The sequence below is a fragment of the Streptomyces sp. CB01580 genome (assembly GCF_001905795.1).
In the GTDB taxonomy this organism is placed as follows: Bacteria; Actinomycetota; Actinomycetes; order Streptomycetales; family Streptomycetaceae; genus Streptomyces.
In genome coordinates, this window is sequence record NZ_LIXJ01000018.1 from 1 (window position 1) to 57,671 (window position 57,671).

The 57,671-nt window shown below is 68.8% G+C and carries 43 protein-coding genes and 3 pseudogenes; 34 read left to right on the forward strand and 12 right to left on the reverse strand.

From position 1 onward, the window contains the following. Positions 1–190 precede the first annotated feature (190 nt). Positions 191–415, forward strand: a complete 225-nt coding sequence (locus AMK22_RS23890) for a hypothetical protein (RefSeq protein ID WP_073788172.1) — start codon at positions 191–193, stop codon at positions 413–415. A gap of 102 nt (positions 416–517) precedes the next feature. Here AMK22_RS23890 and AMK22_RS41145 read toward each other — a convergent pair. Both AMK22_RS41145 and AMK22_RS23900 read right to left on the reverse strand, forming a co-directional pair. Then, positions 518–715, reverse strand: a pseudogene (locus tag AMK22_RS41145) (glutamate--tRNA ligase); the annotation flags it as partial. A 48-nt stretch (positions 716–763) separates the two neighbouring features. Next, entirely contained in the window at positions 764–1,909 is a 1,146-nt protein-coding gene (locus AMK22_RS23900; protein ID WP_073788174.1) for a DNA cytosine methyltransferase, read from the reverse strand. A gap of 502 nt (positions 1,910–2,411) precedes the next feature. Here AMK22_RS23900 and AMK22_RS23905 point away from each other — a divergent pair. Genes AMK22_RS23905 through AMK22_RS23915 form a run of 3 tightly spaced genes read left to right on the forward strand, consistent with a single transcriptional unit; the run spans position 2,412 to position 10,710 of the window. Further along, a complete protein-coding gene (locus tag AMK22_RS23905; RefSeq protein ID WP_073788176.1) occupies positions 2,412–4,238 on the forward strand; it encodes a hypothetical protein in 1,827 nt (608 codons plus the stop codon). Further along, positions 4,238–5,683, forward strand: a complete 1,446-nt coding sequence (locus AMK22_RS23910) for a hypothetical protein (protein ID WP_073788178.1) — start codon at positions 4,238–4,240, stop codon at positions 5,681–5,683. The genes AMK22_RS23905 and AMK22_RS23910 overlap by 1 nt, the downstream gene beginning before the upstream one ends. Further along, positions 5,680–10,710, forward strand: coding sequence for an FtsK/SpoIIIE domain-containing protein (locus AMK22_RS23915; protein ID WP_073788180.1), 5,031 nt, complete (start codon positions 5,680–5,682; stop codon positions 10,708–10,710). The genes AMK22_RS23910 and AMK22_RS23915 overlap by 4 nt, the downstream gene beginning before the upstream one ends. Before the next feature lie 35 nt (positions 10,711–10,745). Here the strand turns inward: AMK22_RS23915 and AMK22_RS23920 are convergent, their stop codons facing one another. The 4 genes and pseudogenes from AMK22_RS23920 to AMK22_RS23935 all read right to left on the reverse strand — a co-directional run. Continuing rightward, positions 10,746–11,249, reverse strand: a complete 504-nt coding sequence (locus AMK22_RS23920; RefSeq protein WP_073788182.1) for a very short patch repair endonuclease — start codon at positions 11,247–11,249, stop codon at positions 10,746–10,748. 202 nt (positions 11,250–11,451) lie between these two features. Further along, positions 11,452–11,763: a hypothetical protein gene (locus AMK22_RS41150; RefSeq protein WP_242434108.1), complete on the reverse strand. Its 312-nt coding sequence runs from the start codon at positions 11,761–11,763 to the stop codon at positions 11,452–11,454. Positions 11,764–11,786: 23 nt separating this feature from the next. Then, complete coding sequence (locus AMK22_RS23930; protein WP_073788184.1) at positions 11,787–12,956, reverse strand: pyridoxal phosphate-dependent aminotransferase; 1,170 nt, start codon at positions 12,954–12,956, stop codon at positions 11,787–11,789. Positions 12,957–13,064: 108 nt separating this feature from the next. After that, positions 13,065–13,820: pseudogene (locus AMK22_RS23935) on the reverse strand (aminotransferase class I/II-fold pyridoxal phosphate-dependent enzyme); the annotation flags it as partial. A 186-nt stretch (positions 13,821–14,006) separates the two neighbouring features. On the opposite strand from AMK22_RS23935, the gene AMK22_RS23940 reads away from it, so the two are divergent. The 16 genes from AMK22_RS23940 to AMK22_RS24020 all read left to right on the forward strand — a co-directional run bounded on the left by AMK22_RS23940 (position 14,007) and on the right by AMK22_RS24020 (position 32,843). Beyond that, complete coding sequence (locus tag AMK22_RS23940; protein ID WP_073788186.1) at positions 14,007–14,324, forward strand: hypothetical protein; 318 nt, start codon at positions 14,007–14,009, stop codon at positions 14,322–14,324. Between the two features lie 517 nt (positions 14,325–14,841). Next, positions 14,842–15,366, forward strand: coding sequence for a DUF2617 family protein (locus AMK22_RS23945; RefSeq protein WP_073788188.1), 525 nt, complete (start codon positions 14,842–14,844; stop codon positions 15,364–15,366). Between the two features lie 115 nt (positions 15,367–15,481). Beyond that, positions 15,482–17,080, forward strand: a complete 1,599-nt coding sequence (locus AMK22_RS23950; protein WP_073788190.1) for a polyamine aminopropyltransferase — start codon at positions 15,482–15,484, stop codon at positions 17,078–17,080. 188 nt (positions 17,081–17,268) lie between these two features. Beyond that, complete coding sequence (locus AMK22_RS23955; RefSeq protein WP_443333316.1) at positions 17,269–18,510, forward strand: SRPBCC domain-containing protein; 1,242 nt, start codon at positions 17,269–17,271, stop codon at positions 18,508–18,510. Positions 18,511–18,532: 22 nt separating this feature from the next. Further along, positions 18,533–19,333, forward strand: a complete 801-nt coding sequence (locus tag AMK22_RS23960) for an aldose epimerase family protein (RefSeq protein WP_073788194.1) — start codon at positions 18,533–18,535, stop codon at positions 19,331–19,333. Positions 19,334–19,576: 243 nt separating this feature from the next. Then, positions 19,577–20,116 (forward strand): orotate phosphoribosyltransferase, encoded by a 540-nt coding sequence (gene pyrE, locus AMK22_RS23965; RefSeq protein WP_073788196.1) that lies wholly within the window; start codon positions 19,577–19,579, stop codon positions 20,114–20,116. Between the two features lie 211 nt (positions 20,117–20,327). Beyond that, positions 20,328–21,350: a class II fructose-bisphosphate aldolase gene (fbaA, locus tag AMK22_RS23970; RefSeq protein ID WP_073788198.1), complete on the forward strand. Its 1,023-nt coding sequence runs from the start codon at positions 20,328–20,330 to the stop codon at positions 21,348–21,350. Between the two features lie 220 nt (positions 21,351–21,570). Beyond that, the gene (locus AMK22_RS23975) at positions 21,571–22,773 is read left to right on the forward strand and encodes a MalY/PatB family protein (RefSeq protein ID WP_073788200.1); all 1,203 of its coding nucleotides are present in this window, start codon (positions 21,571–21,573) and stop codon (positions 22,771–22,773) included. A 298-nt stretch (positions 22,774–23,071) separates the two neighbouring features. After that, positions 23,072–24,856, forward strand: a complete 1,785-nt coding sequence (locus AMK22_RS23980; protein ID WP_079186357.1) for an MFS transporter — start codon at positions 23,072–23,074, stop codon at positions 24,854–24,856. A 100-nt stretch (positions 24,857–24,956) separates the two neighbouring features. Beyond that, positions 24,957–25,370 (forward strand): DUF3151 domain-containing protein, encoded by a 414-nt coding sequence (locus AMK22_RS23985; protein WP_073788317.1) that lies wholly within the window; start codon positions 24,957–24,959, stop codon positions 25,368–25,370. A 276-nt stretch (positions 25,371–25,646) separates the two neighbouring features. Further along, on the forward strand, positions 25,647–26,495 hold the full coding sequence (locus AMK22_RS23990; RefSeq protein ID WP_073788202.1) for a tryptophan 2,3-dioxygenase family protein: 849 nt from the start codon (positions 25,647–25,649) through the stop codon (positions 26,493–26,495). Next, the gene (gene kynU / locus AMK22_RS23995) at positions 26,488–27,780 is read left to right on the forward strand and encodes a kynureninase (protein ID WP_079186358.1); all 1,293 of its coding nucleotides are present in this window, start codon (positions 26,488–26,490) and stop codon (positions 27,778–27,780) included. Before AMK22_RS23990 ends, kynU begins: the two co-directional genes overlap by 8 nt. Before the next feature lie 198 nt (positions 27,781–27,978). Beyond that, entirely contained in the window at positions 27,979–28,854 is an 876-nt protein-coding gene (locus tag AMK22_RS24000) for an alpha/beta hydrolase (protein ID WP_073788203.1), read from the forward strand. 340 nt (positions 28,855–29,194) lie between these two features. Continuing rightward, entirely contained in the window at positions 29,195–30,766 is a 1,572-nt protein-coding gene (locus tag AMK22_RS24005; protein WP_079186359.1) for a sensor histidine kinase, read from the forward strand. After that, positions 30,763–31,491 carry a response regulator gene (locus AMK22_RS24015; RefSeq protein ID WP_073788205.1) on the forward strand — a complete coding sequence of 243 codons (729 nt, stop codon included), beginning with the start codon at positions 30,763–30,765 and terminating at the stop codon, positions 31,489–31,491. The genes AMK22_RS24005 and AMK22_RS24015 overlap by 4 nt, the downstream gene beginning before the upstream one ends. Before the next feature lie 86 nt (positions 31,492–31,577). After that, the gene (locus AMK22_RS24020; protein ID WP_079186360.1) at positions 31,578–32,843 is read left to right on the forward strand and encodes a cytochrome P450; all 1,266 of its coding nucleotides are present in this window, start codon (positions 31,578–31,580) and stop codon (positions 32,841–32,843) included. 455 nt (positions 32,844–33,298) lie between these two features. Here AMK22_RS24020 and AMK22_RS24025 read toward each other — a convergent pair whose 3' ends face one another. From AMK22_RS24025 to AMK22_RS24035, 3 genes are all read right to left on the reverse strand, one after another. Then, positions 33,299–33,643, reverse strand: coding sequence for a hypothetical protein (locus AMK22_RS24025; RefSeq protein ID WP_073788207.1), 345 nt, complete (start codon positions 33,641–33,643; stop codon positions 33,299–33,301). A 144-nt stretch (positions 33,644–33,787) separates the two neighbouring features. Further along, positions 33,788–35,407 (reverse strand): ABC transporter permease, encoded by a 1,620-nt coding sequence (locus tag AMK22_RS24030; protein ID WP_199883308.1) that lies wholly within the window; start codon positions 35,405–35,407, stop codon positions 33,788–33,790. Positions 35,408–35,418: 11 nt separating this feature from the next. Next, on the reverse strand, positions 35,419–36,477 hold the full coding sequence (locus AMK22_RS24035; protein ID WP_079186361.1) for an ABC transporter ATP-binding protein: 1,059 nt from the start codon (positions 36,475–36,477) through the stop codon (positions 35,419–35,421). Positions 36,478–36,594: 117 nt separating this feature from the next. Between AMK22_RS24035 and AMK22_RS24040 the strand changes: the two genes are divergently transcribed. After that, positions 36,595–37,125: a GbsR/MarR family transcriptional regulator gene (locus tag AMK22_RS24040; protein ID WP_073788211.1), complete on the forward strand. Its 531-nt coding sequence runs from the start codon at positions 36,595–36,597 to the stop codon at positions 37,123–37,125. A gap of 78 nt (positions 37,126–37,203) precedes the next feature. Here AMK22_RS24040 and AMK22_RS24045 read toward each other — a convergent pair whose 3' ends face one another. Beyond that, positions 37,204–38,160 carry a diacylglycerol kinase family protein gene (locus AMK22_RS24045; RefSeq protein WP_073788213.1) on the reverse strand — a complete coding sequence of 319 codons (957 nt, stop codon included), beginning with the start codon at positions 38,158–38,160 and terminating at the stop codon, positions 37,204–37,206. Positions 38,161–38,346: 186 nt separating this feature from the next. Here AMK22_RS24045 and AMK22_RS24050 point away from each other — a divergent pair, with 186 nt between their 5' ends. The 11 genes from AMK22_RS24050 (at position 38,347) to AMK22_RS24100 (ending at position 52,286) form a co-directional block, all read left to right on the forward strand. After that, positions 38,347–39,630: an adenylosuccinate synthase gene (locus AMK22_RS24050; RefSeq protein ID WP_073788215.1), complete on the forward strand. Its 1,284-nt coding sequence runs from the start codon at positions 38,347–38,349 to the stop codon at positions 39,628–39,630. 120 nt (positions 39,631–39,750) lie between these two features. After that, a complete protein-coding gene (locus AMK22_RS24055) occupies positions 39,751–41,019 on the forward strand; it encodes an AAA family ATPase (protein ID WP_073788217.1) in 1,269 nt (422 codons plus the stop codon). Continuing rightward, positions 41,019–41,753: an RloB family protein gene (locus AMK22_RS24060; protein ID WP_073788219.1), complete on the forward strand. Its 735-nt coding sequence runs from the start codon at positions 41,019–41,021 to the stop codon at positions 41,751–41,753. Before AMK22_RS24055 ends, AMK22_RS24060 begins: the two co-directional genes overlap by 1 nt. 99 nt (positions 41,754–41,852) lie before the next feature. Then, positions 41,853–44,621: a type I restriction-modification system subunit M gene (locus tag AMK22_RS24065; protein WP_073788220.1), complete on the forward strand. Its 2,769-nt coding sequence runs from the start codon at positions 41,853–41,855 to the stop codon at positions 44,619–44,621. Next, a complete protein-coding gene (locus AMK22_RS39610) occupies positions 44,611–45,786 on the forward strand; it encodes a restriction endonuclease subunit S (RefSeq protein ID WP_073788222.1) in 1,176 nt (391 codons plus the stop codon). The genes AMK22_RS24065 and AMK22_RS39610 overlap by 11 nt, the downstream gene beginning before the upstream one ends. Before the next feature lie 23 nt (positions 45,787–45,809). Further along, positions 45,810–46,661, forward strand: a complete 852-nt coding sequence (locus tag AMK22_RS24075; RefSeq protein WP_073788224.1) for a Scr1 family TA system antitoxin-like transcriptional regulator — start codon at positions 45,810–45,812, stop codon at positions 46,659–46,661. A 12-nt stretch (positions 46,662–46,673) separates the two neighbouring features. Next, on the forward strand, positions 46,674–46,862 hold the full coding sequence (locus AMK22_RS24080; protein WP_073788226.1) for a DUF397 domain-containing protein: 189 nt from the start codon (positions 46,674–46,676) through the stop codon (positions 46,860–46,862). 195 nt (positions 46,863–47,057) lie between these two features. Continuing rightward, positions 47,058–47,381 (forward strand): hypothetical protein, encoded by a 324-nt coding sequence (locus AMK22_RS24085; protein WP_073788227.1) that lies wholly within the window; start codon positions 47,058–47,060, stop codon positions 47,379–47,381. Between the two features lie 29 nt (positions 47,382–47,410). Continuing rightward, positions 47,411–47,647 carry a hypothetical protein gene (locus AMK22_RS24090; protein ID WP_073788229.1) on the forward strand — a complete coding sequence of 79 codons (237 nt, stop codon included), beginning with the start codon at positions 47,411–47,413 and terminating at the stop codon, positions 47,645–47,647. A 123-nt stretch (positions 47,648–47,770) separates the two neighbouring features. Next, the gene (locus AMK22_RS24095; RefSeq protein WP_073788231.1) at positions 47,771–51,487 is read left to right on the forward strand and encodes a type I restriction endonuclease subunit R; all 3,717 of its coding nucleotides are present in this window, start codon (positions 47,771–47,773) and stop codon (positions 51,485–51,487) included. 4 nt (positions 51,488–51,491) lie between these two features. Then, positions 51,492–52,286 carry a M48 family metallopeptidase gene (locus tag AMK22_RS24100; protein ID WP_242434110.1) on the forward strand — a complete coding sequence of 265 codons (795 nt, stop codon included), beginning with the start codon at positions 51,492–51,494 and terminating at the stop codon, positions 52,284–52,286. Between the two features lie 39 nt (positions 52,287–52,325). Here the strand turns inward: AMK22_RS24100 and AMK22_RS24105 are convergent. Beyond that, a pseudogene (locus AMK22_RS24105) lies at positions 52,326–52,673 on the reverse strand (phosphate ABC transporter substrate-binding protein); the annotation flags it as partial. A gap of 621 nt (positions 52,674–53,294) precedes the next feature. On the opposite strand from AMK22_RS24105, the gene AMK22_RS24110 reads away from it, so the two are divergent. Together AMK22_RS24110 and AMK22_RS24115 are read left to right on the forward strand one after the other, a co-directional pair. Continuing rightward, positions 53,295–54,179: a glycoside hydrolase family 19 protein gene (locus tag AMK22_RS24110; RefSeq protein ID WP_199883309.1), complete on the forward strand. Its 885-nt coding sequence runs from the start codon at positions 53,295–53,297 to the stop codon at positions 54,177–54,179. 403 nt (positions 54,180–54,582) lie between these two features. Further along, the gene (locus AMK22_RS24115) at positions 54,583–55,473 is read left to right on the forward strand and encodes a glycoside hydrolase family 19 protein (RefSeq protein WP_073788232.1); all 891 of its coding nucleotides are present in this window, start codon (positions 54,583–54,585) and stop codon (positions 55,471–55,473) included. Between the two features lie 131 nt (positions 55,474–55,604). Here the strand turns inward: AMK22_RS24115 and AMK22_RS24120 are convergent, their stop codons facing one another. Further along, the gene (locus AMK22_RS24120) at positions 55,605–57,410 is read right to left on the reverse strand and encodes a helix-turn-helix domain-containing protein (protein ID WP_242434111.1); all 1,806 of its coding nucleotides are present in this window, start codon (positions 57,408–57,410) and stop codon (positions 55,605–55,607) included. Positions 57,411–57,671 lie beyond the last annotated feature (261 nt).

Here is a 57,671-nt window from a genome sequence, read left to right on the forward strand (position 1 = left end):
CCCGACCATCGACCACAAGACGGCGAGCCCGGTCATCCCCGCCTACACCCCACCCGACGCCGACCCCACCGACCTCCTCTCCACCCCCTACGAAGCCCTCTGGCTGATCACAGGCCCTAGGTGGCGTTATCGCGAGGAAAGAGACGGGTGAGTACAGTCAGCCTGTTTGGGTCGCCAACGTCACTGATCCGTGCCGCTTGCGTTGGAGGCTTCTCGCGCCTTCAGCCACGCCGCCCGTTGGCCGTCCGAGAATAAGGGCGAGGCGATATCTGCCTTCGACGACCCGTTCTGGCGCCGGTACTACTACGGCCACGGCTGGCTGCAGGACATGATCGACGGCGCGCGGGACATGGCCAAGGCCCTCGGCCAGTACGCCGACGTTGTCCACAAGGCCGTCAAGCACCTCGAACAATGAGCTGGAGATCATCGGCGCCACCATCGTCGCCGGAACCGCCCTCGCGGTCCTCACGCTCGGCATCTCAGAAGTCGCCGCAGCCGCCACCCACGTACCGGGCCGTCAACAGTCCCGGCCGAGCAGCTCCATGGACTCGAACAGCGGGAGTTCGATCGTCCGGCCGGTGACCGCGCCCCGGACAGGCGCCTGGGCCTTGCCCAGCTTGAGGCTGTGCTTCTCGCCGACGGCGAGCAGGACGGCCTTCAGGTCGTCCGCCTTCCAGTCCGCGACGGTGGCCAGCTCGGCACGGGCGTCGGGCAGTACATGCGGCCGGCCGACGATCCGAGTGTATCCCTGACCGTTACAGGGTCAGCAGGCGAGGTCTACAGCAGAGGCAGCGAAGTCGTCATCAAGCTGCCGGGACGCGTCGTCCTTCACCTGCAGAACGTCAGCGTCGAAGAGCATGGAGGCCAGCGCCTCGGTCAGGGGTGGGGGTACGGCGTTGCCGATGATGACCTGAACCTCGGTGCGAGTCAGCTCGTAGCGAGGCTTGACCCTCTCGTCGACGAACTTGAAGTAGTCCGGGAAGCCCTGGATGCGCGCGGCCTCGTGGGCGGTCAGACATCGAGGAACAGCAGGGTGGACGAAGCGTCCGCGACCCATCGTTGCAAATCCGCTGGTAATGGTCTGAGACGGACGATCCCACCATAGACGGCCATACATGGCGGTGTAATTGTGCTCGCCCCGGTGGCACTCGGGGCGCTCTTCGTTCGGTAGATTGTGCTCGTCATTCTCGAAGAGGTACTTCATGCGTCGCTGGTTGTCCGCGTTGGGTACGGCAGCTTCATCGAAGAATGACTTGGCGGAAACGTCGAGCAGGTCGCCGATCGCCCAACGCAGATCACGCGGTGCGGCATTGTGGTTTTCGATCTTCAGCAGGTCGGCAGCCGAGAAGCCAAATGGCAATGCGTCCTCGCGGACGGCCAGCAATATGTGGCGCTTGCGTGTCTGAGCGACCCCGAGCTTGAGTAGGTCGATACGACTGGTGGCAACCTCGTATCCGAGCTTCTTGAGGTGAACGATGGCGCGGGAGACCACCTGCTGCTTGTCATTGACAACGGCCAGCACGTTCTCGATGACGACTGCGCTGGGGCGCAGGACCTCTGCGGCACGAGCCATGCGCAGGTATAGCCGGTTCTTGGGGTCATCGCGACGGGTGTGGTTGTTGAGGTTGCTGTGCCCCTGGCAAGGTGGCCCTCCGATCAGGAGATCCACCTCGCCCACCGTCGTGAGGGTTTTGTCCTCCTGAGCGGTCAACGGGGCGCCGAGGTCACCATCGAAGAAGGACTCAACGGTTCCCTGTTGGACGTTGGCCTTGGGGAAATTGGCCTTGAAGACCTTGGTGGGAGCCGCCTCGAAATCAACCGCGAGACGAACATCGAGCGAGACGCCATGCTTGTGTGCCGCCTGGGCGATACCGAGGGTGAGGCCACCGCAGCCGGCGAAGAGGTCCACGACTCGTAGGGAGCCTTCGCCCTCCTCAAATTTCGGCCGCCGCTTGGCCCGCAAGGGGTGTCGCTCACCCACGTGTGACCCCCATCTGCACTTGCTTGTAGAACCGGCGGAACGAGCGGTCATCGTACTCGATCAAGGGTGATCACGCGCTGCAGACCGGTACCTACGCACCGTCTGACGTGCCGATCACGACGGTTCTGCGACCTACCCTCCGGCATGCGCCGCCCCCTGAACGAGCTCGTCAACGACGACCACCCTGCGCCCCCCGCTGCTACCGCGGTGTCTCCAAGGCCGACGGCCCGCACTTCCCGGAAGTGAGCGTAGTCAACACCGAGCGCTGCAGAGCCGAGCGGGGTGATCACCGAATCTCAACGCCCGCGGCACAGTCACGCGCTGTCGGGCACAGGCAGTTTCACGCCTAGTCGCGGCATTTGATCTACCGTCAGGCTCACTGGCAGCTAAAATTCTGCAGCTCCCGGCTCGTTCGACGAAGGACAGCAGCATGCCGCTAGAGGTCAACAAACACGTCCAACGGATACGTCGCTACCAGCCGTTCGACGTCGACACCTCTGAGATGGTCTACGAGCGGGCAGACTGGACACAGCCACAGTTCCCCGTCGTGACGCTGGATTACCTGCTGAACGCCATCGAGCGACAGACCACGAAGACCGTCGTCCTCACCGGAGACGCTGGGCACGGCAAGACGAGCCTGTGCGCCAGCCTACTAGCCGCACTACGGTCCGATGGTGAGCCGATCACACCAGATGTCCGGAAGGCAGTCTTCCTTGAGCTGTCCGAGGCGGAAGGCGCCCGCCCTGTCGGCCGGACCCGTAGTGGACGCCCGCTGTACATCCTCAGCGATCTCAGCGAGCTCAGCCCCCAGGCCGGCGCTCACAAGCTCGTGGAGCTTCTTGACCCTCCGGATGAAGGCATCGCGATCATCTGCGCGAACGAGGGGCAACTGCGCAAGTGCGTCGCCGAAGATGACAACCCTGGTAAAGGTGGCACGGGGCGCGCCAAGGTTCTGGTGCAGACCCTCACGGAAGGCATAGTTCGCGGGCAGGTCAGCGACCCCGATGGCGCAGTCACCGTCATTAACCTCAACTACCAGTCCGTAGCCACCGACAACTCCAACGGTGGGCTCATCTCGTGGGTCCTGAAGCAGTGGACAACGACTCAATGGTCGCGGTGGAAGCCGTGCGAGACCTGTGATGCACGGGAGGTCTGCCCGATCCTGTCCAACCGCAAGGAACTGAACGATCCCACCCACGGGCCTCAGCGCCGGGCCGCGATCCGGGACATGTTCGCCGCGGCCGAGCGGACCGGGGCCGTAATCACGACACGGCAGGCGCTTTCGGTGACCAGTTACATGCTCACCGGCGGCCTGTCTTGCGAGGACGTCCACGCCAAGTACCAGCGGTCGCATTCGAACCGGTTGTGGCAGGCTCCCCACTTGTACCACCAGGCGCTCTTCGGCGACCGGTTGAGCCAGCAACAGCGTCATCTGGTTCCTGCCTTCTTCGCGCTACGGAAGCTGGACCCAGGCAGGGTCTCCCGTCGCCAGGTCGACGACCGACTAGACCCAGACATGGCAGGCGACTTCCCTCCCGCGGACGCCAGCAGCTACCTGCAGAAGGTTCGCACGAATCGGGACGCCCAGAAGCAGGCCGAACAATTGCGGGGTGTGTACACGTTCCTGCGACGAGCCGATTTCTTCAACAGCGACGACGACAAGGACCGCTTCGCCCGCATGGGCTTGCAAGCCGGCGACGACTTTGTGCGTGTCCAGGACAAGAGCCGGGACCCGGCAGACACCAGAGTACGAGACGGTTTCCTCAAGGGCCTGGAGGCGGTCCAGGGCATCCACCGGGCAGCAAGCAACCCTGACTTCTTCGTGCTTGACCCCGCCTTCTTCACACACCGTGCCCGCGCGGCCGTGATCTCCCGGCGAGTGCCCAGCAAGGGCGTTGAGGTGGTCGACCAGGTCACCCAGTGGCAAAGGGAAGCCGGCACGAGCGCCACCCCCGAGATGCGGAACGCCGTCGAGTGGCTCAACCGGGCCATCTACATCCGGATCCCGTCCGTCGCCTCTGACCAGGACGTAGTCTCGGTGGAAGCAGACCTTCTGCGCTTCGAGTTGTTGACACGGTGGGCCGCGGGCCTGCGTAGCGAGGTGCAGCACGAGGCAGAGATCCGCGGCCTGAGCGGGTCCCTGGCTGAGCTGGCTGACTCGTCGAACCAGGACGACGAGATCCAGGTACTGGTGGGCAACGTCATGCGAAAGCTCATGATTGACGTCGGCGACAAGATCAGGTCGGTGCGTGCGTAATGGCTGATCGTTCCAAGGCCGAGGTCGTGCTTCGCCTCTTCGGGGTGAATCTCGAACAGCAGGGCCGCGGGTTCTACGTCCCGCTTGAGATGCTCGCGATTGCCCGTGGCGTCTACCTGGCGCACCAGGAAGACCCAGAAAAGTTCGCAGGACTCCTGGATAACAGACCCGATACGTTTTACAAGAGGACCTCGCACGACCTGGCCCGGCGGATCGCGACCAAAGCTCGCATAGTTGAGGGCGAGGAGGAACTCGGCAAGGCCGTCGAGCTGGACTCTCCCGAGACGCTGGAAACACTTCACGCCCTGTTCTCGTCCTTGTTGGTTGAGATCCCCGGGCGTCGTAGCCAGCCCAGTTGGTTCGGCGCACACATCTATCCGTTCGTCGGTGAGCTCATCCACTACGACGCAGTCGAACGACGAGTCAAGCAAATCGATTCCAAGAAGGGCGCGAAGAAGCGTAAGCAGGCCAGCAAAGTTGCCGCCGGCATCAACGCTCCGAGTATCGAGCGCTATCTCTACCGCGGTGCTGGGAGTTGGGCCTACAAAGTCCTTCGTATCGACCCCGATCCTGTCCGCAAGGAAGCGACCCGACAGGGCATGTGCGACCTCGTGGAGGACAGCGGAACCCCGTTGGGCAACCTTGCCAAGGCCCTCAGTGCGCACGACTTCGACTACGACGAAGCGCCCGTTGAGGGTTCAGACGCAGGAATCGAGCTGCATGAGGACCTCAGCCCGTGGCCCGATCTGTTGCGGGAAGGGACCCGAAACATCGTCACTCGGACGGCTACGGTCCCCAGGGCCAAGCGTACTGAGAGCCTCATGCACTGGGTCCCCTACTGCTTGGCACGCCACCAGCTGCACCTCGCACGCACCAAGCTCCGTGCCACCAACCGCGAGTCGATCCTGTTGGACTTCGGTAACGAGGCAACCCCTCTGCGCAGGGAATCGCAGAAGAACCTTGCTGGATTCCGCAACGACATCGTCAAAGCGATCAATGTCCAGGCTCAGGTAATGATCGACGAAATCGAAGAGGAAGGCGATGAGGAAAAGAAGCGCCGCTACGGGAGATTCACGAAGGAAGGCGGCACTGCGGTCGCCTCACCCCGAGCGTTCTTCAGCGAGACCCTCGCTGCTGTCGGAGCGCTGAACGCGACGGCCGGGCGCCGACACTTCACCATGAAGCCCCCGATGCTCGAGGCTCTGGTCTCTGCCACCGTCGCGCAGGACGCGGAGATGGAGTTCGACAAGTTCTGCACGCTGCTGTACGAGAAGTATGGGCTTGTGATGGAGGACAAGGTCGCGGCAGCGAGCCCGTTGGCCTACGAGGTCGACCCTTCGGTCCTTGACCACAACGGCAAGGCGTTTCGGGAGAAGCTCGCCGCTATTGGCCTGCTCACTCAATATTCAGATGCAACCAGCATGGTTCGAGGGGAGCCCCGGTGACCAACAGCAGCATCCGAGCGCTCGGTCGGTTCGTCGCCGACGAAGCGCTCCGCAAGGTCACTGAGGCCAATGGAGCCCGAGCCGTCCTACGGGTCAGCGGCTTCGACCGGCCGACCGTTGCTGAGGCTCTCCGTCGCACTGCCCAGCAGCTGTTGGGCTCGCCGGACCGTCAGGTTGTTGTCAAGGTCGGCACCTCGGAGCCAATCGAAGGTGTACCCGCCGAATACCTGTTGGGTCCGCAGGACCAGCTGACCAAGTGGCGCAATTCAGGTCAGGGCAAGGCGGTGTTGCTCTTCGAGTGGGGGCAGTCGCCGGACGCACAGGGGTTGGCGGCCATGAACGCCCTGAACGATGCCACGATCCTGGGCAACTACCGCGACTCCTCCGGTGAGCGCGGGTTCGACAGATTCATGGCGGAGGCATGGCGGGAAGCGGGGGGCATCGGCACTGTTCCAGCCGCGATGGGCACCGTTCTGCCGGAGATCTGGGGTGCCGTCACCGATGAGGAGCCCCGGTCCTTGCATCGCTGGGCTGCCTTCCTAGTCGACACTGCGCAGAAGGTCGCAGCAACTCAGGTCCGCACCCCTGACGTGGTCTACCCGGAGGTCTCTGCTGCCCTGCCGGCTCTTGACCTCTTCCCAGACCGAGGACTCTTCATCAAGCCCGCCGCGCTGCCCACCCGGATCAAGAAGAACGTCTCGGTCAGTGCCTTCAAGCAGCCCACGGGCAAGGAGATCACCGAGGACGACCTGATAGACCGCATAAGCGCGACCGAGTTCAGCGAGGAGTCCCTGGACCACATCGGTACGGACTCCGAGACTGCCAAGGCACTCATGCGCAGCCTCGTACTCAACCTCAATCGCAGTGGCTCCACCCCGCAGGATTCTCGTCAGCTGCGCCGTGAGCAGGACCTGACCCTCTGGCTGGAAGTCTTCGAGCAAAAGTCCAAGAAGATCGGCCTGGGCCAGCAGGTCCGGCAGGAGATCGAGAAGGCCGACTCAGATCGGGTCGACGAGTTCGACGCCATGGTGATCGAAGATGCACTCGACCTCGGAGATCAGGAAGCCGCACAGCGCTTCCTTGACGAGGCTCCTATCGGCGGGGCGGAACCGCTGGCCGACCTGCTGTCCAAGCGGTCGCGCCGCAAGGTCGAGAAGCTTGCCTTTCCGGACTCTCAGTTCGTCCAGGACCCACTGCGTGCCCTGCTGCGCGAGCTGACCTACTTCTCCGATGAAGAGGAAGGCTCCGTCGTCGTCGGGCTTGAAGGCAACCAGGAAGCCGGACGGTGGAGCCGCTGGCTGTTTGCTTTCCTGTATGCCAACACCCTGGATGACGTCGGGGAATCCACCGGTCTTCGCCTGACTCTGGACGTCAAGAATTGCCTGTTGGACCTGACCAAGCCGCCCCTTCCGGAGGAGGACGAGCCGTTCGACCCGAACACGGAGTGGGCCCCGCTGCGCATCCTGGTTGAGATGGACGGCGCCCAGCGCCGCTTTCGCTGGGACCCTCTTGGCATCCCGGGGCAGATCGCCCTTGCAGCCCTCATCCACGGCTGGCGAACTCCCCCTGGCCATGCCAGCAAGCTGACCTTCGACACCTTCCTCGAGAAGTTCAATGACCCCCGGCAGTGGCAGGCCGACGAGCCCTTGCCTGACTCTGCATCACAGTTTGCCAGCCAGCTGGAGCGCCTCAGGCTTGAGCATTTCAGCCGGTTCTGCAACGGTCTTGACGCTGGGAAGATCAACGATTACGTACGCGAGTGGGAAGGCGTGCTCCGCGAAGCTCGCACCACCCTGGTTCCCGACAACGCTCCGAACGCTGACCTTGAGGCTGTCGTCCTGACCGATGTCGTAGGGCTGGCCGACCACCGCATGATGATGCTGGCCACTCACCCGCTGAAGCTGCGCTGGCTGGCAAAGAACTACGAGGAGGCTGCTGACAGCATCGTGACCGCCCTGAACAAGGAGGGAGGTCTGAGCCTCAACCAGGAAAACGATGAGCTCTTCTTCGATGCCATCGACCGTATCTCCCCACATGGGACACCGGCGGTCCTCGTTGGTCCCGGCGGCACGATTGCCATTCCGATGCGGGAATCGGCCGGGCACGAGGAGTACGCACCGGTCCGCTACGGCGGAAACGAGTCCAAGGACTGGCTCTCCAGCGTCGACGAGACCGCGATCGACGAGATGGTCCGCGTCATCACCGACTACCTGACGACATACCCCCACAAGCTTGATGGGCTGCGCGTACTGCTTCTGGACCGCAACGGCGACCCTGTCCTGCCGATGCGCGTGGCCAAGCAGATGCGGGCCAAGAACCCTCGTCTGAAAGTCGATCTGGTTGTACTGGCTCCGCAGGCCACCCACCACGAGATCATCCAGGGTTTCGACCTGCAGTTCTCCGGTGCAGAGATGTCCGACGACAGCTTCCTGCCCGACGTCCAACTGATCCTTAAAGCATGGGAGCCCGACCAGGAAGCAGATCTGTCAGGACTGGAGGACACCGTCGACCTCGCTCTGGCGCCAGCACTGTTCGGCACGCAGACGAGCATGAAGGAGAGCACCAAGAAGGTGTCCTTGACGGGTTCCTTCAACCCGTGGAAGCACGCCGCCTCACACAACCTGGCTCAGACCAGCCAGAACGTCGTGAGAGCGCTGTTGCCTGAGACCGCCGACGAGACTCTTGAGTCCTGGTCGACCTTGTGCGTTCGCTACGACCGCCGTTCCCCGGTCTCCCGGGAAAGTGTCGACGGCATCGACTACTTCGAGATGCAGGTGCAGTTCGACCAGCACCAAGACCTGTTCGAGACCCTGCACCGTGTGGCCCACTGGGTCGTCACTCTCGATAGCTTCATCGGCCGTGAGCAGATCGACGCCTTGCGCAACCGCCCTGACGTCATCCTCGTCAAGCCCAGCGTCGGCAAGAACGAGTCCTACACCCTCATTGTCAGCTCGCAGACCGGTCGGCAGTTCGTCGTCCAGCGACTGTGCCGCCGCCTTGAGCAGATCGGTGTCGTCACCCCGCATGACTCGGAAAGCACCGCCAAACGAATCTACGAGGTTGGCCGCAACGTGGCCCCTGGCGCTGTGCTGCGATCCCTCGGTATCGGCACCACGGTCAACGAAGTCGTGGGCCTGGTTGCCACGCGATTTGTCATCGACCAGCAGTTTCCCGTCTCCCGGCAGGGCACGAGCCTGGTCACGTGGATCAGTTTCGACGAGCACCACCGCTGGTTCGGCCGCAAGACCCGCGCCGACATCGGTCGGTTTGTGCTGACGGTCCAGGACGACGGCACGGTTAGGCTGGATGTCCTGGTCGCCGAGTCCAAGTTCCGCCAGACCTTCGACGTCGGTTTGGCTGAGGAACAGCTCAACCGCACCACCGACCTGTGTAGGGATGCCTTCCGTTCGGACGGAGAGGCTCGACACGACCGTCCATTCTGGCTGGACGAACTTGCCGCCGCGATCGCTCAGACCAGCGGAAAGGCCACGCCGGCCGAAGACCTTCCAGCTCGCACCCTGATCGGCAATGACGACCACCGCCAGGTCGAGGCGAAGGTCCTTGACGCCCTACGCTCCGAGGATGTCCAGCTGGGCCACGTCACCGGCGTTGCCGTGGCTATCTCGGCCGAGGACGATCAGCCGGCACCCGCGGTTGGAAGCCTCGGCAGGCACACCCTGGTGAGGTTGAACAAACGGGAACTGCTGAACCTCATTGGTGCTCTGCGCGCCAAGCAGGATCCCACCAACGCCGATCCTCTTGTTCTTTCTGGGGTCCCCGGCGGGACCGCGAAGGCCGCTGAAAATGCCGTCAACACCTCCCTTGTGGGCTTCGTCGCCGAACCACTCGCTCCGGAGGAAGCAACGGCAACTGCAGAGGTTGGCGGGGTGGCTGCTCGAACAGTCCTGCCAGGAGCGGTACTTACGCGTCACCCTGCCGCAGAGGCAGATCCTGCCCCTCTGAGGGCTTACCGTGGTGGGCTCTCCGACGAGGAGCTGGCGCTTCGATACAACAAGATCGTTGACGTTTTCGCCCGCCACAAGGTTGCGGTCACTGCACCGGAGGTCGGCAAATGGCAGGAGGGACCCGGCTTCTACATCTTCCGGTTCATCCCCAATCCGGGGGTCACCGTGGACAAGCTGACCAACCGCCGCGACGAGATCTTTCTGGCCCTGGCACTGCCCTCCGGGTTCAGTATTCGCACTCGCAGCGATCGCGGCTCCGTGCTCTTCGAGATCCCCAAGGTCGACGACGAGAAGTACGGGGTCGACGCCAAGGCGCTGTGGCAGCGGTGCCCGGTCGATCTCGAGAGCCTCATCGCCCCGCTGGGCGCTGACATCGAAGGCAACCCGGTCACCATTGACCTGTCCTCCGCAGACTCACCGCACTTGTTGGTGGCCGGCACTACCGGATCAGGAAAGTCCGTCGCGCTGGACACGATCCTCAAGGGCCTGGCCCGGTACGACAAGAGCGACCTGCGTCTCCGCCTCGTTGATCCCAAGGGCACCGAGCTTGTCGACTTCGAGGACGACCCGCACCTTGACGGCGTGATCGGCATGGACGCTGCCGACGCCATCGAGATGCTCGAGGAAACCGTCGAAGAGATGGCCGTGCGCTACAAGGACATGAAGGCGATCCGCACACGCAAGCTCGTCGAGTACAACGCAAAGGTGGGCAAAGCGGAACGAAAGCCCTGGATCGTCATCGTCCTGGACGAGTACGCCGATCTCACCAGCGATCCCGAAGAGAAGAAGCAGATCGAAACACTGCTCAAGCGCCTGACACAGAAGGCCCGCGCTGCGGGTATCCACGTCATCACGGCCACGCAGCGACCGAGTGCAGACGTCATCTCTACGACCATCCGCTCCAACTTTCCCGCCCAACTCGCCCTGCGCGTCAAGACGGCGACCGATAGCCGCATCATTCTGGACGAGACTGGAGCCGAAGCTCTGGCCGGACAAGGTGACGCCTTTCTACACACGGCTAAGAGCACCACGCGACTGCAGGTGGCCTACGACGGGAACTGACCGGGTCTCGCTCATCTCCTAGAGGGACGCGACGGTCAGGAGGTCTTCTTCGGATGCTTTGAGGCTTGGACCTCCTGCCGCCGGGCCGCCACTGCCTCGATGACAGTGGCGGCACACGCCTCTGGTTCGAGGTGTTCCCAGAAACGGAGCACCAGCCAGCCTGCCTCCGTGAGGCGGTTGTCTGTGTCCCGGTCGCGTTGGATGTTCCGGCCGATCTTTTCTTCCCAGTACGGCCGATTCGTCTTGGGCATCACGAAGTGCTCCGGGCAGCCGTGCCAGAAGCAGCCGTCGATGAAGACTGCGACTTTCGCAGGGCGGAAGACCATGTCGGCCGTGCGGCGCATCTTCGGGAGCGGCTTTGCCGCTACCCGGTAGCGCAGTCCAGCGGCGTGGACAAGCGAGCGGAGGAGCAGCTCGGGCTCAGTATCACGACTCCGGTTGCCAAGCATGCTCCGCCGGGTCGCGGCCGACGACGCCCACGACCCCTCCGGCAGTGTCCACTGCTCGGCCGGCGCTTCTGGTACTTCTTGCTCGCTCATATTTCCAGCAGCTCAGAGACAGCTTCCGCCAGGGGGTCCCGCCTGGCGAGGACCTGTTCCTGTCCGTCCAGCTCTATTCTCGGCGCTTCCCCGTGCCGAGGGCGGGCGGTCGCAAGTCTCGCACCCACGGACGCCACCCGGCTGCACACCGACCTACCCGATCGCTGCAACGGGGATGGCCTCGCGGCGGCGGGATCTCCACTCACAGAGTGCCGTCCTGCAGCAGTGCCTTGAAGGCGTCTACCTCTCGCTGCAGCACAATGCGCCCGTCGCCGTCGCTGAACGCCAGAATCCGGCCACCTGCATCCAGGCCCGCCTCCGCGAGGAGCCCCAGCGGCAGGGACACGCGGCCGTCGTCATCGATCTGCAGTTCTGCTGGTTCGCGTATCACAATCGCAGTCTGCCAGCCTTCATGGTGGGCTGCCCTGACCGTTCCGGTGATCAGCCGTCCAGGAGCATCACTCTCTGTGATATGCAGATCCGCGAACGGGACCAGGTCCCGCCCGAACCTCATTCGGGACGAAGTACGGCGTGGGTTCAGGCCACCAAGCGCCGTAGGCGGTTGATGGCCTCGTGGAGGACATCGTCCTTCTTGCAGAAGGTGAAGCGGACCTGGGTGCGGCCGGCGTCGGGGTCGTCGTAGAAGACGGAGTTGGGGATGGCGACGACGCCGCAGCGTTCGGGGAGGGTGCGGCAGAAGGCGTAGGCGTCTTTCTCGCCGAAGGGGGTGATGTCGGTGGTGATGAAGTACGTGCCCTCCGGCTCGTAGACCTCGAACCCGGCCGCCCGCAGGCCGTCGCCGATGAGGTCACGCTTGCGTCGCAGGTCGGAGCGGAAGCCGTCGAAGTACGCGTCCGGCAGGCGGAGCGCCTCGGCGATCGCGTACTGGAAGGGGCCCGCGCTGACGTAGGTCAGGTACTGCTTGGCTGTACGGACAGCGGAGACAAGCGGGCCGTCCGCCATGACCCAACCAACCTTCCATCCGGTGAAGGAGAAGGTCTTGCCGGCGGAGGAGATGGAGACGGTGCGCTCGCGCATGCCAGGAAGGCTCGCGATTGGGACGTGGGTGGCTCCGCCGAAGGTCAGGTGCTCGTACACCTCATCGGTGACCACGAGCAGGTCGTGCTCGATAGCGAGCGCGGCGATGGCGCTCTGCTCTTCGGCCGTGAGGACCATCCCGGTCGGGTTGTGAGGGGTGTTGAGGAGTAGGAGGCGGGTCTGCGGGGTGATCTTGTCCCTCAGCTCGTCCAGGTCTGGGCGGAAGGACGGGGCGCGCAGGGTGAGCGGGACGCGCTTCGCGCCGGCCATCGCGATGCAGGCCGCGTAGGAGTCGTAGAAGGGCTCGAATGCGATCACTTCGTCGCCGGGCTCCAGCAGTGCGAACATGGTCGCCGCGATCGCCTCCGTCGCGCCCGCGGTGACCAGGACCTCCGTGTCTGGGTCGAGGCTCAGGTTGTAGAAGCGGCGCTGGTGGTCGGCGATCGCCTGGCGGAGCTCCGGGATGCCTGGGCCCGGCGGGTACTGGTTGCCGCGGCCGTCGCGCAGGGCTCGTACGGCGGCCTCACGCACTGATTCCGGGCCGTCCGTGTCTGGGAAGCCCTGGCCCAGGTTGATCGCGCCCGTCGATGTCGCCAGTGCCGACATCTCCGCGAAGATCGTCGTCCCGAGCCCGTTCATCCTGCGGTTCAGCAGCGGCCTGCCGCTCATGTCTCCACCGTCCTCACCCGTGTCCGTCGATGCTTCGAGCGCCATCCTGGCCGATGCCCGGGCGGGCGGTCACGCGGTCAGTGCCCAATAGGTGCGCGAGCAGGGATTGACCCAGCCGACCTTCCAGCCGGTGAACGAGTACGTCTTGCCGGCCGATCCGATGGTGACGGTGCGCTCGCGCATCCCGGGGAAGGTGGCGAGCGGGAGGTGCTCGCCCTCGAAGACCAGGTGCTCGTAGACCTCGTCGGTGACGACGAGGAGGTCCCGTTCGCAGGCCAGCGCGGCGATCGCGCCGAGCTCCTCGCGGGTGAGGACGGTCCCGGTGGGGTTGTGCGGGGTGTTGAGCAGGATCAGCCGGGTGCGGGGGGTGACGGCGGCCCGAAGCTCGCCGAGGTCCAGGCGGTAGGTGCCGGTGGCCGCGTCCGGGTGGAGGGTGACGGGGACGCGGACGCCGCCCGCCATGGCGATGCACGCGGCGTAGGAGTCGTAGTACGGCTCCAGGGCGATGACCTCGTCGCCGGGCTCCAGCAGCGCCAGCAGGGACGCGGCGATGGCCTCGGTGGCGCCCGCGGTGACGAGGACCTCGGTGTCCGGGTCGAGGCCGAGCCCGTAGCGCCGCCGCTGGTGGTCGACGATCGCGGCGCGCAGTTCGGGGACGCCGGGGCCCGGCGGGTACTGGTTGCCGTGCCCGGCGCGCAGGGCACGTACCGCGGCCTCCCTGACCTCCTCCGGGCCGTCGGTGTCGGGAAATCCCTGGCCGAGGTTGATGGATCCGGTCCGTACGGCAAGCGCCGTCATCTCCGCGAAGATCGTCGTGCCGAACTCGGCGAGGCGGCGGTTGAGCAGCGGTCGTCCCTGAGTCATGGCCGCCATCCTGCGCGCAAGCTCTGGAGTTGCTCAAGTCTGATTTCGGCGTACGGGGGCGGGGCATCCCCCGTACGAGAACGCCGCCATGATGTGAGCCGAACGGCACGACGACGTGTCGGACGGACGACGGCGCGTGAAGAAGCGGGGGACCTCGCTTCGGGGGAACGGAAGGACGTGAGGTCGATGAAGATATTCGTCGGAGTGGTGATAGCGGTCGCTGTGATCGGGCTGCTCGTCTCGCTCGTGGTGAAGGCCGGTGGCCGGAAGAAGACGCGGGGGAGGGGCGGGCGTCGGGGCGGTGACGGCGGTGACGGCGGTGGCGGCAGCTGGTGGGCGGGCGACAGCGGTGGGGGTACGTCCTGCGGAGGCGTCAGCGACTCGGGCGGTCACTCGGGCGGTCACTCGGGCGGCCACTCGGGAGGCCACTCCGGGGGGCATTCGTGCGGGGGCGGCCACTCCTCCTGCGGCGGGGGCGGCTGCGGCGGAGGCGGCGGCGACTGATACGGCGCGGACGGCCCGCGGCAGTCGGTGCGGCGCGAAGTCGCCGTGGCGCGGTCGGGTCGCCCGTGGTGAGTCGTCACGGAGCACCCGGACGAAGAAGAGTTGGTGCGAGCGCATCGCAACAGCGCGGTGAATGCGATTAGTTGGCGCAGAGGCTGACGCGGGCGTGGCTGATCCGCGTCCGCCGCGGAGCCTCGTGCCCCGATGCCCGGCCCGCGTACGAGGTCGGTGTACGGAAGGTGCCCGGTGGGTGAACTCCCGCCGGGCGCCGTTTTGTTGGGACTTTCGCGAGTTATCCGGTGAACAGATGAACCGGGGGGCCCCCGGGCGGATGGAAACCACGGCAAGTTGGGCAAAAACGCTGTGGACGAGGCTTACTTCGTGATTCCCTCGGTGGAGAGAACATTCAGCCCTCGGACCCGAGTTGGACCTGATCGGGCGCTTCCAAACCTCCCACGTGCATCGCGTCGGAGGCGTCCCCTGTCCATGTGTCCACGCTTTCTTGCGGAGCCGACCCATGCTCACGACCCTCCAGACGGCCTATTCCGACACCCGTGCTGCCGACCTGGCCTGGGCGTTGGGGCGCGAACCGCTCCCCGCCCTGGCCGTGCTCGACCTCGATCTCGCGGGAGCCCGACTGCAACTGCGCCTGCTCGGCGCCTCCCACCAGGTGCTCCTGGAGGAGGAGCACGGCAGCTGTTCCGAAACCGTCGCGTGTATTCCCGGCAGCAGCACGCCGTTGCCGCTCGGCGTCGCCAAGCGGCTCGGTGAGTGGGAGTACGAGTTCGCGGCGCGCGTGGAGACGCTCTCGGCGGGTTCGTTCGCGGGGCGGGCGCAGGAACTCCTCGCGCTGGTGGCCGATCATCCGCACGGTCTCGCCGGGACGTTCCCCGGCAGTCCGCACGCCTTCACGGCGATGCTCGCCCAGCGGACCGGGGAACAGGTGCGGTGGCGGACCTGGCACGCGTACCCGCAGGAAGGCCGGTTGGTGGTGACGCGTACGCGTGTGGGGGTGCGGATGTCCGCGGCGGCGGCGCTCTGAGTCGGGTCGAACTCCTTCGGCGCCGGCTCCTTCGGAGCCAACTCCTTTGCGAATACGCCGCTTACACCCTTGTGGGTGACCAAAAGCCACCTTCTCGTAACGTAGCGTTCGCCACATGATCGACCAGCAGGTCTCGCTGCGAGGGGGCGCGGCACATCTTCCCGTACGGCCGAGGACCGGCCGCTGGTTCGTGCTGTCCGCCGTCTTCGTCTGCGCTGCCTGCGGCCTGGTGTACGAGCTCGAACTGGTGGCGCTCGCCTCGTACTTGATCGGTGACTCCGTCACCCAGGCATCCGTCGTGCTCTCCGTGATGGTGTTCGCGATGGGGGTCGGCTCGCTTCTCGCGAAACGTTTACGCAGCCGGGCAGCGGTCGGCTTCGGGCTGATCGAGGCGCTGCTCGCGCTCGTCGGGGGTTCGTCGGCGGTGGTGCTGTACGCGACGTTCGCCTGGTTCGGGGAGTCGCGGTACGCCCTGGTGGGTTTCTCGCTCGCGATCGGGATCCTGATCGGCGCGGAGATCCCGTTGCTGATGACGCTGATCCAGCGCGTCGACCGGCAGGACGCCGGGGGCGCCGTCGCGGACCTCTTCGCCGCCGACTACGTGGGCGCGCTGGTCGGCGGGCTCGCGTTCCCCTTCCTGCTGCTGCCGATGCTCGGACAGCTCACCGGGGCGCTGTTCACCGGAGCGGTCAACGCGGCGGCGGGCGGGGCGCTGGTGCTGTGGGTGTTCCGGCGGGACCTCGCCCCGCGTTCCCGGTGGTTGCTGCTCGTCGTCAACGTGGCGGTGATCGCCCTCCTCGCCGTCGCCACGGTGCTGGTCGACGACTTCGAGCGGGCGGCGCGGCGCGCGGTGTACGGGGGCGGGGTGCGGGTCGCCGTGCAGACCGGGCTGCAGGAGGTCGTGCTGACGGGGACGGGGCGCGGCTCGCTGGACCTGTACCTGGACGGGCGGCTGCGGGTCAGCGCGCGCGACGAGTACCGCTACCACGAGGCGCTGGTGCACCCGGCGATGGACGGGCCGCGTGCCCGCGTGCTGATCCTGGGCGGGGGCGACGGGCTCGCCGCCCGGGAGGTGCTGCGCTACCCCGACGTACGCGGCGTCACCGTCGTCGAGCTCGATCCCGGTCTCACCCGGCTGGCCCGTACCGATCGCGCCCTTTCGGCGCTGAACCGGCATGCCTATCGCGACGCCCGGCTGACGGCCGTCGACGCGGACGCCTTCGCCTGGCTGCGGACCGCGCGCGACCGCTACGACGTGGTGATCTCCGACCTGCCCGACGCGGGGATCTCGGCCAGTACGAAGCTCTACTCGGCGGAGTTCTACGGGCTGGTCGCCGAGGTGCTGGCGCCGGGCGGCCGGGCGGTGGTGCACGGCGGTCCCCCGGTGTCCCGGCCGCGTACGTACTGGACGGTGGAGGCGTCGATGAGGATGGCGGGCCTGCACACCCGCCCGTACCGGATCAGCGGCCGGGTCACCGATTTCGCGGCCGGGCCCGACCGGGCCACGCACCGGGCGCAGGCCGAGCACGGCTGGGGCTTCGTCCTCGCCGGCACGGAACGCGCTCCGGCGCTCCGGCTCCCGCCGTCGGCGCCGAGGCTGCGGTCGTTGACGGAACGCTCGCTGGAGCGCGCGGGACGGGACGCGGAAGATGCCCGGCTGCGCGGTCTGCCGCCGTCGACGCTGGTCCACCCGCGGTACTGGGAGGGCCGGTGAGCCGGGGGAATCGGTGGTGGGCGGGGAGGGAGCCGGTGGGGAGTCGTGGTGGGCGTCGGCGGGAAGTCGCGGTGGGCGTCGGCGGGCGATGGCGGGGAGCCGGTGGGGGGCGTCGGCGGGGCGCGTGCAGGGAGCCCGCGACGTGGAACCGCTGACGTGACGGCCGGGGCTGAGTAGGCTCGGTTTCCATGGAGCATGAGGTGTTCGTTCCGGTTTCGGTCCCGTCCCTGCGGCGGACGCTGAGTGATCGTGCCCGCGTCGCACGCTGCGTGCCCGGGCTGCAACAGGACGCCGACGCGTCGGCCGACCCGCTGTCGGGCCGGCTGCGGATCCGGGTCGACGGCCACACGATCACGTACCGGGGTGCACTGCGGCTCACCGTCGTGCCGCAGGGTGGTGCCGACGGCAGGGCGGCTTCGGAGAGCCGGGAAGGCCCGGAGAGCGCGGAGGACCAGAGCCGGGGAGGCTCGCGGCGGTGTGATGTCCTGGTGGCGGGTGAGGGCGTCGAGGCCCGGGGCGGTGGCTCGGCGAAACTGACGCTGACGATCGGGCTGACCGAGCGGGACAGCGGTACGGCGATCCTGTTCGCGGGCACGGCGACGGGCGACGGCCGCATCCTGGACCTGGATCCGGCGGCGGCGCTCGCGACCGCCGTCCGCCTGCTGGACCGTTTCACGCAGCAGCTCGTGACGGAGACGCTGACGGACGGCGAGTCGGCCGAGGGCCCGGAGGACAGCGGCCCGCAGGACGGCGGCGCGCAGGACGACGACGGCCTGCGGGACAGCGGCGCGGGCGGCCAGGCGGACGAGGCCGCGACCGCGGATGGTCCGGCGGGTGAGGTCACGGGCGGCCCGGCGGATGGATCCGTGTCCGGCCATCCGGAGCGCGAGGCCCTTCGCGGTAGGGACGACGCCGACCTCGACGACGCCGAGCGGACCGTGGGAGAAGCGGTGGAGCAGGCCATCGAGGAGGGGGCCGAGGAGGCCGACACGACCGGCGCGGCCACCGCCCGGCCCGCCGCTCCCGGGAGCACCGGCGACGACGACACCGACGGCGTGGACGACGGCGTCGACGACGAAACGCCGCCCACGCACGAGACCGCCCCCGACGAGGCGCCCTCCGCCGAGAGGCCCCCGGGCACGGGTTCCGTCTTCGACGCCCCCGTGCCCCAGCCGTCGCTCGACCCGGAGGAGGAGGCCGAGTTCACCGTCCCCGACGGTCCCCCGGCCGAGGCCGCGCACGCCCGGCGCACCATGATCGGCCGCAGTGCCGAGGAGGTCGACCACGCGCCGCCGCGCGGCAGGTACGCACCCGTGCCGTCACCCGATTCGACCACCGCGGGAGTCACACTCCGCTGGGTCGCCCCCGCCGCCGCGCTCGCGCTCGCGTCGGCCGTCGTGGTGGGCCGGGCGTTGCGACGACGGAGGTAGTCGCGCCAGTAATGTCGGTCGCGTGAGTAGCAGTGAGAAGGACGTCCGGCTGTCAGTCGGCGACGCAGAGCTGACCGTGAACCCCGCCAACGGCTGCCGCATCGGCAGCCTCCGGATCGGTGGCACCGAACTGCTGCGGCAGGGGGAGCGGTACGGCTCCTTTCCGATGGTGCCGTGGTGCGGACGCACCGGGTACGGGCTCTTTCACAACGGCGACGTCCCGCACCGGTTGCCGCTGAACGCCCCGCCGCACGCCATCCACGGGACCGGCAGGGATACCGCCTGGCGCACCGCCCGGGTGGGCGAGCGGGACGCCTCGTTCTACTACGACCTCGCCGACCCCTGGCCGTATCCGGGCCGGGTGACCCAGACCTTCGAGCTGTCCGAGGACTCGCTGGTGCTCGCGCTCGGGATCGAGACGTACGAGAACTCGTTCCCGGCACAGGCCGGCTGGCATCCCTGGTTCCTGCGCAATCTCGGCGGCGGGGGCAAGGACGTGCAGGTGGCCTTCGACGCGGCCTGGCAGGAGGAACGGGGCGAGGACCATCTGCCGACCGGCCGCCGTCTTCCCCCGCTGCCCGGCCCCTGGGACGACTGCTTCGGGATGCCGGACGGTGTCGATGTGACCCTCACCTGGCCGGAGCAGCTGGAGCTGACCGTGAAGAGCCGGGCCGAGTGGGTCGTGATCTACGACGAACAGGCGGAGGCGGTCTGCGTGGAACCGCAGTCCGGCCCGCCGAACGGGCTGAACACCGACCCCCGGTACGTCACCCCGATCGACCCGCTGGAGATCCGGACGACCTGGAACTGGCGCAGGCTCTGACCAGTGCCGACATGGGGCGGTTCCGGGATGGGCCGGTGCCGGACTCGGCCGGGTAGAGGCACGGGCACGGGTGCGGGACCGTGATCGGGAAGGGGCCGGGCACGGGTCCGGGCCGACCGGGAAGAAGTCGGGCCGGAGTCCGGGAGCGGACCGGTCGGTCAGCGGCACGGGTCCGGTGGGTGCGCGACCGGGCCGGACTCGGCCGGGCATCGGCCCCGACATGTGCGCCTTAAGCTCGTCACCATGAATGACGTACGTGCTGAGCTGCTCCAGCAGATCAAGGACAAGGCCGTGGTACACGGCAAAGTGACCCTCTCCTCGGGTCTTGAGGCCGACTGGTACATCGACCTGCGCCGCATCACGCTGGATGGCAAGGCCGCCCCGATGGTCGGGCAGGTCATGCTCGATGCCACCGCGGAGCTGGACTACGACTGCGTGGGCGGGCTGACTCTGGGGGCCGACCCGGTCGCCACGTCGATGCTGCACGCCGCCGCCGCGCGTGGGCAGGAGCTGGACGCGTTCGTCGTCCGCAAGGCGCAGAAGACGCACGGGATGCAGCGCCGCATCGAGGGCACGGATGTGAAGGGCCGCCGCTGCCTGGTCGTCGAGGACACGTCGACGACGGGTGGTTCGCCGCTGACGGCCGTCGAGGCGGTGCGCGAGGCCGGCGGCGAGGTCGTCGCCGTCGCCGTGATCGTGGAGCGGGGTGCGGCTCCGGCGATCGCCGAGGCCGGGCTGCCATACCTCCACGTCTACTCGGTGGCGGACCTCGGTCTGGCCTGATACGGGGTCTGACCTGCGGTTTTCTTCAGGGGCGGGCGGTTTCACGTGAAACCGCCCACCCCTGAAGCATGCCCTGGGCCGCCCGGCAGGGCCCCGTGTGCATAGGCCGGGTGGAGCCGTGGCGGGAGTCTGGGAAGATGGGGACGACGATGATGTCGCCCCCAGGTCAGGGAACCAGCACGCACACCCGCAAATCCCAAGGAGCGGACACATGCCCATCGCAACCCCCGAGGTCTACGCCGAGATGCTCGACCGGGCGAAGGCAGGCAAGTTCGCCTACCCGGCCATCAATGTGACATCGACCCAGACCCTGCACGCTGCACTGCGTGGCTTCGCCGAGGCGGAGAGCGACGGCATCGTCCAGATCTCCACCGGCGGCGCGGAGTTCCTGGGCGGTCAGTACAACAAGGACATGGTCAGCGGCGCTGTCGCCCTGGCCGAGTTCGCGCACATCGTCGCCGCCAAGTACGGCATCCACGTCGCGCTGCACACCGACCACTGCCCCAAGGACAAGCTGGACGGCTACGTGCGTCCGCTGCTCGACATCTCCGCCGAGCGCGTCGCCAAGGGCCAGAACCCGCTGTTCCAGTCCCACATGTGGGACGGCTCCGCCGAGACCCTCGCCGACAACCTGGCCATCGGTCAGGAACTGCTGGCCAAGGCCGCCGCCGCCAAGATCATCCTTGAGGTCGAGATCACCCCGACCGGTGGCGAGGAGGACGGCGTCTCGCACGAGATCAACGACGAGCTGTACACGACCGTCGACGACGCGCTGCGCACCGCCGAGGCGCTCGGCCTGGGCGAGAAGGGCCGCTACCTGCTGGCCGCCTCCTTCGGCAACGTCCACGGCGTCTACAAGCCCGGCAACGTCGTGCTCCGCCCCGAGCTGCTGAAGGACCTCCAGGAGGGCGTCGCCGCCAAGTACGGCAAGGCGTCCCCGTTCGACTTCGTCTTCCACGGCGGGTCCGGCTCCACCGAGCAGGAGATCGTCACCGCCCTGGACAACGGCGTCGTGAAGATGAACCTCGACACCGACACCCAGTACGCCTTCACCCGCCCGATCGTGGACCATGTGTTCCGCAACTACGACGGCGTGCTGAAGGTCGACGGCGAGGTCGGCAACAAGAAGGTCTACGACCCGCGCAGCTGGGGCAAGTCCGCCGAGGCGGGCATGGCCGAGCGTGTGACGAAGGCGTGCGCCGACCTGCGCTCCACCGGTACCAAGCTGAAGTAACGCAGGCAACGGACGTACGGAAGCTACGCACGTACGGAAGCAACAGGCGTACGGACGTAGCGGACGCGTAGAAGCAGCCGAGACGTGCGGAAGCAGCGCGGACGTACGGACGACAGGCGCGCCGCGCGAGGCGGCACGTGACGTGGCTGTGGGCCCGGCACCCCCTGGAAAGCACTCGGGGTGCCGGGCCCACGGCGTGACAGGCAAGGGGAGAATCGTGGTGAGTGCCGACGCGCGCTATGACTTCGACACCGTCGTCGACCGTCGTGGCACCTGGTCCGTGCAGTGGGACGGGGTCGCGGACCGGTTCGGGGTGGACGGGCTGCTGCCGTTCACGATCTCCGACATGGATTTCGAGACCGCCCCCCAGGTGCTGAGCGCGCTGCGGACCCGGATCGACCACGGCGTCTTCGGCTACACGACCTGGCAGCAGGACGATTTCCGTTCGGCGATAGCGCACTGGTACGCGACCCGGCACGGGGTCCGGATCGACACCGGGCAGCTGGTGTACGGGCCGTCCGTGCTCAGCCAGCTCTCGCAGCTGCTCCAGATGTGGACGGCCGAGGGCGAGGGCGTCGTCGTCCACACCCCGGTGTACGACGGCTTCCGCAAGGCGATCAACGGGCTCGGGCGCGAGCTGCGGGGCGTTCCGGTGGGGGACACCGCCGCGCTGGAACGCGAGCTCGCCCGCGCCGACAGCAAGGTCCTGGTCGTGTGCTCGCCGCACAACCCGACCGGACGGGTGTGGACGCGCGACGAACTCGGCGCCATGGCGTCGCTCGCCGCGCGCCACGGCGTCGCGGTGATCAGCGACGAGATACACGCCGATCTCGTGCACCCGGGGCATGCGCATGTGCCGTGGACGTGCGTCGCCGACGAGAGGGAGGGGGAGGGGAAGAGGCGCTGGGCGTTGCTCTCGTCCGCGTCGAAGGCGTTCAACTTCCCCGCGCTGACCGGTTCGTACGGCCTGATCGGCGATCCGGCCGACCGGGCGGAATTCCTGCGCCGGATGGAGACGGCGGAGGGGCTCGCCTCCCCGGCGGTGCTGTCGCTCACCGCGCACATCGCCGCGTACCGGGAGGCCGGGGACTGGCTGGAGCAGGTCCGCGCCTATGTCGGCGGCAACCTGGAGCTGGTGGCGGAGCGGCTGAACGAGGCGTTCCCGGGCCTGGGATGGGAGCCGCCGCAGGCCGGCTACCTGGCGTGGATCGACCTGCGGCCGGTGGGCATCGAGGGCGCCGACGGCGACGAGGCGCTGCAGCGGGTGCTGGTCGAGCGCGAGAAGGTCGCGGTGATGCCGGGGGCGGTGTACGGGGCGGAAGGCTTCGTACGGCTGAACGTCGGGTGCCCGAGGTCCAAGGCGGAGGCGGGCGTCCAGGCGCTGATCCGGGGTGTGAGGGCCGTGGCTGGAGGCGTGTCGTAGCTCGGGTCCTGTCGTAGCGCGGGGGTCCGGAGGTACGGCGGGGTGCCGGGGTTCCGGGGGCTCCTCGGGATACCAGGGTCCCGGAGGCTCCGGGCCGGAGGTTCCGTGGGGTTCCTGGGGCCCTGGGTTCCGGGGCCATGGGCCCGGGACCTCGTGGCTTCTGGAGTTCTCCGGGGTGGTTCCGTCCGTCCGTGTGAATGGGCACGGGCGGACTCGCTTGAATGCGTACAGGTGCTGAATACGTACAGGTGCGTTCGCTCCGATGGCTGCTGCGGCCCCGAGCGGGGATGCTGCTCATATGCCTGACGCAGAGACGGGAGCCATCCGCGTCGCCTCCCCTGCGGGGCGGTGGGTCGTCCTCACCACCGTGCTCGGCTCCAGCATGGCCCTGCTGGACTCCACCGTCATCAACGTCGCCCTGCCCCGCATCGGCAAGGACCTCGGCACCGACCTGGCCGCCCTGCAATGGACCGTCAACGCCTACATGCTGACCCTCGCCGGGCTGATCCTCCTCGGCGGTGCACTCGGCGACCGGTTCGGGCGGCGGAGGGTCTTCGTCGTCGGAATCGTCTGGTTCGCCGCCGCCTCCGTGATGTGCGGGGTCGCGCCGAACGCCGTCGTCCTGATCAGCGCCCGCGCGCTCCAGGGCATCGGCGGGGCACTCCTCACCCCCGGTTCGCTGGCACTGATCCAGGCGAGCTTCCACCCCGACGACCGGGCCCGTGCGGTCGGGCTGTGGTCGGGGTTCGGCGGGATCGGGGCCGCCGTCGGGCCGTTCGTCGGCGGCTGGCTCGTCGACGGGCCGGGATGGCGATGGGTGTTCCTCCTCAACGTGCCGCTCGCCGCGATCTGCGTTCCGGTGGCGTTGCGCCACGTACCGGAATCGCGCGACCCGCACGCCCACGGGCGCTTCGACGTCCTGGGCGCCGTGCTCGCCGCGCTGGCCCTGGCCCTGGTGACCTACGCGCTGATCGAGGCCCCCGGCCGGGGCGTGTCCGGCGTGGTGATCGGGACGGCCGTCGCCGGGGTCGCCCTCGGCGCCGTGTTCGTACGCGTGGAACGCCGACGGCAGAACCCGATGCTGCCGCCCTCCGTGTTCGCTTCCCGGCAGTTCACCGTCGTCAACGTCATCACCCTCTGCGTGTACGCGGCGCTGGGCGGTTTCTTCTTCCTCTCCGCGATCCAGCTCCAGGTCGTGGCCGGGTACTCGGCCCTCGGCGCGGGCACGGCCCTGCTGCCCATGACTCTGCTGATGCTGATCTTCTCCGCCTCCTCGGGCGAGCTGGGACAGCGCATCGGCCCCCGTATCCCGCTGGGCGTGGGCCCCCTGGTCGCCGCCACCGGGATGCTGCTGATGCTGCGGGTCCGGCCCGGAGCGCACTCCGCCTCCGCCTACCTCACAGACGTTCTCCCGGCCGTCGCTGTGCTCGGCGCCGGAATGGTCACCCTCGTGGCACCGCTCACCGCGACCGTCCTGGCCTCCGTGGACACCGCACGGGCCGGTCTCGCCAGCGGGATCAACAACGCTGCCGCCCGCGCCGCCGGGCTGATCGCGGTGGCCGCGCTGCCGCTGCTCGCCGGGATGGGGCCGGAGGCGTACCGGAACGCCGAGGAGTTCGCGGTGACGTTCCGGCGGGCCATGCCGATGTGCGCCGGGCTGCTCGTGCTGGGCTCGCTGATCGCCTGGGCGGCCGTGCGGAACCCGCCGGTGCCGGCAGCGGAGAGGGAGGCGGAGGGGAAAGGCGAACCGGGGGGCCGGAGGGCGGGTCGGTGGAAGGACTGGACGGGGTGGCGGAAGGGCCGGGGAAGGGTGCGGCCGGAGGGGCGGGTGCGGCCCGAGTGCGCGGTGCACTGCGGCGTCGTCGCCCCGCCCCTGGAACCCGCGCGCGAGGAGTCCGCGCGCGAGGAGTCAGCACATGACGAGTCCGCGCACGAGGAGCCTGTGCAACCTGTGCACGGGGAACCCACCCGTGACGAGTCCGTGCGTGAGCAGCCGGCGCGTGACGAGTCCGCTCATGGCAAAGGAGCGGGAGGGCCTGGGGACGCGGGAGGCGCGGGAGGCGCCGGACGACACCCGACGTGAACCCCCGCAACGGGGAGTGCCCGCAGGCACCGGCGTGAACCGCTTCATCGCCGTGCGCCCGGGTACCCCCGGCGCGCATGTGCCAGGCACACTTGAACGCATGTCGATCCATGAGAACCTGCTCGGGGGACCGCCCCCGACCCATCTGCCGGACGACCCCGAGCCGCGCGAACTGCTCGCGAGCGGCGCGGCCCCCGCAGATGTCGCCGCGAAGTACCCGACCTCCTCCCTGGCCTGGGCGCAGCTCGCCGACGAGGCGTTCGAGGGCGGTCGCGTCGTCGAGTCGTACGCCTACGCCCGCACCGGCTACCACCGCGGCCTCGACGCACTGCGCCGGGCCGGATGGAAGGGCCACGGCCCGGTGCCGTTCGAGCACGAGCCGAACCGCGGCTTCCTGCGCGCCCTGCACGCGCTGGCACGCGCCGCCGGGGCGATCGGTGAGCAGGAGGAGTACGAGCGCTGCACGACGTTCCTTCGGGACTCCTCGCCGACCGCCGCCGAGACCCTCGGCTGAGGCACCCGAGCCCCTCGGCCGGGGCGCCCGAGACCGCCCGGCCGAGGGCACCCGCGCGGCGCACCCGAGCGGCGTACCCGAGCGGCGTACCCGCACGCGCTCACGCGCGTACCCTCAGGCACTCGCCATTCCGGGCCCCGCGGACGGTGGCACCCACGTCCGCGGGGCCTGCGTGCTCTCCCGGCCTCCGTTTAGGATGCCGACAGGGGACCGGAGCTCCACCACCTCACGGAAGGGGCGGACCGCTACCCGGAAGCTTGTGTCGAGGAGACAGCAATGTCGACGATTCACCCCGACCCCGAAGCCACCGGTGCGGAGACCCCGCATCTCGACTTCGCGGGAACGACTCCGTACGAGGACTACGTCCAGGCGGATGTCCTGACCCACCTCCAGCACCCTCTCTCAGACGACCCGGGCGAGATGGTCTTCCTGGTCACCACCCAGGTCATGGAGTTGTGGTTCACCGTCATCGTGCACGAGTGGGAAACCGCCGCGCACGCCCTGCGCGAGGACCGGCTGACCGTCGCGCGCGATGCGCTGAAGCGGTCCGTGCGCGAACTGGAGGCGCTCAACGCCTCCTGGACGCCGCTCGCCCAGCTCACCCCCGCCCAGTTCAACTCCTACCGGGGAGCCCTCGGCGAGGGTTCCGGTTTCCAGTCGGCGATGTACCGGCGGATGGAGTTCCTGCTCGGCGACAAGTCCGCGTCCATGCTGGTGCCGCACCGGGGCGCGCCCCGCGTCCACGCCGAGCTGGAGAAGGCGCTGGCCGAACCGAGTCTGTACGACGAGACGCTCGCCCTGCTCGCCCGGCGCGGCCACGCCGTACCGCAGTCCGTGCTCGGACGTGACCTGACGCAGAAGTACGAGCCGTCGCCCGAGGTCGAGGCCGTCTGGGCGGAGATCTACGCCGATCCCGACCAGAACGACGAACTGGTCCGGCTCGGTGAGGCGCTCACCGACGTCGGCGAACTGGTGTGGCGCTGGCGCAACGACCACCTCGTCGCCACCCGGCGCGCGATGGGCTCGAAGACCGGTACCGGTGGCTCCGCCGGGGTCGCCTGGCTGGAGAAGCGGGCCACGAAGAACGTCTTCCCCGAGTTGTGGAGTGCGCGCAGCCATGTCTGAGACCTTCACCGGGCACGCCCCGGAATCCGGCGTCCGTGCCGGGCACGCCCCCGCGGCCGACGCCCGCGCCTCGGCGTCCGAGGAGCTCGGCGCGCGGGCGGCCGGGCTCGACGCCGCGGACCGGCTGGCCGGCCGACGCGAACTGTTCGCGCTCGACGCCACCGTCTACCTGGACGGCAACTCGCTCGGTGCGCTGCCCGCCCATGTGCCCGGCCGGCTCCAGGAGGTGCTCACTCGTGAGTGGGGGGAGCTGCGCATCCGGTCCTGGGACGAGAGCGGCTGGTGGGCCGCGCCCGAGCGGATCGGCGACCGCATCGCCCCGCTCGTCGGCGCCGCCGCCGGACAGATCGTGGTCGGCGACTCGACCAGCGTGAACGTCTTCAAGGCCGTCGTCGCCGCGACCCGGCTGGCGCCCGAGGGGCGTGACGAGATCCTCGTCGACGCGACGACGTTCCCCACGGACGGGTACATCGCGGCGTCCGCGGCCCGGATGACCGGCCACCGGCTCGTCCCGACCGCCCCCGCCGAGGTGCCGGACGCCCTCGGTCCCCGTACCGCGGCCGTCCTGCTCAACCACGTCGACTACCGCACCGGCAGGCTCCACGACCTGGCCGGGCTCACCGACGCCGTGCACGCCGCGGGCGCCGTCGCCGTCTGGGACCTGTGCCACAGCGCGGGCGCCCTGCCGGTGGGGCTCGACGCGCACGGCGTGGACCTGGCGGTCGGCTGCACGTACAAGTACCTGAACGGCGGGCCCGGTTCGCCCGCCTATCTGTACGTCGCCGAGCGCCATCAGGCGGACTTCGACTCGCCCCTGCCCGGGTGGACGTCGCACGCCGACCCGTTCGGGATGACGCCCGGGTACGTTCCGGCGGACGGCGCCGTACGGGGTCGGGTCGGCACCCCCGACATCCTCTCCATGCTCGCGCTGGAGGCGTCGCTGGACGTGTGGGACGGGGTGTCGATCGAGGCGGTACGGGCCAAGTCCCTGGCGCTGACGGACTTCTTCCTGGAGTGCGTCGCCGCGTACGTTCCCGAGGGCCGGGTCACCTCCCTCACCCCGGTCGCGCACGCGGAGCGCGGCAGCCAGGTCGCGCTGCGGTGCGAGGGCGCGGAGGCGGTCATGGGCGCCCTCATCGAGCGGGGCGTCGTCGGTGACCTGCGGCGTCCCGACGTGCTGCGGTTCGGATTCACCCCGCTGTACGTGGGGTTCGCGGACGTCGAGCGGGCGGCGCGGGTGCTGGGCGAAGTACTCGACGGGCGGCAGCCCGACGACAGGGCCTAGTGCCGGGAGGGGCACTGGGCATCGAGTGCCCGGACCGGCCGGGCGTTGTCCTGATCCGTCGGCGGGGACGGGAACCATCGGTACTGGTACCGTCCCCGCAGGTCAGGCCAGTTGGACTGGCGGACCGTCGAGTACACGCCATCGACTCCCGGGCAGTCGGGCCCAACGGACGAGACGGACAGGACGGGTTGGAGCAGCATGTCGGATTCTGCCGCGCGTGATCGGGACGCAGCCGAGACCGAATCGGCCTTCTCTCATCCACCGGTCGCCCCCGACGCGTCCGCCGCCTACGGGAACCACCCCGACCAGGTGATCGACTTCTATGCCCCGCGGGACGGCCGGACCGGGGCGCCGGTGGTGGTCGTCCTGCACGGTGGCGCCTGGCGGGCGCCGTACGACCGCCGGCACATGTCGCCGTTCGCGGACTTCCTCGCGCGGCGCGGGTTCGCCGTGGCCAGTGTCGAGTACCGGCGCGGTGGCGAGATCCCGCAGCAGCGGGGGGACGGGCCGGTCGCGGGCCGCTGGCCCGAGACGTTCGACGACGTCGCCGCGGCGATGGACGCGCTGCCGGCCCTGCTGGCCCGGGAGCTCCCGGAGGCCGACGTACGGCGGATCGTCCTCACCGGGCATTCGGCGGGCGGGCACCTCGCCCTGTGGGCCGCCGCCCGGCACGTGCTGCCCGTGGGGTCGCCGTGGCGGCTGCCCGCGCCGCCCCCGTTGCGGGGTGTCGTGGCCCTCGCGCCGATCGCGGACTTCACCAGGGCCGTCGAGCTCGACGTGTGCTCGGGGGCGGTCGGTCAGTTCCTCGGCCGCGAGGAGGAGTTCGAGGAACGGTCCCGTCACGCCGACCCGGCCGTGCTGCTGCCCACCGGCATCGCGACGGTCGTGGTGCAGGGCACCACCGATCGCGATGTGCCGCAACCCGTCGCGGAGGCGTTCGTCGACGCGGCGGCGCGGGCCGGGGAGACGGTGGGGCTGACTCTGCTGCCCGAGGTCGGCCACTTCCCGCTGATCGACCCGGCGAGCGACGCGTGTGCGGTGGTGGCGGAGGAACTCGCGCAACTGGCCTGGTGATCCGGGACGGAGACGTTTCCGCGGTGGAAACGTTCCTGCGACGGAGACGTCCGCGACGGAGAAGTTCCCGCCAGGCACCGCGTTCCGCCACGCGCCACCGGCCGGTCCCGGACGACCAAGACGGCTCCGTACGGCTGGCCGGTCTCGTACCACCGGCCGGTGCAGTGCTGTCGGCCGGTCCCGCACTCGTTCGCGCGCATCGCCCGGGAGCGGGTTCCGTAGTCGATTCTCTCGGCGATGAACGGGCTCCGAGGCACCGCTCCGTAGTACTTGCGATGGACGGCGCAGGATCCGCATCACTGCTGACGTCCCGGGCCGTACCGGCGCCTACCGTGGAAACGTGACCGAGACCAAAACCAGAAGCCCCGAGTTCAGGCTGGCCGCTAGGGTGTTGGGCGGACTGCGACAGGATCTCTTCAAAGACGCCTTCGCCTACCGTCCGCTGGAACGGATGCGGACGGACGGGCCGCTGACCGGCAGGCTCCCGGGCCGGATGCGTGCGCGGGCCGCCTGGACGCCTCACGCCCTGGTCGGCGTGGCCGCGTTCTTCGTGGCAGTCATGGGCCTGGCCTCGGGGGATTCCTCGGGGCTGCGTTTCATGGTCGGAGGCGTCGCGACCGTGCTGCTTCCCGTGGTCACGGTGCTGATGACGCTGGTCCGGCCGGTCGGCGCGTTCTGGGCGTCGCTGGCAATCGCCCCGTTCGCGGCGATCTTCGGCAGTGACGGCTGGCCGTGGACGCCGAGCATGTTCCTCTCGCAACTGGTGGTGCTGGTGGTGGTCGCGGCCCGGACCCGGCCCCGTACCGCCGCCTGGATGTGGGGGATCACCGGGTTGTACGGTGCCCTGCTGGAAGGCCTCGGAGGCCGGTATTCCGGGGGGACCAACGGCCCCCTCGCCTTCGCCTCCGCGCTCGCACTGCTGCTGGTCGCCGTGGTGCAGATCCGTCGCGACGCGGAGCGCGAGGTCACGGTGCAGCGCACGGTGACCGCCGTCGAACGCGACCGGCGCACCCTGCTGGAAGAACGCACCACCATCGCCCGGGAACTGCACGACGTGGTCGCCCACCACATGTCGGTCGTCGCTATCCAGGCCGAGGCGGCCCCGTACCGGGTGGAGAACCCGCCGCCCGAGCTGGAGCAGGCATTTGCCACGATCCGCGAGAACGCGGTCTCCGCCCTCACCGAACTGCGCCGGGTCCTCGGCGTCGTACGGGCCGACGACCAGCAGGTGCCGGACGCTCCCCAGCCCACCCTCGCCCAGCTCGACGGGCTCCTCGCCAATGTGCGCGAGGCGGGGCTGGAGACCGAGAAGACGGTCACCGGCGCGATACGTGAACTGCCGCAGGGCGTCGAGCTCTCGGCGTACCGGATCATTCAGGAGGCACTCAGCAACACGCTGCGGCACGCACCGGGCGCGACCGCCAAGGTGGAGATCGGTTACGTGCTCGGCGGGCTGGGGCTGCGTGTCGTGAATGGGCCGCCGACCGCCCCGGTGAAGCCCTCGCCGGGCGCCGGCCACGGGATCACGGGGATGCGGGAGCGGGTCACGATGCTGAATGGCACGATGACGGCCGGGGAATCCGAGGAGGGCGGCTACGAAATCGCCGCGTTCATCCCCGTGGCACTTGACTTCGAAGCGAGCACGGCGCGCGACATGAACGAGACGACCCTGGTGATGCCGGCGACGCAGGGGACGGCGGGGACGGCGGGGACGGCGGCTACCGGGGCGACCGAGGCGACCCTGGCGACCGAGGCGACCCTGGTGACGCGGGCGAAGCGAACGACGGAGGGGAACGAGGTGGACCTGGTGAAAGCTGTGAGCACCGTGGACACGGCATACCTGGATGAACAGGATGAACAGGGCAAGCAGGGTGAGCCGGCGGGACGGGCGGGTCGGGTGGGACAGGCATGACCTCGGCCTTCGCTTCCGCGTCTGCTTCCGGCTCCGGCTCCGGCTCTGGCTCGCTCCCCGGTGACCCGCCCATCAGGGTGCTGATCGTGGACGACCAGATGATGGTCCGCGAGGGATTCTCGGTCCTGCTCAACGCCATGCCGGGAATCGAGGTCGTCGGCGAGGCCGTCGACGGTCGGCAGGCCATCGCGAAGGTCGCGGCGCTGCGCCCCGACGTGGTGCTGATGGACATCCGGATGCCGGAACTCAACGGCATCGAGGCCACCCGCGAGATCGTCGCCGCCGACGCGGACGCCAAGGTGTTGGTGCTGACCACGTTCGACCTGGACGAGTACGTCTACCAGGCACTGCGCGCCGGTGCGTCCGGCTTCCTCCTCAAGGACGCCTCCGCCCGACAACTGGCCGATGGCGTACGGGTGGTGGCCGCCGGTGAGGCCCTGCTCGCCCCGACCGTCACCAAGCGGCTGATCAACGAGTTCGCCAAGCTCGCCGAGGCCCCGCGTCCGCCCGCGCTCGCCCGGGTCGGGGACCTCACGGAACGCGAGACGGAGGTGCTCGTCCTCATTGCCCAGGGCCGGTCGAACGCAGAGATCGCCTCGCACCTGGTCGTCGCCGAGTCCACCATCAAGACCCATGTCAGCCGCATCCTGGTGAAACTGGGGCTGCGTGACCGCACGCAGGCCGCAGTCTTCGCGTACGAGGCCAGGCTGGTCACCCCGTCCTGAGCCGGCACCCGGCCACGGCCGAGGGCGGAGAGGCCCGGCCGGGCACGGGGCTGGTCGGCGGCGACCTGGCCGGATAGCGTCCCTGTATGAGCCCGTCTTCCCGTTCCGCGGCCGATGTTCCCTTCCGGTCGTCCGAGTCCTCCGGCTCCCACGCGTCCTTCGACCCGTGGTCACCGGCGTTCGTCGCCGATCCGTACCCGGCCTATACCGCGCTGCGGGCGGCCGGACGGGTGCACTACTTCGAGCCAAGTGACCAGTGGCTCGTCCCGCACCACGCCGATGTGTCCGCGCTGCTGCGCGATCGCCGCCTGGGCCGTACGTACCTGCACCGCTTCACCCACGAGGAGTTCGGCCGGACCCCGCCGCCCGCCGAACACGAGCCCTTCCACATCCTCAACGGGCAGGGCCTCCTCGACCTGGAGGCGCCCGACCACACCCGGATCCGGCGCCTGGTCTCCAAGGCGTTCACCCCGCGCACGGTCGAGCGGCTCGTCCCGACGGTACGGCGGCTCGCCGCCGAGCTGGTCGACTCGTTCGTCGAGGCGGGTGGCGGCGATCTGCTCACGGCGGTCGCCGAACCGCTGCCCGTGGCGGTCATAGCCGAGATGCTCGGCATCCCGGAGTCCGACCGCGGCCCGTTGCGCCCCTGGTCGGCGGCGATCTGCGGAATGTTCGAGCTGAACCCGTCCGAGGAGACCGCCCGTGCCGCCGTGCGCGCCTCGCTCGACTTCTCCGCGTACCTGCGCGAGCTGATCGCGGAGCGGCGCAAGAATCCGGGTACGGATCTGATCTCCGCGCTCATCGCCGCCCACGACGAGGGGGAGCGGCTGAGCGAACAGGAGATGATCTCCACCTGCGTACTGCTCCTCAACGCCGGACACGAGGCGACCGTCAACACCACGGTGAACGGCTGGTGGACGCTGCTGCGCCACCCCGAACAGCTCGCGGCCCTGCGTGCCGACCACGGACTGCTGCCGACGGCGATCGAGGAGCTGATGCGGTACGACACTCCGCTCCAGATGTTCGAGCGCTGGGTCCTCGACGACATCGAGATCGACGGCACGGTCATCCCGCGCGGCTCCGAGGTGGCCCTGCTCTTCGGCTCCGCCAACCGTGATCCCGCCCGCTTCGAGGCCCCGGACGCCCTGGACCTGAGCCGCCGCGAGAATCCGCACATCACCTTCGGCGCGGGCATCCACTTCTGTCTGGGCGCCCCGCTCGCCCGGGTCGAACTCGCCGCCTCCTTCGGTGAGTTGCTGCGTCGCGCCCCGGGCCTCCGGCTGGTGGCCGAGCCGGAATGGAACCCGGGCTACGTGATCAGGGGACTGAAGGAACTCCGCGTCGAGCTGTGACCCGAGCGAAGGGTGACAGGGCACACGCGCCGGTCCTGGGAACCCGGTCCCGGCTCCCCGGCGCCTGTGCCCGGCCCGGTTTCCCGGATCCTGTGCCCGACCCGGATACGCGGGTCCGGATTCCTCGGTCCGGATTCGCCGGTCCGGATTCGCCGGTCCGGATTCGCCGGTCCGGACTCAGTGGCCCCGTTTCCCGGCCTCGGCAGTCGGCTCGACACCCGGGTTCGGTCCCTGGGACCGGCAGCCGGGCTCCGTGCCCCGGCTCGGACGGTCCCCGGCTCAGCACGGCTCAGCTCGGTGGCCCGGGGCTCGGTGGCCCGGGGCTCGGCGGTTTGGGCCGGCGGCCCTGAGACCAACGGCCCTGAGGTCGGCGGTCCTGAGGTCGGCGGTCCTGGGGCCGGCGGTCCGGGTTGGTGGAGATCGGACACGGCGGCTCCGGCTCTGTCAGCTCCTGCTCAGCATCCGGGACCGCAGAGCGGTGGCCCGGCCAGCACGTCGAAGGCCAGCCCGAAGGCCGCGAGTCCCGCGAGGAGCGCCGCCGCCCCGAGGGCCGACCGCCACTTTCCCCGTAGGAGGGCGAATAGGGCGATCCCGGTCGTGATGCCGCCGAGCACCATGACGGGGAGCCCCAGCCGGAGCACGTTCCACTCCGACTCCCCTTCGAAGCCGCCGAAGATGCCGTGTCGGCCGTACGGGGCCCAGGCGAGCAGGCCGACCACTCCGCCGACGGCGGCGGCGAGGCAACCGACGATTCCGCGAACGGCTTCGCCCCGGTTCTCCATTTCGCCCCGGTTCTCCATGACCGGAGTGACGCAAGCGGGCCGCAGGACGGTTGCACCCGGGCCCCGCCCACATCACCGTGTCGCTGCGTCACCGTTCCTCTCTTGGCCCCTCGTCTCTTCGCCCCCCACATCTCACTGCCCCTTCATCTCTTTGCCGCGCCATCAGGTCAGGACATCACGTCGTCGCAGCGCCGCCACCCCGGCGCCCACCAGCGCCGCCGTTATCGCCGTCAGCGCGAGCACGGGTCCCCATTCCATCCCGGTGCCCCCTGGCAGCTTCGGCAGGTGGGTGAACGGCGATAGGTCCATCATCGGCTGGGGCAGATCCAGCGCGGGCCCGATCCACCCGAGCGCCAGGCATGTCCCGGCCACGCCCCAGGAGGCCACCGCGGCCTTCGGGAGCACCCCGTACAGCAGGACCGTGACGCCGCCCAACAGCCAGATCGCGGGCAACTGGACCAGCGACGCCCCCAGCACGGCCGGGAGGTCGTGGCCGTACCCGGCGGCCAGGCCGACGCCGCCCACCACCATGATCAGGGCCGCCCCGCCGAACGCGATCACCAGATGCCCCACCGCCCACCGCAGTCGGCCCACCCCGCACGCCAGCACCGGTTCGGCGCGCCCGGCCGTCTCCTCGCCGTGCAGCCGCAGCACCGAAGCCACGATGTACAGCGCGGCGACCATGCCGAGCATGGAGACCATCGCCGCGAGGAACGCGTCGGTCAGACCGGACTGACCGCCCATCCGCTCGAAGATCTCCCGCGTCTTCGGGTTGTCGCCGACCAGGTCCGCCGCCCCGTCGGTCAGCCCGCCGAAAACGACCCCGACCGCGGCGAACGACGGCGTCCAACCGATCAGCGCTCCCCGCTGAAGCCGCAGCGCGAGCCCGGACGCGGACGCTATCCGCCCCTGCGCCGGTCCGGGCCGGGTCGCGAGGAAGCTCATGCCGACATCGCGCCGCCCGGCCAGGGCGTAGGCCAGGACGGCCTGGACCGCGATCGCGGCCGCCATGACGAGCAGCACCCACCAGCGTGTCCCCGCGTATGCACGCACGTTCTCCGCCCAGCCGAGGGGGGAGAGCCAGGTCAGGACCGACGAACCGTCGTCCGTCGCCGCATCGCCCGCCGCCTTCAGGACGAACGCGGCACCGATCACCGTCGCTGTGAGCCCCTTCGCGAGCCGCGCGCTCTCGGTGAACTGAGCTGCCATCGCCGCCGTGCAGGCGAACAGCGCACCCGTCCCGGCGACCGCCGCGGCGAGCGCCACCGCGCCGGACCCGCCCGCGCCGGAGCCGGCCATGCCGACCGCGACGACCAGCGCCAGCGCGGCGTTGGCGATCAACGCGGTGAGCAGCGCGGCCGTCAGCGGGGCGCGGCGCCCCACCATTGCGGAGGACAGCATTTCCTGACGCCCGGTCTCCTCTTCCTCTCGGGTGTGCCGCACGACGACGATCAGGCTCATCACGGCCGCCAGCGCCCCGCCGAAGCAGACCATCCGCCAGCTGACGAGACCGCCGACGGAGTCGGTGAATACCGGTCCGTACAGAGCCCTGAGGGAGCTGTTGCCGTTCATCGACGCGGCCAGCTCGGCCCGACTGGCGGCGGTGTCGTACAGCGAGGCGAAGGAGTTGGCGACGGGGGAGAAGGAGCCGCCGAGCACGAGCACCCAGATCGGCAGCATGATCCGGTCGCGCCGCAACGCGAGCCGCAGCAGCGCTGCGGTGCCCGTGAACTGCCGGGTCACTGAGCCGGTACGGGGCCCGGCGCCGGTCGGCGCGGTCATGGTCACGGCAGTCACCGCACCGTCACCCCCATGCCCTCGCCGCCGTCCGGCCTACCCGTGCCGTTCGGCCCACCCGCGCCGTTCTTCGCCCGGCTCTCCGGCCCGCCGTCTGTTCCGCCCGCCGTATTCGTCGTGTCCGCTGTTTCCGTCGCCTCTGCTGTGTCCGTCCTGTCGGCCGTGCCCGCCATGTCCGTCGTGTAGTGGCGGAGGAAGAGCTCCTCCAGCGTGGGCGGCGTGCTCGTCAGGGTCCGGATGCCCGATGCGGAGAGCGTCCTGAGCACCGCGTCCAGCTTGTCCGTGTCGACCTGGAGCGTCACGCAAAGGCCCTGCACCCGGAGGTCGTGTACGCCGGGAAGACGCGCGAGCCCGTCGGGTGGGCCGGCCAGCTCGGCGGTGATGTTCGTACGGGTGAGATGACGCATGCCGGCCAGCGAACCGGTCTCGACCGTCCGGCCCTGACGGATGATGCTGACCCGGTCGCAGAGCGTCTCCACTTCGCTGAGGATGTGGCTGGACAGCAGGATCGTGCGCCCCCGCGCGCGCTCCTCGGCGACACAGTCCTGGAAGACCTCCTCCATCAGCGGATCGAGGCCACTGGTCGGCTCGTCGAGGATCAGCAGATCCACGTCGGAGGCGAAGGCGGCGACGAGGGCGACCTTCTGCCGGTTGCCCTTGGAATACGTGCGCCCCTTCTTCGTCGGGTCGAGTTCGAAGCGCTCGACCAGCTCGGCGCGTCTGGCCCGGTCGAGGCCGCCGCGCAGCCGCCCGTAGAGATCGATCACCTCGCCGCCCGACAGATTGCGCCACAGCGTGACGTCGCCCGGGACGTACGCCACTCTCCGGTGGAGCTCGACCGCGTCGCCCCATGGATCGCGGCCGAGCAGCCGGGCGGTGCCGGAGTCGGCTCGCAGCAGTCCGAGCAGTATCCGGATGGTGGTGGACTTCCCGGAGCCGTTGGGCCCGAGGAAGCCGTGAACCTCACCGGTCTCGACCGCGAGGTCGAGACCGGTGAGCGCGCGCGTCCGGCCGAACGACTTGCACAGCCCGGCCACCCTGATTGCCTGCGTCATGTTCTGAAGGTACGCTACTTTCACAAATTTGTGAAGTTAAGGAAGCGTATAAAGTTGGAGTCGCGGCGAGGCCGGAGAAGCGGCGGGGGCCGAGGAAACAGGGGAGACGATCGGGCGATGACCAGCGAAACCGAACAGGGCGCGCGTACCGAGCGGGACGCGGAGGCCGTCTCGCGGTTCGTGGAGCGGTTCGCGTCCGACATGACGGAGGCGGGGATGCAGCGGATGGCGTCCCGCGTCTTCGCCGCGCTCCTCGCGGACGACGACGGGTCGATGACGTCCGCCGAGCTCGCCCTGGCACTGCAGATCAGCCCCGCCGCGGTGTCCGGCGCGATCAACTACCTCACACAGGTCAGCATGGTCGGCCGCGAGCGCGAGCCGGGCTCGCGGCGGGACCGCTACCGCCTCCACGACGAGCTCTGGTACACCACCTTCGCCAACCGTGACCGGGTGCTCACCCGGTGGGAGAACACCCTGAAGGAAGGTGCCCGCACCCTCGGGGAGCGCACCCCTGCCGGGGCCAGGCTCGCCGAGACGGCGTCGTTCTTCGAGTTCGTGCAGGCGGAGCTGGCCGGGATGATGGACCGCTGGCGCGAGCACCGCAAGACGCTCGACCTGCCGGCCGCCGACGAGAGCCAGGGCGCCTGACGACCACGGGGCGCCCGACAACCGGGAACTTCGCCCCTCGCTCCCGGCGTCCGGGGGCCCCAGCACTGCCCCCGGGGTCTATCCCCCGGCCGACGCCCCGGCCTCGGCCGGCAGCATCAGTCCCCAGGCCCCTGCCCGCACCGTCCACGTACGTGTCCGGACCGGGCCGCCGACCTGGGTGTCCGCGCGGTAGCGGAAGTCCGCGCCCGAGACCGTGACCGCCTTCGCCTCCGCCATGACCGGGTCCGCCTCCGGAGGACGTATCACCACCTCCGCGAGGCCGTCGTCGCCGCCGCGCGAGGTCACCGTCACGGACTCGACCGGGCGGTCCAGGTCGTTCAGCAGGACGCCGTCCGCCTCGACCCGTAGCCGGTGCGTGCGGTGCGGGTCCGGGGGCTTCGACGGGGTCGGGCGCACGAGGGCGCGGACCAGCGAGCGGCAGGTGTCCCACATGGCCGTGGCCCCGGTGGGGGCGGTCGCCGCGTCCGGCGGCGCCCCACGGCCCGTGGCATGGCCCGGGGCCCGGTCCGGGGTGCGATTCAGCAGGTGGGCCTGATGGGTCTGAGGAGCGGGGTGGGGCGGGTGGGCCGGGATGTGCAGAGCACCCAGCACCAGGCCGTCGCTGTCGTCGACCAGCAGGTCGAGTCTGCGCACGGCCCCGTCCAGGGCGGTGCGCGCCGCCGCCACCGCGCCCCGCGGCACGCCGAGCGAGTGTGCGAGTTCCAGCGCGTCGGCGGAGCCGACCGGGATCAGCGCGAGCGATTTCTCGGCCGGTTCCCGCTCCCGGTGCAACAGGGCCACCGCCCGCCGCAGCGCGAGGTCGTCGCCGACCACCACCGGGCGTCGAACACCCCTGCGGGACAAGGCCCGTGCGAATTCCTCGGGCCCTTCGGGCAGGCAGATCTTGGCATGCGAACCGGCGCTGAGCACGTCCTTCGCGATGCGAACGGACTCGCCGTCGGTCCGGCGGGCCACCGGATCGATGACCACCAGCAGCTGGTGCGCACCGTCGCCGGGGGGCTGGGCAGCCGACACCTCGGTCCTTCCTCGGGTAGCATCTTGGTGCAAGAGCCCCTTTCGCTATTGCGCCAGGGGCTTCGTCTATTCCGGGGCACCCGGTTCGACGGTTCAGGCCGTGTCGTACATCGTCGTACGGCGTGTACGACGTTCATGTACGCCCCCTGACCTTGGACATGCCCCGCCCGGAAGGGGTGTACGCCTGTGCCCGCACTTGTGCTGCTCGGTGCTCAGTGGGGTGACGAGGGCAAGGGAAAGGCCACCGACCTGCTCGGTGGGTCCGTTGACTACGTGGTGCGATACCAGGGCGGCAACAACGCCGGCCACACGGTGGTCGTCGGTGACCAGAAATACGCACTCCATCTCCTCCCCTCCGGAATCCTGTCGCCGGGGTGCACCCCGGTCATCGGGAACGGTGTCGTCGTCGATCCGGCGGTCCTGCTTTCCGAACTGAGTGGGCTGAACGAGCGCGGCGTGGACACGTCCAAGCTCCTGATCAGTGGCAACGCCCATTTGATCACCCCGTACAACGTCACGATCGACAAGGTGACGGAACGGTTCCTCGGCAAGCGCAGGATCGGTACGACCGGGCGCGGTATCGGCCCGACGTATGCCGACAAGATCAACCGGGTGGGCATCCGCGTCCAGGACCTCTACGACGAGTCGATCCTGGAGCAGAAGGTCGAGGCGGCCCTGGAGCAGAAGAACCAGCTCCTCGCCAAGGTCTTCAACCGGCGCGCCATCGAGTCCGGCAAGATCGTCGAGGAGATGCTCCAGTACGCGGAGCAGATCAAGCCGTACATCGCGGACACGACGCTGGTCCTGAACAACGCCATCGACGAGGGCAAGGTCGTCCTGTTCGAGGGCGGTCAGGGCACGCTGCTCGATGTCGACCACGGCACGTACCCCTTCGTCACCTCGTCGAACCCGACGGCGGGCGGTGCCTGCACCGGTGCGGGCGTGGGCCCGACGAAGATCAGCCGGGTCATCGGCATCCTCAAGGCGTACACCACGCGCGTCGGCGCGGGCCCGTTCCCGACGGAGCTGTTCGACGAGGACGGCGAGGCGCTGCGCCGGATCGGCGGCGAGCGCGGCGTCACCACCGGCCGTGATCGTCGCTGCGGCTGGTTCGACGCCGTGATCGCGCGGTACGCGACCCGGGTCAACGGCCTCACCGACTTCTTCCTCACCAAGCTGGACGTGCTGACCGGCTGGGAGCAGATCCCGGTCTGTGTCGCGTACGAGATCGACGGCAAGCGCGTCGAGGAGCTTCCGTACAGCCAGACCGACTTCCACCACGCGAAGCCGGTCTACGAGATGCTGCCGGGCTGGTCGGAGGACATCACGAAGGCCAAGACCTTCTCCGACCTGCCGAAGAACGCGCAGGGGTACGTGAAGGCGCTGGAGGACATGTCCGGCGCACCGATCTCCGCGATCGGCGTCGGCCCCGGCCGCACCGAGACGATCGAGATCAACTCGTTCCTGTAGGAACTCCCGCCGGAAGCTGTGCGGCGGTGGCCGACCGGACGCCATGTGTCGACCGCCGCCGCACACCCGCGTACGCGGGCCGGATGGTGTGACTAGTCTGTCCGCCATGAAGGAGCCAGGATGCTGCTGAGATTCCGGGTGGCGAACGTCCGGTCCCTGCGCGACGAGCAGGAGCTGTCGTTCGTTGCACCCGAGGACAGCGAGAGGGAACGAGCCGCAGCGCGTGAACTCGCCCTCTCGGACGGCAGTCGGCTGGCCGTCCACACCGTCGTCGCTGTCTTCGGAGCCAACGCCTCCGGTAAATCCAATGTGATCGCCGCGCTCAAGAACATGCGCCACGCGGTCCTGAGGTCCTACGCCGACTGGACGTCCTACGACGGGATTCCCCGTGACGAATTCGCCCTGGACCCCAAGGCCGCGTCGGAGACATCCCTGTACGAGGCGGACTTCGTCCTCGGTGACGGTGTCCGCTGGACGTACGGGTTCGAGCTGGGCGCACGGCGGGTCGAGGCGGAATGGCTCTACGCCTATCCCAAGGGCCGTCGGCAGGTGTGGTTCGACCGGGACGCCGGACGTGACAAGGTCTTCGACTTTCCCGGTGACCGGCTCCACGACCGCACACGACTGGCCCGTACCACCAGGCAGGACGCCCTCCTCCTGACGCGTGCCGCGAATGACGGCCATGAACAGCTCACCCCGATCTTCGACTGGTTCAAGAACAACCTCTGGGACGTCACTCCCGAGACCGAGCGCACCCAGCGCGAGGACTACACGGCCATGAAGCTCCTCCGGAGCGAAGGCTTCCGGCGACGGGCCGAGGAACTGCTGAGGGTCGCCGACCTCGGCATCGTGGGTGTGGAGGTCGAGCAATCGTCATCCGGGCGCCCTCTGGTACAGCTGATCCACGCGGGCGGTGGTGAACGGACGGCGATGGACTGGTCTTCCGAGTCCTGGGGCACCCGCTCCTGGTTCGCGTTGATCGGTCCGCTCCTGCTCGCCCTCGACACGGGAGCGGTCCTCCTCATCGACGAACTGGACGCCAGCCTGCACTCGCGCTTCGCAGCAGAGGTCGTACGTCTCTTCCAGGCTCCGTGGGTGAATCCCAAGGGCGCCCAGCTCGTCTTCACCGGTCACGATCCCTCCCTGCTGCGGACACCGGGAGGCGGCCGACTCCTGGAACCGGGCCAGCTCTGGCTCACCGAGAAGGACGAGTGTGGTGCGACGGAGTTGTCTTCGGTCGCGGACTGGGATCCCACGGATGAGGAAGATCTGATGGCCTCGTACCTCGCGGGGTCCTTCGGCGCGGTGCCGAAGGTCTCCGAGGGGCAGATCGGGCGACGGCTGGTGCGGACGGACGACTTGGCGCGGATGGAGGCGGAAGAGGTCTGATGGCGAGGCCAAGGGGAGGGGACAGCGTTGCCCGCAAGAAGGGTGGCGCCAAGGGCCGTACGAACCGCGCACGCCAGGTGTACATCTTCACCGAGGGCGAGGTGACCGAGCCCCAATACATCGACATCATCATGGAGAAGGGCACCCCGGCCACTGCGGGCCGCAGCGTCGATCACCATTACAAGAACGAGAACGCCGCAGGCAAGCACCGCAAGCCGTACGCGATGGTCAAGGACGCCGTTCGTACGTTGCGCAAGGTCGAGCGCGAGGCCAGGGATGCCGGGCTGAAGACCGGAGACTGGAACTATCCTCAGGTGTGGGTGCTCTTCGACCGCGACGGCCACCTGAACATCCGCGAAGCCAAGCAGCTCGCGGACAAGGAAGGCGTCAAGGTCGCCTATTCGCATCCCTGCTTCGAGCTCTGGCGGCTTCTGCACTACACGAACTACACCAGCAGCTTCGGCGGCGTCTGCGACGATGCCAACAGCCGGCTGCGTTCCCGCCCCGGCTTCGCGGCGACGTACGGACGCCAGGTTCGCGCCGTCTCCAAACAGCAGGCGAAGCACATGCGTGAGGAGCAGGTGCTCAGCAAGGACGGGCAGCGATACGCCGACGCCAAGAAGTACGCAATGGCGATCAACAATCGCGTCGAAGCGACCAACCCCGAGAAATGGGATCCGTACACCGACGTCTGGAACTTCGTCGAGGAGGGGCTTCTCCTCAGCGGCTACTAGGCTGCTTCGGCGTACGTCCGCGATCGGCCGGGGCCGCCACCTGTCACCCGTCGCCGTCATTCCGTCATCACCAGCACCACACCACCAGGGAGTCCGTCCGTGGCCAAGCTCACGCTCGATCAACTGGAGCGCCACCTCTTCGCCGCGGCGGACATTCTGCGCGGCACCATGGACGCCGCCGAGTACCGCGACTTCCTGCTGGTGCTGCTGTTCCTGAAGCGGGCGAACGACGAGTTCGACGCCGCCCGCGACCGGATCATCGCCCAGGAGATGGCGCAGGGCGCGTCCAGGGAAGAGGCCGAGGAGGAGGCGGACGAGCCCTCCCACTACACGCGCGACAGGATCATCTACGTCCCGGAGCAGGCCCGCTGGGCCCAGCTGGCCGGTGCGGTGGACGACGTGGCCACGAGCTACCTCCAGCCAGCGCTCGACGCCTTGGAGGGCCATCAGGGCAACGAGCGGCTCCGCGGTTTGTTCGGTCATGTCAACTTCAACCGGATCGGCGGGGGCGGCGGTACCGGAACATCGGCGGCCAAGCTCGCGGACAAGCGGCTCGCCGCACTCATCGGCCACTTCGGGAGCCTGCGGCTGCGGGGCGAGGACTTCGAGTTCCCGGACGTCATCGGCGCCGCGTACGAATACCTGCTGAAGGACTTCGCGGATTCGGCGGGCGCCAAGGGCGGCGAGTTCTACACCCCGCGTGCGGTGGTGCGGATGATGGTCGAACTGGCCCGGCCGCAGGCCAACCAGCATGTCTACGACCCGTGCGTCGGCTCCGGCGGAATGCTCATCCACACCAAGGAGTACATCGAGGAGCACGGCGGCGACACCGAGGACCTGGCCCTGGCCGGGCAGGACGCCAACAACGGCTCGTGGGTGATGGCCACGATGAACATGCTGTTCCACGGCGCCAGCGACTTCGACCTGAGGACCGGGGACACGCTCACCAACCCGTTGCACATCGACAAGTCCTACGACGTGGTGCTCAGCAACCCGCCGTTCTCCATGGACTACAAGGCGGACGACCTGCCCGACCTCGACGGCCGCATGAAGTACGGCTACACGTCGGAGAAGGGCAAAGCGGACCTGATGTTTCTCCAGCACATGCTGTACATGGTGGAGGGACGGGGCGGCTCCGTCTTCACCGTGATGCCGCACGGCGTGCTGTTCCGCAGTGGTGCGGAGGGCGACATCCGGGCCCGGCTCATCGAGGACGACCTGCTGGAGGCCGTGATCGGCCTGCCGTCCAACATCTTCTACGGCACTGGTATCCCCGCCTGCGTGCTGGTGCTGCGGGCGAGAGGGGAGAAGCATCCGGACCGGCAGGGCAAGGTGCTGTTCATCAACGCCGACCGTGAGTTCCACTCCGAGCGGGCGCAGAACGTGCTGCTGCCGGAGCACGTGGAGAAGATCGTCTCCACGTTCCACGACGAGGTGGGCGACGGTTCGGGCGTGCCGCGGTTCGCTCGCTGGGTGAAGCGGGTCGAGCTGGAGGAGAACGCGTACAACCTCAACATCCGTCGTTACGTCGACAACACTCCGCCGCCCGAGCCGCAGGACGTACGTGCGCACCTGTCGGGCGGGGTGCCGAAGTCGGAGATCGCGGCGGAGGAGAAGGCGAAGCTGCTGGAGGCGTACCAGGTCCGGATCACCGACCTGTTCGCCGATCGGGGTCCCGATTCCGCGTACGTGGACTTCCTGCCCGAGGACCGGCGACCGGACGCCGAGCGGCTGACTGCCTTGGCCGAGCGCCGGGAGCGGGAGCTGTGGGACGCGTTCGACAAATGGTGGGCCGTGGAGACGGAGCAGATCGCGTCCCTGGCGCCCTACGAGGACGACGACCGCACGGAGTTCGAGAAGCGGTCCCAGCTCGCTCGGCTGCGCGCCGACCTGATCGACTCGTTCCGCAAGCTGCTGCTCAACGTGGACCTGCTGGACCGGTACGCGCTCGCGGGAGCGGTGGCCGGATGGTGGCAGGACGCCAGGAACGAGCTCAAGGCCCTGGCCGGCAACGGCTTCAAGGGCGTCGTCGAGGGCTGGGTCGACACGGTCGAGGCGATGCTGGAACCGGAGCCGAACCCCTGGACCGGCGGCGCGCGCAAGCGCTCGGGCGCGGAGCGGCGCCAGGCATACGGCCACAAGGTCGTGGCCCGAATCGCACCGGACTTCCTGCGCGAACTGGCCGAGGCGGACGCGCTCAAGGCCACATTGGATGCGAAGGTCAAGGCGGCCGAGGAAGCGGAGGCCGCGCGAGCCGCTGCCGCGGCGGGCGTGGTGGAGGACGACGGCGAGGCGTCCGGGGAGCCCGGGGCCCTTGGTCCGGCGATGGCGGAGGCGCTGCTCAGCGAGGCGGACCTGAAGAAGCTGAAGAAGGAGCGCACCGCGGCGGGCAAGGCGGTGAAGGCGCTGGAGGAGGCGTTCTACCCGCTGGACGGGATGGGGGGCGCCGCGAAGGCCGCCGCACGCCTCGCTGCTGCGAAGAAGAAAGGCGCGGGGAAGGCGGCGCAGCCTGCGGCTGTCGCCGCGGCCGGGCAGACGGCACTGGACGTGACGGTGACCGGTGCCGACGCCGATGTGGATTCCGGTACGGATGCCGGGGCGGAAGAGGAGCGGCCCACGCCCCGCCTGCACGAGGTGCGGGACGCGCTGGACGAGGCGGGCGCGCGCGAGATCGTGCTCGGCATCCTCCGGGAGGACCTGGCGGCGAAACTGGAGGGCCATGTGGTGCGGCGTCGGCGGGAGTTGATCGACGCGTACGCGGGGTGGGAGCGGAAGTACCTGGTGTCGCTGCGGGATATCGAGGCGCGTCGGGAGGCCGCGTCGAAGCGGCTGGAAGGGTTCCTGGAGGAGCTGGGTTATGTCGGCTGAACCGGACGAGATCCGCTGGGTTCCCGTGGGGGAGGTCGGTGAGGTGCGGATGGGTAAGCAACTTTCGCCAGCCAGCAGAGATGCGGCCGGCCAGATGCCCTATCTGCGCGTCGCCAACGTATTCGAGGGGCGAATTGACTACGGTGACGTGAATTCTATGGGATTCACTGAATCTGAGAGGCTTGTCTATGCGCTTCGGCCTGGGGATGTCCTACTCAATGAGGGCCAGGAAAGTCTGACCAACGTCGGGCGGAGTGCCCTATATGAAGGTGCACCTGGTGCGTACTGCTTTCAGAACACGCTGATTCGATTCCGGCCTGGAGTCGAAGTGATGCCTGAGTACGCTCAAGCGGTTTTTGTGAATTGGCGTCGTACGGGTCGCTTTGCGAGGGTTGCTGAGAAGACCAGTATTTCCCACTTGGGTGGGAATCGCTTTGCGAAAATGCTGTTTCCGCTGGTGTCGCTGCGTGAGCAGCATCGAATCGTCGAGGTTCTGAATTCGATTGCCGAATCAGAGTGGGTCGAGCGGCACGAGAGTGAAAAGCTGCGCACTGTAGAGGGTGGTGTTATTTCTGCCCTTCTGGGGCGGCGATGCACGCCTCATTCCGGCATGGTTGGGGAAGGGTACGTTACCTGCGGTTCCGTGCTGAAGATGACGGGAGGCTTTCCGCTGGGGCAAGCCGGGGTGAATCCGTCCGGAAGGTATCCGATTATCGGTAGTAGTGGTCGGGCGGGTAAAGGGGATCGGAAAATCACAGACGGGCCGACTATTGTCATTGGGCGAGTTGGTGAGGGGGGGGTGGGGTCGGTTCGATTTGTATCGGAACCGGCTTGGGTTACGGATAACGCCCTATGGGTTCGTGAATTTGCGCCCGGCTGGTTGCCTGAATTTCTTGCTATCTATCTGAACTGGTATGACTTGCGCAAACTGCGGAGTCAAACAGGTCAGCCATTGATTACGCAGGGTGCGATCAAGGGCGTGCCGATTCCCCGCCTTGATATTTCCGAGCAGCAGAGAATTGTGCGCGTGCGGCAAGCGTGGAGTGAGGAGCTTCGGGTATCTCGCCTGCGCCTTGATAAACTGCGTGCCCTGCGGAGCGGAATTATTGACGACCTCTTTCAAAACAAGGTCCGCCCAGAAGTCACACCGGTTGTGGCGGTCTGACGGGCGCGGAGCGGGAGAAGGCTATGCCTGTCAGGAGGCCGTCCACCGAACGTCAGCGGCGTCTTGGTGCTGAGCTACGCAGGATGCGCGAGCACATCGGGATAACGATCAACGAGGCCGCCGCCCTGCATCGCACCGATCGCACCACGGTCAGCAACACCGAGTCCGCGCGTTCCGGTGTCAGCAGCGACCGCGTGCGGGTGTGGGCGAACAACTACCGTTGCCCGGACGCCCAGTACGTCGATGCCCTTGAGGCGATGGCTCGGGAGCGTGGGTCCAACTGGTGGGATGAGTACCGAGGTTCGCTGCCCGCAAGTCTCCTGGACATCGCCGAGATGGAGCATCACGCGACGATGCTTCGGTCGGCCCAGATCATGCACATTCCGGGCATGCTTCAACTGCCCGACTACATGCGTGGAATCTTCGCGGAAGCGCTGCCCGCCATGACCCCCGCGGATCTGGAGCGGCACGTTGAGTTTCGAGTGCGGCGCTCCGCGCTCCTCGACCGCGCTGATCCCCCACCGTGTGAGTTCCTCATCCACGAGTCCGCGTTGAGGATGCGGTTCGGTGATCGCAACGTACTGCGCGGGCAGCTTGAGTACTTGCTGGAGCAGTCCGACCGGCCCAACATCACCATCCGCGTCGTACCGTTCGATGCAGGCGGGTTCGCGAACGCGGGCAGTTCGACGCTGTACGCGTGTGGTCCAGTGCCCGCGCTGGACACGGTTCAGATCGATGTCCCCACTGGCGTGACCTTCCTGCATGCGGAGACCTACCTCGTGAACTATCGGGCGGTTCTTGACCGCATGCGCGAACGTGCTGTCGAGCCGGAGGCTTCCATCGGATTCATCCGGCAGGTGGTGAAAGGGATCTGAAGATTGGAAGCGGTGGAACTTCACTGGCGTAAGGCGTCCTTCTCGGCAGACACGGGAAGCTGCGTTGAGCTGGCTGAGCAGGACGGAGACATCCTCTTGCGCGAAAGCGATGATCCCGAGGTGATCGTCCGGACAACTCGGGCCAAGCTGCGGGCGTTTCTGGCAGGAGCCAAGGCGGGAGAGTTCGACGACTTTGCATAGGTAGTGCGGCCGCCCGGCTTGGCATATGCCACCTCGATCCCGTACGCACAACATGTTGTCTCGTGCTGCATGTTGGTCGTACTGTGGGTGTCGCGTTGCTGACACGGTGTGATGGTTGCCGGTTGGTTGACGCAAAGTGCCCCGGCGGTGTGCAACCACCCCGGGGCATGGCCAACGCCTCAGAGGAGCGTCAGCATGTTCCACCGTATCCGCACCCGCCTGCCACGAACACTCGTGCAGATGGCTCTGCCCGTCCTGGCGCGCGGCCTGCGCGCCCCCGCTTCCGTCACATCGGTACCCGCACGGGTCTTCGCGCCCCGCGTCGGTGCCACTACCCGTCCCCACCCCCCGTGCAACGGCGGTCCGTTGGGGCTCGGGCCCCGCACCATCGACCACGAACGCCGCGCCCGCCGCACCGCCACGCGGCTCGCCCTCGACGGGCTGGTGGTCGTGGCCGGGGTGGGGCAGGCGCACAGCGTCGGCAGCCTGGTTCTCGCGTCGGCGAGGGCGGTGGCCTGATGGGCGTGGAACAGGTACATGTGAGCCGAGTGCCCAGCAAGCCCGTGCGGCGGGAGGCGGACGGGTCGCTCGCCATCGACCTCTGGCTGCGCCGTGACGGGGCCTTCGAGGCCGACGCCGCACTCCGTCTCACCCCCGCCGAGGCCGAGGTTCTGCACGCTCAGCTCTGTTACGCGCTGGACGACGAGACGGCCGCGCTCATCAACCCCGTTTCAGCCAGGCCGGACTGCCGCAAGGGCATCCTCACCACGCGCCGTCAGACCTGAGCGGCTCGCCATCACCTGCCAGGCCCCGCAACCCGTTGCGGGGTCTGGCCGCGTGCCCGCCCCTCCTGGCGCACAATGGACCCTTCGCACGGGTTCGCCAGTACGCGGGGAGGGGCACGGGGCATGGCTGCCGAAGTGGTCGAGGGGGCGACCTCCGAGCAGGTCGAAGGGACGACCGAGCAGGTCGAGGCGGAGTGGCCGCTGCTGGCGCATCTCAAGGCGATGGGGTGGCAGCACATCGAGGGCGCCCGGCTGAAGGCCGCGGGCGAGCGCGACGACTTCCGGGACGTCCTGCTGGAGCGGCGACTGCGGGCCGCCGTGCGCCGGAACTCCCCGTGGATGACGGGCGACAAGCAGACCGATCCGGCCTTCCTCGCGCTGCGCGCCGCCGCACGGCACGTGTCCGCGCAGTCGCTGCCGCAGGCCAACCGTGAAGCGACCCAGCTTCTCCTGGACGGCGTCCTGCACTCCGGCCCGGACGAGCGGGACGTGAAGACACGGTTCGTCGACTGGTCGTACGAGGCGCTGGAGGGCACCCGGGAGGAGGTCCTGGCCCGCAACGACTTTCTCGTCGTGGACCAGTTGAGGGTCTGTGACGCGGACGGCAAGGCGGCCGTGCTGGACCTCGTGCTCTTCGTGAACGGAATCCCCCTCGCCGTCATCGAGTGCAAGTCCCCGGACGTACGTGACCCATTGGGCAAGGCCATCCGTGACCTGCGCTCCTACACCGGGCGTCCGGTGGACGACGACACCCGTAGCGGAACGGGCGCGCCACGGGGTGTGCCGCACTTGTTCGCGCCGGTCCAGCTGCTGGTCGCCGCAGACGGAACGGAAGCTGCTCTCGGTACATACTCCTCCTCCGAAGAGCACTACGCCCTGTGGCGCAGCATCAGTTCGGACTATGAGAAACCGGAGCATCTCCGGCAGGAACTGCGCGGCTGGGGGCTCCTCGACGCCAAGGCCCGGCCCACCCTCCAGCAGCAGCTGACCGCGATCGTCCTCAAACCGGGCAATCTGCTCAACATCGTCCGGCACTACGTCTTCGAGAAGCCGCTCGGCGACGACAGCGGCACCGGAACGAAGCGGCGGGGCCGGACGGTGGAGCCCCGGACGGCGAAGGTGGTCTGCCGGCACCAGCAGTACCGCGCGACGGAGAAGATCGTCCAACGGCTGCGTACGCGCCGCAGTCGCGCCTTCACCGGCGGGGACCTCGACGTGCGCGGCGGTGTCGTCTGGCACACCCAGGGGGCGGGCAAGAGTTTCACCATGCAGTTCCTCGCCCGGCGGCTGCACGCGAGCCCGGACCCCGCACTGAATGGCATCACGATCGTCGCGGTCACGGACCGCATCGACCTTCAGCGCCAGCTGCGCAAGGCAGTTGCGCTGAGCGAGTCCGAGGTGCGCGAGGCGAAGTCCCGGACGGATCTGGAGAGCCTGCTGGGCCGGGCCGGGCGCCCCGGCGGGCGTGCGGTGATCTTCGCGACCATCCAGAAGTTCCTCGGTGATCTGGTCCGCCTCGACGACGGGACGAGTGACACGGCGGGGGGCGAGGAGCGTTCGCTCGACGGGGAGTTCGAGGCCGGCCGGGCGAAGGTCGCGGCGGGTGTGAGCGCACAGGAGGTCGCCGATCCCGTACCGGACGAGGAGACCCTACGGAAGGCCGCGCGGATCTTCCCCGAGTGCAGCGACTCGGACCGGGTCCTCGTCCTGGTCGACGAGGCTCATCGCTCCCACACCTCCGTTCTCCACGCCTGCCTGCGCAAGGCCCTCCCCAACGCGGCGAGGGTCGGTTTCACGGGCACGCCGCTCATGGAGGGCAGGATCAACGACACCGGGCGCATCTTCGGCCTGGAGCCGAGCAGCACCCCGGGCGGGGAACGGGAGTTCCTCGACACCTACCGCATGGCCGAGGCGGAACGCGACAAGGTCGTCGTCCCCGTGCGGTACACGGGGCGGGCGACCACCGCCGAGGTGCGGGACAAGGAGCAGCTGGACGAGTGCTTCGAGGACCTGATCGAGCCCCTGGAGGAGGCCGAGCGGGCGCGCGTGCGCGCGAAGTACAGCACCCCGTCCAAGCGGGCCGTGGCCGAGTCGCCGCCACTGATCTGGCGCAAGGCTGCCGACATGCTGGAGCACTACGTCACCGGCCCACTGACAGGCGGGTTCAAGGCGCAGGTGGCGGTGGCCAGCAGGAAGGCCGCGGTCCTCTACCGCAACGCCTTCCAGGAGGCGCGCACCGCACTGCTGCTGCGTGTCGCGGAGTTCGACCGGAGCGGGCGGCGGGAGTCGCTCAGGGGAAGGGCTCCGGAGACCTACACCCGAGAGGAATCGCTTCTCCTGCGTGCCTGGCAGTTCCAGGAACTGCTGCGGCGCATCGACTTCGTGCCTGTGATCTCGGCCGGCTCGGAACAGAAGTCCGGGAGGTGGCGCGAATGGACCGACGAGAAGAAGCAGCGCGAGCACATCGCCGGGTTCCTCCAGCCGTTCCCGCAACTGCCCCCGGACAACCCCTGGGCGTTCACTCCGCCCGCCGAACCGGATCCGGTTCCCGCCGGTTGCGTCGGTGGCATGAACCCCTGGAGCGACCTGGTCTGGGGCGACGAGGCGGCCGATCCGCCGCCCATCGCCATCCTCATCGTGAAATCCATGCTGCTCACCGGATTCGATGCCCCCATCGAGCAGGCGCTCTACCTGGACCGGCCGATTCGCGACGCGGAGCTGCTTCAGGCCATCGCCCGCGTCAACCGGCCCGCCCGTCGCAAGACGGAGGGCCTGGTCGTCGACTACTACGGCGTACTGAACAACCTTGCCGTGACCCTGGCCGCCTACCAGGGCAACCCGCGCGCTCTCGACTCGCTGCGTGACATGTCCGACGAACTGCCCGAGCTCGGCCGGACGGCTGCGGAGTTCCGCGCGTTCCTGAGGGCAGTGGGCATCGACGCGGACGGCCTCAGGACCGGAGCGGGACTGGCGCAGGCGGTGTTCGAGCTCGAGGATTCCGCTCGGCGGGCGGAATTCGACCAGAGGCTCGGAGAGTTCCTGGGCGCGGTGGACCGGGCACTGCCGCATGAGGACGCCCTCGGTTTCCTCCCCGAGGCGCGGCAGTGGAGTGTGCTCCAGATGCGTGTGCGCCGCCACTACCGCGACGACACCGGTGGCGGCTTCGTGATGCGCGGATACGGACGCAAGGTACGTGCACTGATCGCCGACCACCTGGAGGCGCAGGAGGTGAACCAGGCCGTGCCGCCCGTGTCGATCCTCGCTCCCGACTTCGACGAGGTCGTGGGCAGGCTTCCGGTGCGTGAGGCGGCGGCCGAGCAGATCCAGGGCCTGCGCTACCACCTGGAGGAACGGCAGGCAGTGGAGGACCGGGCGGTGTACCGGCAGCTGTCGGCGGAGCTGGAGCGGGTGCTGGAGGAGTTCGCCGGACGCTGGGACGACATCGTCCGTGAGCTGGGCCCACTGGTCGAGCGGGCCCGGCGGGCCGAGGAGACCGACCCGACCGTAGCCGACCTCACCCCCATGGAGCAGCGGCTCTACGTACTGCTTGGCGAGAAGCTGGTGGAGAGCGAGTTGCTGGGCCATCCGGAACCGCAGGAACTTCGCAGGGTCGTGGCCGAGGTGTACGGGGAGATCACCGACCGGGTGAGCCTGGCCTCCTTCGGCGGTGAGGCGGCTCACGTGGCATGGCTGGAGGCCTGCCTGTACACGCGGCTGCGTGAGATCGGGTACCGCCAGAGAGGCGAGGGGCGCAAGGAGGTGAAGCGGCTCGCCTCGACGCTCGCGGGGTATGCCACGCAGCACCTGGAAGCGTTCCGCTCCGAGGTACGGAGAGAATAGCCATATGTCCCAGCTTTCCGGTCCAGCGTTCCCCCTCGGCGAGCGCGCGCTCACCGAGGATGGCACGCTGATCGTCGACGGGCGGGAACTGCGCGTGCGGATCAGCGTGCGCCGTCGGCGTCTGGGCCTGACGGTCGAGCGGGACAGGTCGCTCACCCTGCACGTGCCCATGGGGTGTGGGGTCCGGCGGGCCGAAGAGTTCGTACGCTCCAGTGCCGGCTGGATCGACGCCAAGGCGCGGCTCAGTGAAGAGCGGCGTCAACTCCATCCCACGCGGTCCCTCGGCGACGGCGAGATCCACCGGTACCTGGGGCGGGACCACCGGCTTCTCGTCGTCGACACGATGCAGGACGGAGCCCCGATCCCCGCCGTTCGTCTTGTCGCCGGAAGGCTGAGGCTGGATCGCGCGGTTGCCGCCGATCCAGTTCTCGCACGCCAAGCGATCGCGGACTGGTACAGCCGGGCGGGGCAGCGTTGGATGCGGGGCCGTTTGCAACCCTGGGCCGCTCGGATGGACGTTCCCGAGCCGAAGGTACGGGTGCGGGCCCTGGGCCACAGGTGGGGGAGCTACCGGGCCGGCACGGACGACAACGGAGAGATCTCCCTGCACTGGGCGGTCTTCCAATTGCCGATACATCTCGTGGATTACGTGGTGGCGCACGAACTGGCCCACGTCCGGGTGGCCGGGCACGGCCCCGAGTACTGGCGTCTGCTGGGCAGGGCGTTGCCAGAGTGCCGTCGGCTCAAGACCGAGCTGGATGAACTGGGCCGTCGGGTGTGGATGGGGGATCTGGCCTGATCGTTCCGGCGTTCCTCTCGTCGGTTCGTCCTCAGCGGTTCAGTCATCGCCACAGATGAGCAGCCCCTTCGGGGTCGCGCACGGCAGGTGTCCGTGGGTGCGGATCACGTCCTGGCCGTTGCCCCGGCCCATGTAGTTCAGGAAGCTGGACGCCAGCGAGTCGGCGGGTGGTTGGCCGTAGGTGTAGGCGTACTCGATCTCCCGGAACGGGTACGTGCCGGTGCCCATCGTGTCGACGGACGGGACGGTGAAGTCGATGGCGAGCTGGTGCGCCCCCGACAGCTTCGTTCCGGCCCGCAGTTCGCTGTAGCCGATCGCTCCGTCGAGCCGGCCGACGGCGGACAGCACCTGTTCGGTCGAGTCGAGTTCGCAGCGGATGACCGGGGCGGTTGAGCGGTACGCGGGGCAGCCGGATGAACGGCACCCGGCGCTCGTACCAGAGCACGCCGATGGACGCCAGCACGCCCAGGACGGCGGTCGCCACGGCCACGACGTTCTCGGCGCTGAGCCATTCCACGGTTTTCCTCGCACTCCCCTCGTCCGGACGCTTCCGGGATGCCCCGGTGCGGGTCCGGTGTGCGGTGTCTCCGATCAGTCGCTTCCGGCCCCGGGCGTTCGGTGCGGGCGGGTGCGCCGTCCGGTCCATGCGTACCTGTGTGCGGTGCCGGAATCACCGTACGAGCGCCGGACGGTGCGTGAGAGGGAGAGGGTGGGCTCGTCGACCGACGTTCGTCCGCTGTTTCCCGGCCGGATCGTGTCCTGACGCGTACAGGTCGACGTTCTGATGCGTACGGATCGATTACCTGATGTGTACGGATGATCGATTACCTGATGTGTATGAGGCGATCGGGGCCGCGGACTGCCTGTGCCGTGGCGGATTCAGGCCCTCGCACATCGGGCTTGTTGGTCTAGACCTTGACAGGTTCAGGCCGGCGGGACTTGAGTGGCCGGGATGTGCAGACGGTTCGCCGACGCGTTCGGCGCGCCCCGCCGAAGGAGTGTGAAGCGCTGAACCGCATCAAGAGCCTTCTGGGTGTACTGGGCGTCGCCGCCGCGACGGCGGTGCTTCTCCCCGCGCCCGCATCGGCATCCGCGAACGCATCCGTTGCCGAGACCGCCTGTGCGCCGGTGTGGAGTTCTTCGACCTCGTACGCGGCGGGTGGCGTCGTCTCGCACCATGGGCGCAACTGGACGGCCAAGTGGTGGACCCGGAACGAGAATCCGGGCGCCACCACTGTCTGGGCCGATCAGGGCGCCTGCACGGGTGGGGTCTCCGACTTCGTCGTCAGCGAGGAGCAGTTCGACCGGATCTTCCCGGACCGGAACCCCTTCTACACGTACCAGGGTCTGATCGACGCCCTGCATGCCTACCCGCGCTTCGCGAACACCGGAACGCCTGCCACGCGTGCCCGGGAGGCCGCGGCGTTCCTGACCCACGCCGACTTCGAGTCGGTCGGGCTGCGGTACGTGAAGGAGATCAACGAGGCCAACTACTGGCGCAAGTGCGACTACAGCCGGTCCTACGGCTGCCCGGCCGGTCAGACCGCGTACTACGGCCGCGGCCCGATCATGTTCAGCTGGAACTTCAACTACAAGACCGCGGGCGACGCACTCGGCATCGACCTGCTCCACAACCCCTGGCTGGTCGAGCAGGATCCGGCCGTCGCCTGGCTGACCGCTCTGTGGTACTGGAACACCCAGAACGGCCCAGGCACCATGACCTCGCACGACGCCATGGTCGGCGGCGCAGGCTTCGGCGAGACGATCCGCTCGTTGAACGGAGCCCTGGAGTGCGACGGTGGCAACCCCGAATCGGTGGCGGCACGGGTCGCCACGTACGAGCGGATCACCGGGATCCTCGGTACGGCGCCGGGCTCCGCACTGTCCTGCTGATGACGGCTGGGTCCTGTGCGTGAGGCGGCTGCGGTCGCGTGGGGGTATGGCGGCCGCGTGAGGTATGGCGGTCTGCGTGGCGCGTGACGGTCGCGTGAGGCGTGATGGTTGTGCCTTTCACGAACCCGGGGCCGGGCGTTCCGCATGTTGGACGGAAGTGCAGCCCCCCGTCATGCCTTTCCGGCCACGGGCCTGGATCAAGTCTCCCTGTTCTTTACGCTGTTGAGGGCGGGTGCGGCTTTGCCGGTAGCCCGTGAACCAGGTCCGGAGGAGGGTATTCGGAAGCATTTCCGAGGCTGGTCCAGACCTTGACAGGTCTGGACCAGCGGCGCTTGAGTGGCCGTCACCCCCCCATGGCGGCGCACCGTCCAGCTTCGGTGCGCCGCGCCGAAGGAGTGATCACGTGATCAGACGCGTCATGGGCCTGCTTGCCGCACTGGGCGCGATCGCCGCCATGGTCGTGGCCCTCCCGGCCACCACCGCCGCCGCGGCGGCGGACTGCGCGGCACCCTGGAACTCCTCGTCCGTCTACACCGGTGGCGGAACGGTCTCCTACAACGGGCACAACTGGACCGCCAAGTGGTGGACCCAGAACGAAACTCCCGGCAGCTCCGACGTCTGGGCCGACCAAGGCAGTTGCGGCGGAGGCGGCGGGACCGACCCGGGCAATCCGTCGGGCTTCGTCGTGAGCGAGGCGCAGTTCAACCAGATGTTCCCGAACCGGAACCCCTTCTACACGTACAACGGGCTCACCGCCGCGCTGAGCGCCTACCCGGCCTTCGCGAACACCGGCAGCGACACCGTCAAGCGTCAGGAGGCGGCGGCGTTCCTCGCCAACGTCAGCCACGAGACGGGCGGCCTGGTGTACGTGGTCGAGCAGAACACGTCGAACTACCCGCACTACTGTGACAGCAGCCAGCCCTACGGCTGCCCGGCCGGTCAGGCCGCGTACTACGGGCGGGGCCCGATCCAGCTCAGCTGGAACTTCAACTACAAGGCGGCCGGCGACGCCCTCGGCATCGACCTGCTGGGCAACCCGTACCTGGTCGAGCAGGACGCCTCGGTCGCCTGGAAGACCGGCCTCTGGTACTGGAACACCCAGAACGGTCCCGGGACCATGACCGCCCATCAGGCCATGGTGAACGGTGCCGGATTCGGTGAGACCATCCGCTCCATCAACGGATCCCTGGAGTGCAACGGAGGCAACCCGACCCAGGTCCAGAGCCGTATCGACCGCTACAAGGCGTTCACGCAGATCCTCGGGACCAGCCCGGGCAACAACCTGAGTTGCTGACTGGCTGACCGGCTGACCGGCTGAGCTGTCGGCCTGCTGATCTGCAGACCTGCGACATCGGCATCACGTCGGGGGCGTGTCCGGTTCGACCGGGCACGCCCCCGACGCGTGTCCGGGAACGGCTCGCACGCTCAGAAGGGCTCGCCGGGTTCTTCCGCGATCTCCAGGGCACGGAAGGCCAGCCACAGGTCGTAACGGGCGCTCGGCGCCTGGAGCAACGAGCGCTGGAGCACTGATTCGAGGCGCGTGAGGCGCTTGCGCGCACCTGGTACCGACATGCCCAGCACGGCTGCAGTTCCGGCGAGTTGGGCCTCGCAGTCCAGCCAGACGCGGAGAGTGGTGCGCGGGTCGGAGGTGCTCCGGGAGGCGCCCGCCCCGGCGAGCGGACGCAACTGGTGCACCGCCCATTCCCGGACGGCCGGTCCGCGCAGGACGTTGTCCAGGGCGTCCAGTCGGCGCGCGAGGGGTGGTTGGGGTGCCTCGGGGACCTGGGGTGCTTGGGGTGCTTGAGGTGTTTGAGGTGTGGTGGGCGTTCGGGGCGGGGCGGGTGTGCGGGGCGCCGTAGGTGTGGCGCGGATGCGCAGGGCGAGGTCGAGGGCGGCCTGGTCGGCGAGCCGGTTCAGGTCGAGGCCGAGCAGCTCGCTGATCAGCCGGAGTCGCGCCGCGAGGGTGTTGCGGTGGATCTTCAGATGCTGGGTGGCATGTGAGGAGAAGGCGAGCCAGGAGGAGAGCGTCGCTGTCAGTTCCTGGCTGCCCGGGTCGTGGCTGCGCCTCGGCACATGGGTGAGCAGCGGGTTCAGGAGTGCGTCCGCCCACTGCGCACCGGCCGCGCCGACGACCAGGGCCGCCTCCGGCGCGGAACCGAACCGGGCGTGCCGGGTGGGCAGTCCGCGGGCCACCGGCAGGGCGTGGAACGCCTGGCGGTATCCGGTCGCCGTGTCGGACAGCGGTACGTCCTCGCTCGCCCCGACGACGCACTCGTCCACCACGTCGGCGACGCGCCGTCCGACCGGCGGGTCGGCCGCGTCCGGACCGGCCGGTACGACCAGGATCAGATGACGCGCGTACACCGGGCACCGCACGATCCAGGACCTGCCGCCGGAGATCTCCGCGCAGACCCTGGCCACTTCGTCCCGACGGCCCACGGGGCATTCCACGACGCAGACCCTTACCGGGTCGGGCAGTTCGGGCTTCAGCGCTCCCGCGACCTGATGCGCGATGGACAGCTGGCCGGTCATGAGCAGGTGCAGTACCGCTTCCCGGTTGCGCGACTCCGCCAGATCGACGCGGCGGCGCGTGCGCTCCACGGTCTCCGCCGCCCAGCACATGGCGAGCGGTACGGCGACGTCGGAGACCAGCGTGGCCAGCCCTTCCGGCAGCGGGCGAGGGGCGACGACGGCCAGGAGCGGGGCGGCGGTGTCGGGCGGGCCGTCCAGGGGGAACAGCAGCACCGTGTGCGGCCCCCTGTCGAAGGAGAAGGAGCGTGCGCCGAGCGACGCCAGCTCCTTGGCGCCGTCGGCGGCCAGGGCGGCGGCCTCGACGGCCCACGCGGCGCCCCCGGTGGCCGGGGTTCCGGTGGCCCCGCCGGCCCGTACGGCGGCGTCGGTGTCCGCGGCGCCGGTGCCCGTTGCCGTCCGGGCCACTGGCGCCGTCCGTGTCCCTGTCCCTGCTCCCGTGCCTGTTCCCGTTTCGCTCCGGGCTCCTGCACCGGCCCCTGTTCCCGTTCCGTTTCGGGCGGTTGTCCCCGTGTCGATGCCGTCCGTGGCCCTGGTCGCGCCGTGCAGGATGCCGCCGTCCGCGTCGAGCAGCCCGGCCCAGCCCTCGGCCCGGCCGGACACCCAGCGCAGGAGTTCGCGCGAGCCACCGGTCCGGGCCAGCCGGTACATCCTCAGTACGTCGTCGGCCCGTTGCCGCCCGTGCACCTGTCCTCCGCTCATCGCGCCGCCGCGCTCCCGTGCTTCTGCGCCTCCGCGTCCACGCGCCCTTGCGCTTCGCGCTTCTGTGTCCCCGCGCGTCTGCGCCCGCCAAAACCGGAGCGCAGCGTACCGGTTTCACTGTGCGAACTGATACCTCGGGCGGCTCACGCAGTGCGAACTGAATCTTTCTGTCGTCTACCCGACGCCATAGAGTCCGAACACGGTTGCGGCGCCCTTCGGGGGAGGGGCACGGGGACGCCGGCAGCGGCTCACGGGGGTGGC

Coding starts and splice junctions, on each gene's coding strand:
- AMK22_RS24025 (WP_073788207.1), bottom strand. CDS start 33,643: ATGGAGAACCGGGGCGAAATGGAGAACCGGGGCGAAGCCGTTCGCGGA.
- AMK22_RS41150 (WP_242434108.1), bottom strand. CDS start 11,763: ATGAGGTTCGGGCGGGACCTGGTCCCGTTCGCGGATCTGCATATCACA.
- AMK22_RS24000 (WP_073788203.1), top strand. CDS start 27,979: ATGTCGGATTCTGCCGCGCGTGATCGGGACGCAGCCGAGACCGAATCG.
- AMK22_RS23985 (WP_073788317.1), top strand. CDS start 24,957: ATGTCGATCCATGAGAACCTGCTCGGGGGACCGCCCCCGACCCATCTG.
- AMK22_RS24060 (WP_073788219.1), top strand. CDS start 41,019: ATGGCGAGGCCAAGGGGAGGGGACAGCGTTGCCCGCAAGAAGGGTGGC.
- AMK22_RS23910 (WP_073788178.1), top strand. CDS start 4,238: ATGGCTGATCGTTCCAAGGCCGAGGTCGTGCTTCGCCTCTTCGGGGTG.
- fbaA (WP_073788198.1), top strand. CDS start 20,328: ATGCCCATCGCAACCCCCGAGGTCTACGCCGAGATGCTCGACCGGGCG.
- AMK22_RS23955 (WP_443333316.1), top strand. CDS start 17,269: ATGGAGCATGAGGTGTTCGTTCCGGTTTCGGTCCCGTCCCTGCGGCGG.
- AMK22_RS24085 (WP_073788227.1), top strand. CDS start 47,058: ATGTTCCACCGTATCCGCACCCGCCTGCCACGAACACTCGTGCAGATG.
- AMK22_RS24015 (WP_073788205.1), top strand. CDS start 30,763: ATGACCTCGGCCTTCGCTTCCGCGTCTGCTTCCGGCTCCGGCTCCGGC.
- AMK22_RS23920 (WP_073788182.1), bottom strand. CDS start 11,249: ATGAGCGAGCAAGAAGTACCAGAAGCGCCGGCCGAGCAGTGGACACTG.
- AMK22_RS24055 (WP_073788217.1), top strand. CDS start 39,751: ATGCTGCTGAGATTCCGGGTGGCGAACGTCCGGTCCCTGCGCGACGAG.
- AMK22_RS24100 (WP_242434110.1), top strand. CDS start 51,492: ATGTCCCAGCTTTCCGGTCCAGCGTTCCCCCTCGGCGAGCGCGCGCTC.
- AMK22_RS24075 (WP_073788224.1), top strand. CDS start 45,810: ATGCCTGTCAGGAGGCCGTCCACCGAACGTCAGCGGCGTCTTGGTGCT.
- pyrE (WP_073788196.1), top strand. CDS start 19,577: ATGAATGACGTACGTGCTGAGCTGCTCCAGCAGATCAAGGACAAGGCC.
- AMK22_RS23950 (WP_073788190.1), top strand. CDS start 15,482: ATGATCGACCAGCAGGTCTCGCTGCGAGGGGGCGCGGCACATCTTCCC.
- AMK22_RS24030 (WP_199883308.1), bottom strand. CDS start 35,407: ATGACCGCGCCGACCGGCGCCGGGCCCCGTACCGGCTCAGTGACCCGG.
- AMK22_RS24020 (WP_079186360.1), top strand. CDS start 31,578: ATGAGCCCGTCTTCCCGTTCCGCGGCCGATGTTCCCTTCCGGTCGTCC.
- AMK22_RS39610 (WP_073788222.1), top strand. CDS start 44,611: ATGTCGGCTGAACCGGACGAGATCCGCTGGGTTCCCGTGGGGGAGGTC.
- AMK22_RS23945 (WP_073788188.1), top strand. CDS start 14,842: ATGCTCACGACCCTCCAGACGGCCTATTCCGACACCCGTGCTGCCGAC.
- AMK22_RS24095 (WP_073788231.1), top strand. CDS start 47,771: ATGGCTGCCGAAGTGGTCGAGGGGGCGACCTCCGAGCAGGTCGAAGGG.
- AMK22_RS23930 (WP_073788184.1), bottom strand. CDS start 12,956: ATGAGCGGCAGGCCGCTGCTGAACCGCAGGATGAACGGGCTCGGGACG.
- AMK22_RS23940 (WP_073788186.1), top strand. CDS start 14,007: ATGAAGATATTCGTCGGAGTGGTGATAGCGGTCGCTGTGATCGGGCTG.
- AMK22_RS23905 (WP_073788176.1), top strand. CDS start 2,412: ATGCCGCTAGAGGTCAACAAACACGTCCAACGGATACGTCGCTACCAG.
- AMK22_RS24035 (WP_079186361.1), bottom strand. CDS start 36,477: ATGACGCAGGCAATCAGGGTGGCCGGGCTGTGCAAGTCGTTCGGCCGG.
- AMK22_RS23980 (WP_079186357.1), top strand. CDS start 23,072: ATGCCTGACGCAGAGACGGGAGCCATCCGCGTCGCCTCCCCTGCGGGG.
- kynU (WP_079186358.1), top strand. CDS start 26,488: ATGTCTGAGACCTTCACCGGGCACGCCCCGGAATCCGGCGTCCGTGCC.
- AMK22_RS23990 (WP_073788202.1), top strand. CDS start 25,647: ATGTCGACGATTCACCCCGACCCCGAAGCCACCGGTGCGGAGACCCCG.
- AMK22_RS24120 (WP_242434111.1), bottom strand. CDS start 57,410: ATGAGCGGAGGACAGGTGCACGGGCGGCAACGGGCCGACGACGTACTG.
- AMK22_RS24040 (WP_073788211.1), top strand. CDS start 36,595: ATGACCAGCGAAACCGAACAGGGCGCGCGTACCGAGCGGGACGCGGAG.